At 72.4% G+C, this 44,810-nt stretch carries 40 protein-coding genes; 20 read left to right on the forward strand and 20 right to left on the reverse strand.

Translation table 11 applies throughout. The features are described from left to right. Positions 1-238: 238 nt before the first annotated feature. Together ACZ49B_RS32575 and ACZ49B_RS32580 are read left to right on the forward strand one after the other, a co-directional pair. Positions 239-1,666, forward strand: coding sequence for a SulP family inorganic anion transporter (locus tag ACZ49B_RS32575; RefSeq protein WP_468312980.1), 1,428 nt, complete (start codon positions 239-241; stop codon positions 1,664-1,666). A gap of 111 nt (positions 1,667-1,777) precedes the next feature. Beyond that, entirely contained in the window at positions 1,778-3,025 is a 1,248-nt protein-coding gene (locus ACZ49B_RS32580; RefSeq protein WP_468312983.1) for an APC family permease, read from the forward strand. Here the strand turns inward: ACZ49B_RS32580 and ACZ49B_RS32585 are convergent. The 14 genes from ACZ49B_RS32585 to ACZ49B_RS32650 form a co-directional block, all read right to left on the reverse strand. Then, the gene (locus ACZ49B_RS32585; RefSeq protein ID WP_468312987.1) at positions 3,009-3,533 is read right to left on the reverse strand and encodes an SMI1/KNR4 family protein; all 525 of its coding nucleotides are present in this window, start codon (positions 3,531-3,533) and stop codon (positions 3,009-3,011) included. The two genes, ACZ49B_RS32580 and ACZ49B_RS32585, sit on opposite strands and share 17 nt — an antisense overlap. A gap of 66 nt (positions 3,534-3,599) precedes the next feature. Beyond that, the gene (locus ACZ49B_RS32590) at positions 3,600-4,580 is read right to left on the reverse strand and encodes a glycosyltransferase family 2 protein (protein ID WP_468312990.1); all 981 of its coding nucleotides are present in this window, start codon (positions 4,578-4,580) and stop codon (positions 3,600-3,602) included. A gap of 40 nt (positions 4,581-4,620) precedes the next feature. Beyond that, the gene (locus ACZ49B_RS32595) at positions 4,621-5,013 is read right to left on the reverse strand and encodes a YccF domain-containing protein (RefSeq protein ID WP_053788704.1); all 393 of its coding nucleotides are present in this window, start codon (positions 5,011-5,013) and stop codon (positions 4,621-4,623) included. Beyond that, positions 5,010-5,873, reverse strand: a complete 864-nt coding sequence (htpX, locus tag ACZ49B_RS32600; protein ID WP_468312993.1) for a zinc metalloprotease HtpX — start codon at positions 5,871-5,873, stop codon at positions 5,010-5,012. The genes ACZ49B_RS32595 and htpX overlap by 4 nt, the downstream gene beginning before the upstream one ends. Before the next feature lie 256 nt (positions 5,874-6,129). Further along, positions 6,130-7,677 (reverse strand): NADH-quinone oxidoreductase subunit N, encoded by a 1,548-nt coding sequence (locus ACZ49B_RS32605; protein WP_468312996.1) that lies wholly within the window; start codon positions 7,675-7,677, stop codon positions 6,130-6,132. Continuing rightward, the gene (locus ACZ49B_RS32610) at positions 7,674-9,239 is read right to left on the reverse strand and encodes a complex I subunit 4 family protein (RefSeq protein ID WP_468313119.1); all 1,566 of its coding nucleotides are present in this window, start codon (positions 9,237-9,239) and stop codon (positions 7,674-7,676) included. The genes ACZ49B_RS32605 and ACZ49B_RS32610 overlap by 4 nt, the downstream gene beginning before the upstream one ends. Before the next feature lie 38 nt (positions 9,240-9,277). Further along, positions 9,278-11,278, reverse strand: a complete 2,001-nt coding sequence (locus tag ACZ49B_RS32615) for an NADH-quinone oxidoreductase subunit 5 family protein (RefSeq protein WP_468312999.1) — start codon at positions 11,276-11,278, stop codon at positions 9,278-9,280. Beyond that, entirely contained in the window at positions 11,275-11,622 is a 348-nt protein-coding gene (nuoK, locus tag ACZ49B_RS32620; RefSeq protein ID WP_030298116.1) for an NADH-quinone oxidoreductase subunit NuoK, read from the reverse strand. The genes ACZ49B_RS32615 and nuoK overlap by 4 nt, the downstream gene beginning before the upstream one ends. Further along, complete coding sequence (locus tag ACZ49B_RS32625; RefSeq protein ID WP_468313002.1) at positions 11,622-12,221, reverse strand: NADH-quinone oxidoreductase subunit J family protein; 600 nt, start codon at positions 12,219-12,221, stop codon at positions 11,622-11,624. Before ACZ49B_RS32625 ends, nuoK begins: the two co-directional genes overlap by 1 nt. Then, positions 12,218-12,835 (reverse strand): NuoI/complex I 23 kDa subunit family protein, encoded by a 618-nt coding sequence (locus ACZ49B_RS32630; protein ID WP_468313005.1) that lies wholly within the window; start codon positions 12,833-12,835, stop codon positions 12,218-12,220. The genes ACZ49B_RS32625 and ACZ49B_RS32630 overlap by 4 nt, the downstream gene beginning before the upstream one ends. Further along, complete coding sequence (locus ACZ49B_RS32635; RefSeq protein WP_468313007.1) at positions 12,835-13,794, reverse strand: complex I subunit 1/NuoH family protein; 960 nt, start codon at positions 13,792-13,794, stop codon at positions 12,835-12,837. Before ACZ49B_RS32635 ends, ACZ49B_RS32630 begins: the two co-directional genes overlap by 1 nt. After that, positions 13,791-15,002, reverse strand: a complete 1,212-nt coding sequence (locus ACZ49B_RS32640) for an NADH-quinone oxidoreductase subunit C (RefSeq protein ID WP_468313010.1) — start codon at positions 15,000-15,002, stop codon at positions 13,791-13,793. Before ACZ49B_RS32640 ends, ACZ49B_RS32635 begins: the two co-directional genes overlap by 4 nt. Continuing rightward, the gene (locus ACZ49B_RS32645) at positions 14,999-15,619 is read right to left on the reverse strand and encodes an NADH-quinone oxidoreductase subunit B (protein ID WP_468313013.1); all 621 of its coding nucleotides are present in this window, start codon (positions 15,617-15,619) and stop codon (positions 14,999-15,001) included. The genes ACZ49B_RS32640 and ACZ49B_RS32645 overlap by 4 nt, the downstream gene beginning before the upstream one ends. Beyond that, complete coding sequence (locus ACZ49B_RS32650) at positions 15,610-16,017, reverse strand: NADH-quinone oxidoreductase subunit A (RefSeq protein ID WP_468313016.1); 408 nt, start codon at positions 16,015-16,017, stop codon at positions 15,610-15,612. The genes ACZ49B_RS32645 and ACZ49B_RS32650 overlap by 10 nt, the downstream gene beginning before the upstream one ends. 147 nt (positions 16,018-16,164) lie before the next feature. Here ACZ49B_RS32650 and ACZ49B_RS32655 point away from each other — a divergent pair, with 147 nt between their 5' ends. The 5 genes from ACZ49B_RS32655 (at position 16,165) to ACZ49B_RS32675 (ending at position 23,516) form a co-directional block, all read left to right on the forward strand. Continuing rightward, positions 16,165-17,403 (forward strand): sensor histidine kinase, encoded by a 1,239-nt coding sequence (locus ACZ49B_RS32655; protein ID WP_468313019.1) that lies wholly within the window; start codon positions 16,165-16,167, stop codon positions 17,401-17,403. A gap of 704 nt (positions 17,404-18,107) precedes the next feature. Continuing rightward, positions 18,108-19,391: a sensor histidine kinase gene (locus ACZ49B_RS32660; protein ID WP_468313022.1), complete on the forward strand. Its 1,284-nt coding sequence runs from the start codon at positions 18,108-18,110 to the stop codon at positions 19,389-19,391. 164 nt (positions 19,392-19,555) lie between these two features. Beyond that, a complete protein-coding gene (locus ACZ49B_RS32665) occupies positions 19,556-20,227 on the forward strand; it encodes a response regulator transcription factor (RefSeq protein WP_078622395.1) in 672 nt (223 codons plus the stop codon). A gap of 285 nt (positions 20,228-20,512) precedes the next feature. Beyond that, a complete protein-coding gene (locus ACZ49B_RS32670; RefSeq protein ID WP_468313025.1) occupies positions 20,513-22,456 on the forward strand; it encodes a 2-oxoacid:acceptor oxidoreductase subunit alpha in 1,944 nt (647 codons plus the stop codon). Further along, the gene (locus ACZ49B_RS32675) at positions 22,449-23,516 is read left to right on the forward strand and encodes a 2-oxoacid:ferredoxin oxidoreductase subunit beta (RefSeq protein WP_468313028.1); all 1,068 of its coding nucleotides are present in this window, start codon (positions 22,449-22,451) and stop codon (positions 23,514-23,516) included. Before ACZ49B_RS32670 ends, ACZ49B_RS32675 begins: the two co-directional genes overlap by 8 nt. Before the next feature lie 40 nt (positions 23,517-23,556). On the opposite strand, the gene ACZ49B_RS32680 is transcribed toward ACZ49B_RS32675, so the two are convergent. After that, positions 23,557-23,919: a winged helix-turn-helix transcriptional regulator gene (locus ACZ49B_RS32680; protein ID WP_030298092.1), complete on the reverse strand. Its 363-nt coding sequence runs from the start codon at positions 23,917-23,919 to the stop codon at positions 23,557-23,559. Between the two features lie 127 nt (positions 23,920-24,046). Between ACZ49B_RS32680 and ACZ49B_RS32685 the strand changes: the two genes are divergently transcribed. From ACZ49B_RS32685 to ACZ49B_RS32695, 3 genes are all read left to right on the forward strand, one after another. Beyond that, the gene (locus tag ACZ49B_RS32685; protein WP_468313031.1) at positions 24,047-24,901 is read left to right on the forward strand and encodes an SDR family oxidoreductase; all 855 of its coding nucleotides are present in this window, start codon (positions 24,047-24,049) and stop codon (positions 24,899-24,901) included. A 168-nt stretch (positions 24,902-25,069) separates the two neighbouring features. Continuing rightward, positions 25,070-26,026, forward strand: coding sequence for an EamA family transporter RarD (gene rarD / locus ACZ49B_RS32690; protein WP_468313034.1), 957 nt, complete (start codon positions 25,070-25,072; stop codon positions 26,024-26,026). A 232-nt stretch (positions 26,027-26,258) separates the two neighbouring features. Then, on the forward strand, positions 26,259-27,575 hold the full coding sequence (locus ACZ49B_RS32695; RefSeq protein WP_468313036.1) for a M28 family metallopeptidase: 1,317 nt from the start codon (positions 26,259-26,261) through the stop codon (positions 27,573-27,575). Between the two features lie 24 nt (positions 27,576-27,599). Here ACZ49B_RS32695 and ACZ49B_RS32700 read toward each other — a convergent pair whose 3' ends face one another. The 4 genes from ACZ49B_RS32700 to ACZ49B_RS32715 form a co-directional block, all read right to left on the reverse strand. Then, positions 27,600-28,019, reverse strand: coding sequence for a hypothetical protein (locus ACZ49B_RS32700; RefSeq protein WP_468313038.1), 420 nt, complete (start codon positions 28,017-28,019; stop codon positions 27,600-27,602). Further along, the gene (locus ACZ49B_RS32705) at positions 28,016-28,219 is read right to left on the reverse strand and encodes a ribbon-helix-helix domain-containing protein (RefSeq protein ID WP_229337077.1); all 204 of its coding nucleotides are present in this window, start codon (positions 28,217-28,219) and stop codon (positions 28,016-28,018) included. The genes ACZ49B_RS32700 and ACZ49B_RS32705 overlap by 4 nt, the downstream gene beginning before the upstream one ends. A gap of 105 nt (positions 28,220-28,324) precedes the next feature. Continuing rightward, entirely contained in the window at positions 28,325-29,536 is a 1,212-nt protein-coding gene (locus ACZ49B_RS32710; RefSeq protein WP_468313041.1) for a LolA family protein, read from the reverse strand. A gap of 178 nt (positions 29,537-29,714) precedes the next feature. Next, positions 29,715-30,725 (reverse strand): polyprenyl synthetase family protein, encoded by a 1,011-nt coding sequence (locus ACZ49B_RS32715; protein ID WP_468313044.1) that lies wholly within the window; start codon positions 30,723-30,725, stop codon positions 29,715-29,717. A 190-nt stretch (positions 30,726-30,915) separates the two neighbouring features. Between ACZ49B_RS32715 and ACZ49B_RS32720 the strand changes: the two genes are divergently transcribed. Both ACZ49B_RS32720 and ACZ49B_RS32725 read left to right on the forward strand, forming a co-directional pair. Then, on the forward strand, positions 30,916-32,442 hold the full coding sequence (locus ACZ49B_RS32720; RefSeq protein ID WP_468313047.1) for a peptide MFS transporter: 1,527 nt from the start codon (positions 30,916-30,918) through the stop codon (positions 32,440-32,442). Positions 32,443-32,463: 21 nt separating this feature from the next. Next, positions 32,464-34,461, forward strand: coding sequence for a CocE/NonD family hydrolase (locus tag ACZ49B_RS32725; protein WP_468313050.1), 1,998 nt, complete (start codon positions 32,464-32,466; stop codon positions 34,459-34,461). Between the two features lie 129 nt (positions 34,462-34,590). Here the strand turns inward: ACZ49B_RS32725 and ACZ49B_RS32730 are convergent, their stop codons facing one another. Further along, positions 34,591-35,472 (reverse strand): HAD family hydrolase, encoded by an 882-nt coding sequence (locus ACZ49B_RS32730; RefSeq protein ID WP_468313053.1) that lies wholly within the window; start codon positions 35,470-35,472, stop codon positions 34,591-34,593. 141 nt (positions 35,473-35,613) lie between these two features. Between ACZ49B_RS32730 and fahA the strand changes: the two genes are divergently transcribed. The 8 genes from fahA (at position 35,614) to ACZ49B_RS32770 (ending at position 44,708) form a co-directional block, all read left to right on the forward strand. Further along, positions 35,614-36,840, forward strand: a complete 1,227-nt coding sequence (fahA, locus tag ACZ49B_RS32735; RefSeq protein WP_468313057.1) for a fumarylacetoacetase — start codon at positions 35,614-35,616, stop codon at positions 36,838-36,840. 151 nt (positions 36,841-36,991) lie between these two features. Beyond that, entirely contained in the window at positions 36,992-37,762 is a 771-nt protein-coding gene (locus tag ACZ49B_RS32740; RefSeq protein ID WP_468313060.1) for a GntR family transcriptional regulator, read from the forward strand. A 36-nt stretch (positions 37,763-37,798) separates the two neighbouring features. Next, complete coding sequence (locus tag ACZ49B_RS32745; protein WP_389412676.1) at positions 37,799-38,026, forward strand: 4Fe-4S dicluster domain-containing protein; 228 nt, start codon at positions 37,799-37,801, stop codon at positions 38,024-38,026. Between the two features lie 14 nt (positions 38,027-38,040). Then, positions 38,041-39,387 carry an ABC transporter substrate-binding protein gene (locus ACZ49B_RS32750; RefSeq protein ID WP_468313063.1) on the forward strand — a complete coding sequence of 449 codons (1,347 nt, stop codon included), beginning with the start codon at positions 38,041-38,043 and terminating at the stop codon, positions 39,385-39,387. Further along, positions 39,384-40,220, forward strand: coding sequence for an ABC transporter permease (locus ACZ49B_RS32755; RefSeq protein ID WP_468313066.1), 837 nt, complete (start codon positions 39,384-39,386; stop codon positions 40,218-40,220). Before ACZ49B_RS32750 ends, ACZ49B_RS32755 begins: the two co-directional genes overlap by 4 nt. 279 nt (positions 40,221-40,499) lie before the next feature. Then, positions 40,500-41,222: an ABC transporter ATP-binding protein gene (locus ACZ49B_RS32760; protein WP_468313122.1), complete on the forward strand. Its 723-nt coding sequence runs from the start codon at positions 40,500-40,502 to the stop codon at positions 41,220-41,222. A gap of 68 nt (positions 41,223-41,290) precedes the next feature. Further along, the gene (locus ACZ49B_RS32765) at positions 41,291-43,996 is read left to right on the forward strand and encodes a fumarate reductase/succinate dehydrogenase flavoprotein subunit (protein WP_468313069.1); all 2,706 of its coding nucleotides are present in this window, start codon (positions 41,291-41,293) and stop codon (positions 43,994-43,996) included. Positions 43,997-44,102: 106 nt separating this feature from the next. Further along, the gene (locus ACZ49B_RS32770) at positions 44,103-44,708 is read left to right on the forward strand and encodes a Uma2 family endonuclease (protein ID WP_468313072.1); all 606 of its coding nucleotides are present in this window, start codon (positions 44,103-44,105) and stop codon (positions 44,706-44,708) included. Positions 44,709-44,810: the final 102 nt, after the last annotated feature.

Here is a 44,810-nt window from a genome sequence, read left to right on the forward strand (position 1 = left end):
CCCCCCCCCCCCCCCCCCCCCCCCCCCCCCCCCCCCCCCCCCCCCCCCCCCCCCCCCCCCCCCCCCCCCCCCCCCCCCCCCCCCCCCCCCCCCGCGGCCGTTTCCGGGGGCGTGCGGATGATGTGCCCGGCGTGCGCGGCGCATGCGCCTCAGCGGCCCCCTATGGGCACTTGGGGAGCCCTGCGCGCGCCCACCACTCTGGTGGCAATCATCACCGCGGGACAGGGGAGGTTCTCGGATGCCTGGGGTCGACACGTTTCGCGAAGACTTCGGGGCGTCCGTCGTCGTGGCGCTCGTCGCGCTGCCCCTCTGTGTGGGGGTGGCCGTCGCCTCCGGTGTACCGGCCGAGCTGGGGATCGTCACCGGGGTGGTGGGCGGGCTGGTCACCGGGTGGTTCCCGGGGAGTTCGCTCCAGGTGAGCGGGCCGGCCGCCGGGCTCACCGTGCTCGTCTACGAGGCGGTGCACACGCACGGTGCCCGCGCGCTCGGGGTCCTGGTGCTGGCCGCCGGGGTGCTGCAGCTGGGCATGGGGGCCCTGCGGCTCGGGCGGTGGTTCCGGGCGATCTCCGTGGCCGTCGTGCACGGGATGCTGGCCGGGATCGGGCTCGTGCTGATCGCGGGGCAGCTGTACGCCTTGGGCAGCGTGCAGGCCCCCGGCGGAACCCTGGCGAAACTGGCCGCGGTGCCGGGGCTCGCCGGTGAGGCCGACTGGTCCGCCGTGGCGCTCGGGGCCGGGACCATCGCCGTCCTCGTGGCCTGGCGCCGCATGCCTGCCCGGCTGCGGCTCGTACCGGGCGCGCTCGTCGGGGTGGCCGCCGCCACCGCCGCGTCGATGCTGCTGCAGCTGCCCGTCGAGAAGGTGACGGTGACCGGGGTCCTGGAGGCCGTGGCCCCGCCCGGCTGGGGGGACTTCGGGCTGCTGGCCTCCGCCGGAGCCATGGGAACCGTGATCGCCCTGGCCCTGATCGCCTCCGCCGAGACCCTGTTCAGCGCGGCCGCCGTGGACCGGATGCACGACGGGCCCCGGACCCACTACGACCGGGAGCTCATGGCCCAGGGCGTCGGCAACACCGTCTGCGGACTGCTCGGGGCGCTGCCGATGACCGCCGTGATCGTGCGCAGCGCCGCCAACGTGGAGGCAGGGGCCCGTACCCGGGCGTCCCGGATCATGCACGGCGGCTGGCTGCTGCTGTTCGCCGTCGCGCTCCCCCAGGTGCTCGAAGTGGTGCCGCTCGCCGCGCTGGCCGGGGTGCTGCTGCACGCCGGATGGAAGCTGCTGCCGGCCCGGGCCGTCGCCCGCCTGTGGCAGACGCACCGGGGCGAGGCGGGGGTGCTGGTGGCGACGGCCGCCGCGATCGTGGCCACCAACCTCTTCGAGGGGGTGCTGGTCGGGCTCGGGCTGGCCGTGGTCAAGGCCGCCTGGGAGACCTCCCACGTGCACATCGAGGAGGTGTGGGAGGGCGGGGAGCTCCGCGTCCAGGTCATGGGCAGCGCCAGCTTCCTGCGGCTGCCGAAACTGCTCGACGCGCTGGACGCACTGCCGGCCGGGCAGCCCGTACGCCTCGACCTCAGCGGGCTGCGCCACCTGGACCACGCCTGCCTGACCGCCCTCCACGGGTGGGAGCAGAACCGCGCGCCGCTGACGGGCCGGGAGGGCGTCGTCTAGGGGGCGTCTTGCCCTCCTGACCGCCGGGCCCCCAGGGGTGTCCGGCGGTCAGGGCCGGGCTCGGGCCGCCCTGATCCGCCGGACCTTCCCCGGCCCCGCTACCCTCCGCGCGTGGACAACGAGTTGAAGCGCACGCTGGGAGTCTTCGACGCCGTGGTCGTCGGGCTCGGGGCGATGGTCGGGGCCGGCATCTTCGCCGCGCTCGCCCCGGCGGCAGGCGCGGCGGGGCCGGCGGGCGGCGCGCTGCTCGCCGCCCTCGGGGTGGCGGCCTTGATCGCCTACTGCAACGCGCACTCCTCGGCGCGGCTGGCCGCCCGGTATCCGGCCTCCGGCGGGACCTACGTGTACGGGCGGGAACGGCTCGGCCCGTTCTGGGGATACCTGGCCGGTTGGGGCTTCGTGATCGGCAAGACCGCCTCGTGTGCGGCGATGGCCCTCACCGTCGGGGCGTACGTGTGGCCCGGGCAGCAGCACGCCGTGGCCGTCGCGGCGGTGGTGGCGCTGACCGCCGCGAGCTACGGGGGCCTGCAGAAGTCCGCCCGGATCGCGCGGGTGATCGTGGCGGCGGTCCTGGCCGTGCTGGCCGGGGTCGTGGTGGTGTGCCTGACCTCGGGAGCGGCCGATGCGGGACGGCTCGGCGGCCTGGCCGGGGGCGGCGCCGGCGGCCTGCTCCAGGCGGCCGGACTGCTGTTCTTCGCCTTCGCGGGATACGCCCGGATCACCACTCTGGGCGAGGAGGTGCGTGATCCCGAGCGCACGATCCCGCGGGCGGTCCCCCTCGCCCTGGGGATCGCCCTGCTCGTGTACGCCGCGGTGGCGGTGGCGGCGCTGTCGGTGCTGGGGGCCGACGCCCTGGCGGCTTCGACGGCACCGCTGGCCGACGCGGTACGGGCCGCCGGACAGCCCGGACTGACCCCCGTGGTCCGGGTCGGTGCCGCCCTGGCGGCGCTGGGCTCGCTGCTGGCCCTGGTGCTCGGGGTGTCGCGGACCACCCTGGCGATGGCCCGGGACGGCCATCTCCCCCGCGCGCTGGCCGCCGTGCATCCACGGCATCAGGTGCCGCACCATGCGGAGCTCGCCGTGGGCGTGGTGGTCGCGGTGCTCGCGGCGACGACCGACCTGCGGGGTGCGATCGGTTTCTCCTCGTTCGGGGTGCTGGCCTACTACGCGATCGCGAACGCTTCCGCGTGGACTCTCGATTCAGCTGTCAAGGGCCGGGCCGTGGCAGCGGTCGGGCTGTCCGGCTGTGTCGTGCTGGCCTGCGCGCTGCCCCTTGCGTCGGCGGTCACGGGGGCTGCGGTGCTGGTGGCGGGCGCGCTGGCCTACGGCCTGCGCAGGCGGCTCACACGCGGGATCTGAACTCGGCCCAGGGCGCCAGGTCCAGGTCGTACTCCTCCCCCGCCGCGGAGTCCTCGCAGTACCAGGCGGTGCCGTCGAGCCAGCCGCGCAGCCAGTCGGCGAGGCTCGGGGCGTCGATGAACCAGGCCAGGTCCGGATCCCCCAGGTTCGGGTCGAACAGCAGGACTTGGGCGGTCTCCGAGCGGCAGTCGACGCAGACGTACATGCCGCAGCCCCAGTGGGCGATGGGCAGCACGCCGCCGGGCCATTTCCATCCGGATCCGCGCATCGCCCGGTAGGTGGCGACGCCGTCGTTCAGGGGCAGCAGCCCGCACTCCGGGCCGAACCCGCCGTCCCCGACGCGGGTGTAGAGCCCGGCGAGCAGCGGCGGCAGTTCGAAGCCGAGTATGAGCGCGGCACGGGCCGGCTCCTCGGCGTCCAGCGGCGCCGGCAGGGGCTTTCCGTGCCCGCCCGCACCACCATGTGCGCGGGTGGCGACTTGCTCCAGCAACTGCTCGGTCTCGTTCATGCACTCATGGTGACCCACGCCACTGACAATCGCCCTGACCTGCACCGGGAGCTCGCCGAACCCCCGTCAGTTCCCGCTCTCCCCAGGATCCTTGCCGGTGTCGTCGCGCGCCGAGTCGTACCCGATGAAGTACGTGGGCCGGCGCTGTACGGCGGTGTAGATCCTGCCGATGTACTCGCCGAGCAGCCCGACGCAGATCAGCTGCACTCCGCCGAGGAAGAGCATGCCGACGAACAGCGAGGTCCAGCCGGGCACGGTCTTGCCGAGCAGGAACACCACCAGCGTCCAGGCGATCATGACGAGGCACGTGACGAAGCTGACGACGCCGAGCCAGGTCGCGAGCCGCAGCGGGGCGGCCGAGAAGTTGGTGATGCCGTCCACGGCGAGGCGGATCATCTTGCTCAGCGGGTACTTGGTCTCGCCCGCCACCCGTTCGGCCCGGCGGTACGTGACCTGCCCGCTCGGGAAACCGAGCCAGGGCACCAGCAGCCGGTAGACCTGCTGCTGGTCGGGCAGGGCCTTGAGGGCCTCCACGGCCTCGCGGCTGAGCAGCCGGAAGTCCCCGGCCTGCGCGGGCACCTGCTTGCCGACCATGCGGCGCATGAGCCAGTAGTAGGCGGCGGCGGTGCGGCGCTTGAAGCCGGTGTCGGTGCTGCGGTCGGAGCGGACGCCGTAGACGATGTCGAGGTTCTCGGACCGGGCCAGGTCCAGCATCTCCGGTATTTTCTCCGGCGGATCCTGGAGGTCGGCGTCGATGCTGGCCACGTACGCCCCGACCGAGCTGTGCAGCCCGGCGCGCAGGGCGGCCTGGTGGCCGGAGTTGCCGCGCAGCCGGACGATGCGGAGCTCGGGCCAGTCCGTACGGAACTTTTCGAGGAGTTCGGAGGTCCGGTCGGTGCTGCCGTCGTCGACCGCCAGGACCTCGTACGGGACCCCGGTGTCGTCGAGCACCGGCCGCAGGCGGCTCACCAGGGCGGGGAGGGCCTCCTCCTCGTTGTACATCGGCACGATGACCGACAGGGTCGTGGCCGTGTTCGCAGCCGACACTGGTTCTCCCTGCCCGTGAGTACCCTCGCCGCCCTGTCGTCTACCGGGAGGCGAACGGCGCGTCGGTCGGGACGATCTCGCGGCCCAGCGGCAGCAGGGCGAGCGGGACCATCTTGAAGTTGGCGATGCCGAACGGGATGCCGATGATCGTGACGCACAGGGCGATGCCGGTGACGATGTGGCTGAGGGCCAGCCACCAGCCCGCCAGGACCAGCCACAGGACGTTGCCGATGCAGGACGCCGCGCCCGCGTCCCGGCGCTCGACCGTCGTGTAGCCGAAGGGCCAGAGGGCGTACACCGCGATGCGGAAGGCCGCGATGCCGAACGGGATGCCGATGATGGTGATGCACAGGAGCACGCCCGCCAGGCAGTAGCCCAGGAACAGCCAGATGCCGCTGAGGACGAGCCAAATGATGTTGAGGATGGTCTTCACTGACTACGGCCTGCCATCTGTTCGAGCCGGGCGATGCGCTCGGCCATCGGTGGGTGCGTGGAGAACATCTTAGAAAGGCCCTGGCCCGGGCGGAACGGGTTGGCGATCATCATGTGGCTCGCGGTCTCCAACCTGGGCTCGGGGGGCAGCGGGAGCTGCTTGACGCCGGCGTCCAGCTTGCGCAGGGCGCTGGCCAGGGCGAGCGGGTCGCCGGTGAGCTGGGCGCCGGACGCGTCGGCCTCGTACTCGCGCGAACGGCTGATGGCCAGCTGGATCACGGAAGCGGCCAACGGGCCCAGGATCATGATCAGCAGCATGCCGAGGAGGCCGGGCCCCTCGTCGTCGTTCGACCGGCCGATCGGGATCAGCCAGGCGAAGTTCACCAGGAACATGATGACGGAGGCGAGGGCTCCGGCGACGGACGAGATCAGGATGTCGCGGTTGTAGACGTGGCTCAACTCGTGGCCGATCACCCCGCGCAGCTCGCGCTCGTCGAGTATGCGCAGGATGCCCTCGGTGCAGCAGACCGCGGCGTTGCGCGGATTGCGGCCGGTGGCAAAGGCGTTCGGCGCCTCGGTCGGGGAGATGTAGAGCCGTGGCATGGGCTGGCGCGCGGAGGTGGAGAGCTCGCGCACCATGCGGTAGAGCTGGGGGGCCTCGAACTCGCTGACGGGGCGGGCGCGCATCGCGCGTAGAGCCAGCTTGTCGCTGTTCCAGTACGCGTACGCGTTCGTCCCGAGGGCGACGAGGACGGCGATGATCAGCCCGCCCCGCCCGAAGAAGCTTCCGATGACGATGATGAGTGCGGACAGCCCGCCGAGGAGTACGGCGGTCTTCAGCCCGTTGTGCCGGCGGTGCACGGTACGCCCTCCAAGTGGTGCGGCAGGGGGACCCCCGTCCGGGATCTGCGGATCTGAGGGTCTACGGTCCAGTGGACCCTCCCTTCTCGGTCAACGCGAGGTGAGGGCTTCTGGTTCCCAGGGCGTGCCGGGGCCGCCGCCCCGGTGTCCGGGGCGGCGGTGCGGCGGCGGGCGTTGCTCCGTACGGGTCACGGCGTACGGACGTGCCGACGTACGGGCGTACGTACGGGCCGTCGTACGGGTCTGCCGGCGCGGGCTACTGCGGGAACAGGCTGCCCGAGGCGAAGCGCAGGACGAGCTGCGGAGCCCCCGAGAGCACCACGGCGGTGACCGCCGTGATCACGATCGCGGCGGTGACCGGCCAGGGGGCCTTCGTACGGACGCCTTCGGCGGGGGCCTGCGGGGCGCGGAAGAGCAGCGCCGTCCAGCGCAGGTAGTAGTACAGGGCGATGACGACGTTGACGGCCATGACCACGGCCAGCCAGCCCAGGCCCGCGTCGACCGCGGAGCGGAAGACGGTGACCTTGGCGAAGAGACCGATGAGGCCCGGCGGCAGGCCGGCCAGGCAGAGCAGGAAGAAGGCCAGCGCGAGGGCGGCGGCGGGGCGCTCCGCGTACAGGCCGCGGTAGTCGCTGAGCCGGTTCAGCGGCTTCGTGCGGGCGACCAGGGCGGCCACGGCGAAGGCGCCGAGGTTCACGGCGGCGTACATGAGGGCGTAGGCGACGGTGGAGCCGATCTGGTCGCGATCGGAGTACGCGGCGGCCGCGATCGGGACCAGCAGGTAGCCGGCCTGGCCGACCGAGGACCAGGCGAGCAGCCGTACGGCGCTGCCCGGCCGGTCCGCGCGCTGGCGCAGGGCGGCGGCGTTGCCGAGCGTCATGGTGAGCGCGGCGAGGACGGCGAGGGCGGGGCCCCAGATGTCGGAGTACGCCGGGAAGGCGATCACCGTGACGAGGATGAGGCCGGTGAAGCCGACGGCCTTGCCGATCACGGAGAGGTAGCCCGCGATGGGCAGCGGCGCGCCGACGTAGGTGTCCGGGACCCAGAAGTGGAAGGGGACGGCCGCGGTCTTGAAGGCGAAGCCGACGAGGGTGAGCGCGACGCCGGCCATGGCGAGGGTGTCGAGCTGCCCGGGGACGTCCTCGAGGCGGTCGGCGACCTGGGTGAGGTGCAGGGTGCCGGTGGCGGCGTAGACGAAGCTGACGCCCATCAGCGACACGGCGGTGGCGGTGACGGAGGAGAGGAAGAACTTGAGGGCGGCCTCGGAGGAGAGCCGGTCGCCGCGGCGCATGCCGACGAGGGCGAAGGCGGGCAGCGAGGCGACTTCGAGGGCGACGATCAGGGTGGCGAGGTCGCGGGAGGCGGGCAGCAGGGCGGCGCCGGCGGCGGAGGACAGCAGCAGGAACCAGTACTCGCCGGCCGGCATGCGCGCGTCGCGGACGGTGGTGACCGACAGCAGGGCGGTGACCAGGGCGCCGGCCAGCACCAGGAACTGGATGACGAGCGTGAAGTGGTCGGCGGTGTAGCTGCACGCACCGGGGTCGGTGGCGAGGCAGAACGTGGCGCGGTCCCCGGCGCGCAGCGGCAGCAGGGTGACGGTGGCGGCGGCGAGGCCGGCGACGGAGAGCCAGCCGAGCAGCGGCTTGAGCCGTTCCGGTACGAAGAGGTCGGCGACCAGGACGACCAGGGCGACGGCGGCGGGGAGCACCACGGGGGTGATCGCGAGCCAGTCGATGCTCTGGATGAGGCTCGCGGTCTCGGCGGGCGGGGCCGTGACCGCGGTCAGGGCGGACAGGGCCGTCATGCGTTGCCTCCTGCGAGGAGCTTCTGGACGGCCGGGTCGGTGAGGCCGAGGAGGACAGCGGGCCACAGGCCGGCGAGGACGGTGAGGGCGGCGAGCGGGGTCCAGGCGGCGAACTCGTAGCGCTGGATGTCCGCGAGTTCGAGCGCGGGCCCGGGCTCGGGCAGGGTCTTGGGGTCGCCCATGCAGACGCGCCGTACGACGATCAGCAGGTAGGCGGCGGTGAGCAGGGTGCCGAACGCGCCGAAGGCCATGTAGGTGAGGAAGGCGGGCCGGGACAGGCCCTCGGCCGGGTCGAACGCGCCGAACAGGGCCAGCATCTCGCCCCAGAAACCGGCGAGTCCGGGCAGGCCGAGGGAGGCGACGGCGGCGAAGGCGAGGAGGGCGCCGAGGCGGGGGGCGCGGCCGTAGAGGGCGGCCCCGGTGGCTCCGGCGAGGGTGTCCAGATCGGCGGTCTTGTAACGGTCTTTGAGCGCACCGACAAGAAAGAAGAGAAGGCCGGTGATCAGACCGTGCGCGATGTTGGCGAACAGCGCGCCGTTCACACCGGTGGGAGTCATCGAGGCGATGCCGAGGAGGACGAAGCCCATGTGGCCGACGGAGGAGTACGCGATGAGGCGCTTGAGGTCGCCCTTGTTGCCCTTGCGGGCGAGCGAGAGACAGGCGAGGGACCCGTAGACGATGCCGATGGCGGCGAAGGCGCCCAGGTAGGGGGCGAAGGTCGCCATGCCGTCGGGCGTGACGGGGAGCAGGATGCGCACGAACCCGTACGTGCCCATCTTGAGCAGCACGCCGGCCAGCAGGACGGAGCCCACGGTGGGCGCCGCGGTGTGGGCGTCGGGCAGCCAGCTGTGCAGCGGCCACATCGGGGTCTTCACGGCGAGGCCGATGCCGATGGCGAGGACGGCCAGGAGCTGGGTGGTGTGGCTCAGTTCGCGGCCGTTGTCGGAGGCGAGGGCCACCATGTCGAAAGTGCCGCTGTTCAGCCCGATCAGCAGCAGTCCGAGCAGCATGACCACGGAGCCGAGGAGGGTGTAGAGGATGAACTTCCAGGCGGCGGCCTGCCGCTGAGCACCGCCCCAGCGGGCGATGAGGAAGTACATCGGGATGAGGACCATCTCGAAGGCGAGGAAGAACAGCAGCAGGTCGAGGACGGCGAAGGTCGCGAGGGTGCCGGACTCGAGGACGAGGAGCAGCGCGACGAAGGCCTTCGGGGACGGGCCTTCGGGGAGCTTGAAGTAGCTGTAGAGCGCGCAGAGGAAGAACAGCAGCGCGGTCATCAGGAGGAGGGGGAGCGAGATGCCGTCGATGCCGAGGTGGATCCGGACGTTCAGCGCCTGGATCCAGCTGAGGTCCGTGGTCGCCTGGAACTGGGCCGGGGCGTCGTGGTCGAAGCCCAGGGCGAGGGCGACGGCCGCGGCGAGGATCACGCCGGTCACGGTCACGCCGTGGCGCAGCACGGCCTGTTCGGGGCTCTTGCCCTTGAGGCCGGGCGGGGCCGGCAGGAGGGCCGCGGCGGCGCCGAGGAGCGGTGCGGCCACGACGAACGCCAGAAGGAACTGCATCACGGACGGGCTGATATCAATCACGGCTGACTCACGGCTCACGATCCGGCGTTGACGTTGGCGAGGACGGCGGTGGCGATCGCCAGGACCACGGCGCCGGCGAGCAGGGCGCTCAGGTAGCTCTGCACGTTGCCGGTCTGGGCCCGGCGTACGAGGCTGCCGAGCAGCCGGGGGCCGGCGCCCGCGCCGCGGACGTACGTGTCCACGACCTCGCGGTCGAGGAAGCGGACGAGGCTCGCGGCCGCGCGGACGGGACGGACGAACAGCCGGTCGTAGACGGCGTCGAGGTGGAAGCCGTCGGCCGCGTGGCGGTGCAGCGGGCCGAGCAGCGCCCGGCCGGGGTCGGGGGCGGCGCCGGCCGGGACGGCGGGGTGGTCGTGGGTGACCTCGGCGACCTCGGGGGTTTCGGCGGCGGACTCCGCGGCGGCGGCGGACGCGGACGCGCCGGCTCCGTAACCGACGGCGGCGGCCTTGGCCGTGGCCCGCTGCCACAGGGCGTAGGTCAGCACCGCGCCCACGGCGGCGGCTCCCGTGCCGAGGACCGAGGTGGTCAGGGACGGGGTGAGTTCGTTGCCGTCGAACCAGTCGGCGATCGGGCCGGCGGCGAGGCCGAAGCCGATCGTCGGGATCGCGAGCAGCCACAGCACGCCGGTCATGGCGACGGGCTCCTTGCCGTGGTCGGGGGCGGCGGCGCCCCGGCCGCGGAAGGCCATCAGCCACAGCCGGGTGGCGTAGGCGGCGGTGAGCACGGCGGTCAGCACGCCGGCGACGAGCACGACCCAGCCGGCGGCGCTGGGAGCGGACTCCGAGTGCCCGCCGGCGGCGTGCTCGGCGGCGACGAGGACGGCTTCCTTGGAGAAGAAGCCGGCGAAGGGCGGGATCGCGGCGAGCGCGAGCAGCGCGATCGTCATGGTCCAGAAGGCGTCGGGGATGCGCTTGGCCAGGCCGTCCATACGGGACATGGCGGCCAGGGAGTTCGTCCCGGCGGCGTGGATGATCACGCCCGCGCCGAGGAAGAGGAGCGCCTTGAAGAAGCCGTGGGACAGGAGGTGGAAGACGGCGGCGCCTCGGTCGCCGACGGCCAGTGCCCCGAGCATGTAGCCGAGCTGGCCGACGGTGGAGTAGGCGAGCACGCGCTTGACGTCGTCCTGGGCCAGGGCGGCGAGGCCGGAACCGAGCATCGTGACGGCCGCCATGACGGCCATGACCACCAGTGCGGCCCGGGAGGCCGCGAAGACCGGGAGGAGACGGGCGACGAAGTAGACACCGGCGGCGACCATCGTCGCGGCGTGGATCAGCGCGGAGACCGGGGTGGGGCCCGCCATGGCGTCCGGAAGCCAGGTGTGCAGCGGGAACTGAGCGGACTTGCCCGCGACGCCGGCGAGCAGGAGGAGCGCGATCAGCGTCGGGTGGTCGAGCCCGCCCGCGGCGACGGTGCCCAGGATCTTGGTGATCTGGAAGGAGCCGGCGTCGGCGGCGAGCGCGAACAGGCCGATCAGGAAGGGGACGTCGCCGAGCTTGGTGACGAGGAAGGCCTTGAGGGAGGCGGAGCGGGCCGCCTCGGTCTCCCAGTAGTGGCCGACGAGGAAGTACGAGCAGATGCCCATGATCTCCCAGCCGACCAGCAGCACCATCAGGTCGCCGGAGTAGACGACGAGCAGCATGGCGGAGGTGAACAGTGACACCAGAGCGGCATACGACGGGTAGCGCGGGTCCTCGCGGAGGTACGCCGTCGAGTAGAGCTGTACGCAGGTGGCGACGACGCCGACCAGCACGGCGACCAGCACGGCGAAGCCGTCCAGGTAGAGCGCGAGGTCGATCGGCACCGAGCCGGTCGGGGTCAGCTCCGTCGAGGCGACGATCGGCCGGCCGCCGCCCTGGCGGACGGCGACGACCACGGCCAGCACGGCCGCGGCCAGCGCCGGCAGCACCGCGAGGGGCCGGACGAACCCGGGGGCGCTGCGGCCGAACAGCAGTCCCGCCACCGCGCCCAGGAAGGGCAGGAGCGGGACGAGGACCGCGAGGGTCGTGGTGCTCACGCGGTGACCTCGCTCTGGTTGTTCGGGGCGGGCTCGTGGCCCTCGGCGGTGTCGCGCAGCCGGTCGACGTCCGAGGTGCCGCGGTTGCGGTACACCATCAGCACGATCGCGAGGCCGATGCCGATCTCGGCGGCGGCGATGGCGATGGTGAAGAGGGTGAGGGCCTGGCCTGCGTGCAGGGTGTCGCGCAGCCAGACGTCGAAGGCCACCAGGTTGAGGTTGACGGCGTTGAGCATCAGCTCGACGGACATCAGGACCAGGATGGCGTTGCGGCGGGCGAGCACTCCGTACAGGCCCGTGCAGAAGAGGAGCGCCGCGAGCACGGCGGGATAGGCGAGGTGCATCAGCGCTGCTGCCCCTTCGTCTTGTCGTCGGGTCCACCGGCGGCGGCGTCCCTGCGGGAGAGCACGATGGCGCCGATCAGGGCCGCGAGGAGGAGGACGGAGAGGGCTTCGAAGGGCAGTACCCAGTGCTGGAAGAGCATCTCGCCGGTCACCTGGGTGGAGCCCTGGACGGGGCCGTCGAGATCGATCCAGGTGGTGCGGAACGCGTCGACGACGACCCAGACGAGCGCGGTGGCCGCGACGAGGGCGACGCCGAGCGCGACCCAGCGGTTGTTCGAGTCTGCGTCCGGGGAGTGGCCGATGGGGGCCTTGGTGAGCATCAGCCCGAAGAGGAGGAGGACGACCACGGAGCCGAGGTAGATCAGGACCTGGACCCAGGCGATGAACTCGGCGGTCAGCAGCAGGTACTCGACGGCGATCCCGCCGAGCGCGACGACCAGCCAGAGGGCGGCGTGCACGAGCTGCTTGGTGGTGACCGTGATCGCGGCCGCGCCGAGGGTGGCGAGGCCGACGAGGACGAAGGCGATCTCGACGCCGGTCGGGGAGAGGAACCCGTTGCCCGTCGCCGCGGCGGCGAGGGCGGTGGCTGCGGGGGTCACGCGTCTCCCTCCGGGGTGTTCGGGGCATCGGTCCCGGGCGCGGCGGGCGCGGCGGGGTCAGCGGGTGCGGTCGGCTCCGCGGCGGCTGCCGCGGCTGCGGCCTCGGCCTTCTCCGCGGCCTTGCGGGCGGCGGCGATCTCCTTGGGCTCCTCGGCGGCCGGGTCCAGGGCGGGCGGCGCCGGGACGGTCCACATCCACTCGCGGAGCTTGTCGCGCTCGTGGGTGAGTTCGAGGATGTCCGTCTCCGCGTACTCGAACTCCGGCGACCAGAAGAGGGCGTCGAAGGGACACACCTCGATGCAGATGCCGCAGTACATGCAGAGGGAGAAGTCGATGGCGAAGCGGTCGAGGACGTTGCGGCTGCGCTCGCGGCCGCCGGGGGCGGCGGCCGGGACCGTCTCCTTGTGGGAGTCGATGTAGATGCACCAGTCGGGGCACTCGCGGGCGCACAGCATGCAGACCGTGCAGTTCTCCTCGAACAGGCCGATGACCCCGCGGGTGCGGGGCGGGAGCTCGGGCTGCACCTCGGGGTACTGGGCGGTGTGCGCGCGCTTCGTCATCGTGCGCAGGGTGACGGCGAGGCCCTTGGCGAGGCCGGATCCGGGGATGGGCATTACTGGATCGCCACCTTCACGATGCCGGTGAGCGCGATCTGGGCGAGCGCGAGCGGGATGAGTGTGGTCCAGGCGAGCTTCTGGAGCTGGTCCTCGCGCAGCCGCGGATAGGTGACGCGGAGCCAGATCACGACGAAGGCGAGGACCGCGGTCTTGAGGAGGGTCCAGACCCAGCCGTCGGCGATCGGGCCGTGCCAGCCGCCGAGGAACAGGACCGTGGTGAGGGCACAGAGGACGACGATGCCGGCGTACTCGGCGAGCAGGAACAGCGCGAAGCGCAGGCCGGTGTACTCGGTGTACGCGCCGAAGATGATCTCGGAGTCGGCGACGGGCATGTCGAAGGGGGGACGTTGGAGTTCGGCGAGGCCGGCGATGAAGAAGACGAGCGCGCCGGTGATCTGCCAGGGCAGCCACCACCACTGGAAGGCGTCGACGATGCCGGGGAGGGACACGGTCCCGGCGGCCATGGCGACGGAGGCGGCGGCCAGCAGCATGGGGAGCTCGTACGCGAGGAGCTGCGCGGCGGTGCGCAGGCCTCCGAGCAGGGAGAACTTGTTGGCGGAGGCCCAGCCGGCCATCAGGCTGCCGAGGACGCCGACGCCCATGACGGCGAGTACGAAGAACAGTCCGGCGTCGATGACCTGCCCGACCGCGCCTTCGCCCGGGCCGATGGGGACGGCGATGAGGACGAGGAGGTACGGGAGCAGGGCGACGGCGGGGGCGAGCTGGAAGATGCGGCGGTCGGCGTTGGCCGGGACGACGTCTTCCTTCTGCGCGAACTTCACGCCGTCGGCGACGAGCTGGGCCCAGCCGTGGAAGCCGCCGGCGTACATGGGGCCGAGGCGGCCCTGCATGTGCGCCATCACCTTGTGCTCGGTCTGCCCGACGACGAGCGGGAGCACGAGGAAGACGGCGAAGACGACGATGAGTCGCAGGGCGACGTCGAGGACGTCGTTCACGCGTCGCCTCCGTGGTCGGATTCGGATTCAGGGGTGTGGCCGGTCCCGGGCCCGGTCTCCGAGCCGGGGTCGGTCTTGGGCGCGGAGTCGGTCTTCGGCGCGGGCTCGGGCCGGGGGCCGACCTTGGGCGTGGACTTCGGCTCGGCCTTCGGGCCCGGGTCGGCCGCGGGTGCGGAGCCGGCCTTGGGCTCCGGTGCCGCATCCGCGTCCGGTGCCGATTCCGGTGCCGATTCCTGGTCCGCGAAGGCGGGCTGGGGATTGTGCCAGGGCGCATCCGTGCTGCGGGGGGCCGGGCGCCGGCCCGGCGCCACCGTGCGCCCGGCGGCCGCCTGGCTGGCCGAGCCGTCCGAGGCCGTGCGGGTACGGCGGGCCGGCCGCGGGGGGGCGTCGGCCTGCGATGCGTCCTCGGCTTCCGTCGCGGGCGGCGTCGCTGCGGCTTCCGCCGGCGGGACGGCCTGGCTGGCCGAGCCGTCCGAGGCCGTGCGGGTACGGCGGGCCGGGCGCGGGGTCTCGGCGTCCGCCTCCACCGGCGGGGTCGCCGGGGCGTCCGCTCCCGGGCGGGGGCGGCGGGCCGGGGCGCCCTCGCGGGGGGCGCGGGCGGTGCGGGCCGGGCGGGCGGGGGCCGGCGGGAGCTGGCCCTTGAGCGGTCCCCAGTCGTTGGGGTCCGGGACTCCCGGCGGGAGCATCTGGCGGCGCTTCGGGGCGTCGGGGTCGTGGGCCTCGCCCGGCTCCTTGGCGCCCGGCCAGGCCTTCGCGACGCGCGCGGCCAGGACGAAGTCCTTGCGCAGCGGGTGCCCCTCGAAGTCCTCCGGGAGGAGGAGGGGGACCAGGTGCGGGTGGTCGGTGAAGACGACCCCGAACATCTCGTGCGTTTCGCGTTCGTGCCATTCCGCGCCCGCGTAGATCGCGACCGCGGAGGGGAGGGACGGCGCCGAGTGCGGGACCGTCGTACGCAGGAGCAGGCGGCGTACGCGGTGGTTCTCGAGGGACACGACGTGGGCGCAGATCCGGAAGCCGGTACCCGGCTCGTCCACCGCGCTCAGCCAGTCGAAGTACGTGCAGCCCAGCTTGTCCCGGGCGATCTCCAGCGACGGGATCCAGCTGCCGACCGGCACGTCAACCGTCAGGACTTCGTACGCGAACGAGGCAACGGCCTCCGCGCCGAAGATCGTCGCAGCCGCGTCGGGGAGGGAGTCGTAGAGGTTCATGCGTCGGCCCCCGACTGCGGCGCCGACGCCGGCGCGGGCGGCGGCGTGACCAGGCCGCTGGTGAGCTGCGCGACCGACGGGCCCGCCGTGTAGCGGTCCGCCAGCGATTCCCGAGCGATCTTCTCCTGGAGCTTGAGAATGCCCTGCAGCAGCGCCTCCGGGCGCGGCGGGCAGCCGGGGACGTAGACGTCGACGGGGATGATCTGGTCGACGCCCTTCGTCACCGAGTACGAGTCCCAGTACGGCCCGCCGCAGTTGGAGCAGGCGCCGAAGGAGATGACGTACTTCGGCTCCGGCATCTGCTCGTAGAGCCGCTTCACGGCCGGGGCCATCTTGTCCGTCACCGTGCCCGAGACGATCATCAGGTCCGCCTGGCGCGGGCCGGGCGCGAACGGGATGACGCCGAGCCGGATGAAGTCGTGCCGGGCCATCGAAGCGGCGATGAACTCGATCGCGCAGCAGGCGAGGCCGAAGTTGAAGACCCACAGGCTGTAGCGGCGGCCCCAGTTCAGGACCACCTTCATGGGCTCCGGGGCGAGGCGGGAGAGGACTCCCAGGCGCTTGGGCTCCGGGAGCAGCTGGGGCTCGGCCGGCGTCGCGGCCGGTGTCACGTCCATTCGAGGACGCCCTTCTTGTACGCGTAGAGCAGGCCGACGGCCAGGAAGCCCAGGAAGACGAACATCTCCACGAGCGTCGCGGCGCCGTAACCGGCGGCGGCGAACACCGTCGCCCACGGGAAGAGGAAGATCGAGTCGACGGCGAAGATGACGTAGAGGAACGCGTAGACGTAGTAGCGGACCTGGGTGTGCGCCCAGCCCTCGCCGACGGGGTCCACACCGCACTCGTAGGTCAGCAGCTTCTCAGGGGTCGGGACGACCGGTCTCAGCAGGCGGCCCGCGCCGAACGCGACGGCCACGAAGAGCACACCGAGGACGGCCAGCAGGCCGACGACCGAATAACTCCGGAAATAGTCCGCTGCGAGCACGGTTACGGTCGATACCGTTGGGTCGGGCACGTCCGTTCCTCGCTCCTTGGCCACTGTCGACGATCTGGTACGGACGGGAGTCTAGGGCCTGGTTCACACAGGGTGGGGTTATCCCCCGTTTACTGCGGCCCGGCTGCCCCATGGCACCCGCGGGGCGATATTGGCAGGCTGGGGCGCATGACCGCGCGCATTCAAGTCTCCCACCAGGCTCCCGACAACGACCGGCCCCCTCCCGTACGTCCGGCTCTGGGGGCCGTGGCGTGGAAGGAGACCGTCCATCTGTTGAGCAATCTTCCGCTCGCCCTCGTCGGGTTCGTCTACACCGTGACCATGGTGGGGACCGCGGGCGGCCTGTCCGTGACCGCGATCGGTCTTCCGCTGCTCGCCGGCGGTCTGCTCCTGTCCCGCCAGCTGGGACGGCTGGAGCGGGCGCGGGCGCGCGCACTGCTCGGCGTACGGGTGGAGGAGCCGACCCCGCTGCCGGGGCCGCGGCGGGCCGGCGGGTTCTTCCCCTGGCTGTGGGCGGGCGTGAAGGACCCGGTGGCCTGGCGGACCGTGCTGTACGAGCTGGTGCGGCTGCCGTGGGGGGTGCTGACCTTCGCGGTGGCGCTGGTCGGGCTGCTGGTGCTGTGGCCGGTGCTGCCGTACGTGACGCGCTGGCTGTCGAACGTGGACCGGCTGATGGTACGAGGGCTGCTGTCGCCCTCGGACGAGCTGGAGCGGCGGATCGCGGAGCTGGAGTCCGACCGCGGGGTCGTCGTCGACACGGCGGCGGCCGACCTGCGGCGCATCGAGCGGGATCTGCACGACGGCGCGCAGGCGCGGCTGGTGGCGCTGGCGATGGGGCTGGGCCTGGCCAAGGAGAAGCTGCTGGAGGATCCCGAGGGGGCGGCGGCGATGGTGGACGAGGCGCACGGGGAAGTGAAGCTGGCGCTGCAGGAGCTGCGGGACCTGGCGCGGGGGATCCACCCGGCGGTGCTGACGGACCGGGGGCTGGATGCGGCGCTGTCGTCGGTGGCTTCGCGGTGCGTGGTGCCGGTGAAGGTGGCGGTGGATCTGCCGGAGCGGCCTGCGGCGGCGATAGAGGGGATCGCCTACTTCACGGTGTCGGAGCTGCTGCAGAACGTCAGCAAGCATGCGGGGGCGCGGGGCGCGAGTGTGGAGGTGTGGCGGACTGCGGGCTCGGGCGCGGGCGCGGGCGGGCGGGAGTCCGCGGTCGCCGGGGCTGCCGCCGGGACGCGGCTCTTGATCCGGGTGTCGGATGACGGGCGGGGCGGGGCCGATGCGGTGGGGGGATCGGGGCTGGCGGGGCTGGCGGAGCGGCTGCGGGCCGTGGACGGGGTGTTCGTGGTCGACTCCCCCGAGGGGGAGGGGACGGTGGTGACGGCGGAGCTGCCGTGGCGGGGGCGCGGCTGATGCCGGGGCCTCGGCTTCAGCCTCGGCCTGTGTGATCGGGACTCCCGTCCGGGTGGGGGCGGGGGTCCCGTCCGGTTACGTGTCCGGCGGAGGGTGGCTGGACCCTGCGGGGCCGTCCCCTACCCGCCCTTCCGCCGTTCCCCGGGGCTGCGCCCCGGACCCGGGCAAGACCCCGGGGGCACCACCCCCGACCCCCGCGCCTCAAACACCGGCGGGCCGGAAGGGGGGCGAGCCCGGCTCGGGACGGGGGCTGACCCCGGGGCCGGACGGGCACCCGCGCCTCCGCGGCGGGGCCGAAAGAGGGGACCGGCCCGGGGCCCGACCCCCGCGCCTCGAACACCGGCGGGGTCGGAAGGGGGGCGAGCCCGGCTCGGGACGGGGGCTGACCCCGGGGCCAGCCAGGCACCCGCGCCTCCGCGGCAGGGCCGAAAGAGGGGACCGGCCCGGGGCCCGACCCCCGCGCCTCAAACGCCGGCGGGGCCGAAAGAGGGGACCGGCCTGAGGCCCGGACCCCCGCGCCTCGAACACCGGCGGGGCCGGAAGGGGGGGGCGAGCCCGGCTCGGGGTGGGCTGGAAATGCGGTGAGCGGGGGGTGGTGGGGTTATCCCCCCTGTCGGGACGCCCACCTGCCCGATGGATCGGGAGGCGGGTGGGCGGGAGGGTGGGGTGGGTTGTCCGTGGAAGGCGAAGGGCGGGTTGGGATCATGCGGATCGGTGAGGTGTTGCGGGCTCCGTTCCAGGGGCGGACGTGGCGGGAGTTCGGGTACCTGATGCTCGGGCTGCCGCTGAGCGTGCTGTACTTCTCGCTCGCGATCACCGGCGTCAGCCTCGGCGCCGGGCTGCTCGTCACCTTCCTCGGGATCCCGGTCCTCGCCGGGGTGCTCGCCCTGTGCCGCGGGTTCGGACGGGTCGAGCGGGCCCGGGTGCGCGGCCTGCTCGGGGTCGACATCGCGGAGCCCGCGCCCGTCCGGGCCGGGAAGCGGGGTCCGCTCGCCGCCATGGGCGCGGTGCTCAAGAGCGGCAGCGCCTGGCGGCACGCGCTGTACTCGGTGATCCACCTCCCGTGGGCGATCTTCGCCTTCACCGTGGCACTGGTGTTCTGGGCGTACGGATGGGCCCTCCTGCTGTACCCGGTGTGGTTCTGGGTCTTCCCGGCCTACACCGACCAGCCGGGCCTGCAGCTGTTCCAGAACGACGATGACAGCTTCTACCTCGACTCCCCCGCCGAGATCGTCCTCGCCTGCCTGGTCGGGCTCGGGTTCACCCTGGTCACGCCCTGGGTGGTGCGGGCCCTGACCACCGTCGACCGCGTCCTGGTCGGCGGGCTGCTCGGGCCGTCCCGCCTCGACCACCGCGTCACGGAGCTCGAATCGGACCGCGGGGTCGTCGTCGACACCGCCGCCGCCGACCTGCGGCGCATCGAGCGGGACCTGCACGACGGCGCGCAGGCCCGCCTGGTGGCGCTGGCCATGGACCTCGGGCTGGCGAAGGAGAAGCTCGCCGAGGACCCCCGCGCCGCCGCCCGGATGGTGGACGAGGCGCACGGGGAGGTGAAGATCGCGCTCCAAGAGCTGCGCGACCTGGCCCGCGGGATCCACCCGGCCGTACTGACGGACCGCGGTCTGGACGCTGCCCTGTCCTCCGTGGCCTCCCGGTGCGCGGTGCCGGTACGGGTGTCCGTGGACCTGCCGGACCGGCCGGCCTCCGCCGTCGAGGGGATCGCGTACTTCACCGTCTCGGAGCTGCTGCAGAACATCAGCAAGCACTCCGGGGCCCGTACCGCGGGTGTGGACGTCTGGAGGTCCGGGGACCGGCTGCTGATCCAGGTCGCGGACGACGGGCGCGGTGGCGCGAGCACCGACGGCCCCGGTACCGGGCTGGCGGGGCTCGCCGAGCGGCTGGACGCCGTGGACGGGGTGCTGGTCGTGGACTCGCCGGCCGGCAGCGGCACCACCGTCACCGCCGAGCTCCCCTGGCGTACCAGGTAGATCCCGCACGTCCCGGAGGGATCCCGGACAAACCCCTCGGCTCCACCGCTTCGGCCCCTTCGGCCACGCGTTGATCCGGTCTCGCCTACATCCGTCCTCGAGGCTGGGATGCTTGGCTGAGTCAGGGACATCGGGGAACGTGTGATCGCGGGAGCTGCTGGATCGTGGAAGACAGGGTACGGGTGGTCATCGCCGAGGATTCAGTGCTGCTGCGTGAGGGCCTGACCCGGTTGCTGACCGACCGGGGGCATGACGTCGTAGCGGGCGTCGGGGACGCGGAAGCCCTGATCAAGACGGTGGCGGAGCTGGCGGCCGAGGACGCCTTGCCGGATGTGGTGGTGGCCGACGTACGGATGCCGCCGACGCACACCGACGAAGGCGTACGGGCCGCCGTACGGCTGCGCCGGGAGCATCCCGGGATCGGCGTGCTCGTGCTGTCGCAGTACGTGGAGGAGCAGTACGCCACCGAACTGCTGGCCGGTTCCAGTACCGGCGTGGGGTACCTGCTGAAGGACCGCGTGGCCGACGTACGGGAATTCCTGGACGCCGTCGTACGCGTGGCCAGGGGCGGGACCGCCCTGGACCCGGAGGTGGTCGCCCAGCTGCTCGGGCGCAGCCGGAAGCAGGACGTGCTGGCGGGGCTGACCCCGCGCGAGCGCGAGGTGCTGGGCCTGATGGCCGAGGGCCGGACCAATTCGGCGGTGGCCAAGCAGCTCGTGGTCAGCGACGGAGCGGTGGAGAAGCACGTCAGCAACATCTTCATGAAGCTCGGGCTGTCCCCGAGCGACGGGGACCACCGGCGAGTCCTGGCCGTCCTCACCTACCTGCGGTCTTGATCGGAACACCCCTGATCGACATGCGGGGCATTGATCAAAACCTTGATCAACTGACACTCTGTCAGGTACGGCAGTACCGCACCTGGCCGCAGGGAGCTCGCACTATTTCTGCACGGCACGCAATCTCGGAATCTCTCGGAATTCCGCGGAATCCCGCGGAATTCTCTCGACAGACCGCCGCAGACGACGGTCCAGAATACGAGCGTCCCCCGAGGAGGCCACTCCTACCGACGTAGGGTTGACCTTGGGAGCGGGAACGCCAAGCCTCGAAGGAGGTCCAGTTCAGTGACCAGCCAGGTCAGTAGCCCAGCCGAACAGGCCGACGGGGCCGAAGGGGCTGTAGTCGGCGAACAACGGACGCCCCCGGGCCCGAGCGGCAAGGAAGTACGCCGCCTCGACCGGGTGATCATCCGGTTCGCAGGTGACTCGGGCGACGGTATGCAGCTCACCGGCGACCGGTTCACCTCGGAGACGGCTTCCTTCGGGAACGACCTCTCCACGCTGCCGAACTTCCCGGCCGAGATCCGCGCCCCTGCCGGCACCCTGCCGGGCGTCTCTTCGTTCCAGCTGCATTTCGCCGATCACGACATCCTGACGCCGGGCGACGCCCCGAACGTGCTGGTGGCGATGAATCCGGCGGCGCTGAAGGCGAACATCGGGGACGTTCCGCGCGGCGCCGAGATCATCATCAACACCGATGAATTCACGAAGCGCCCGATGGCCAAGGTGGGCTACGAGACGTCACCGCTGGAAGACGGCTCGCTGGGCGCCTACAACATCCACCCGGTGCCGCTGACGACCCTCACGGTCGAGGCGCTGAAGGACTTCGGGCTCTCCCGCAAGGAGGCCGAGCGCAGCAAGAACATGTTCGCGCTGGGCCTGCTGTCCTGGATGTACCACCGGCCCACCGAGGGCACGGAGAACTTCCTGCGCCAGAAGTTCGCGAAGAAGCCCGACATCGCCGAGGCGAACGTGGCCGCCTTCCGGGCGGGCTGGAACTTCGGCGAGACGACGGAGGACTTCGCGGTCTCCTACGAGGTCGCCCCGGCGACCCGGGCCTTCCCGACCGGCACGTACCGCAACATCTCCGGGAACCTGGCCCTCGCCTACGGGCTGATCGCGGCGGGCCGGCAGGCCGATCTGCCGCTCTACCTGGGCTCGTACCCGATCACCCCGGCCTCGGACATCCTGCACGAGCTGAGCAAGCACAAGAACTTCGGCGTGCGCACGTTCCAGGCCGAGGACGAGATCGCCGGCATCGGCGCGGCGCTCGGCGCGGCCTTCGGCGGCGCCCTCGGCGTGACCACCACCTCCGGTCCCGGAGTCGCGCTCAAGTCCGAGACGATCGGGCTCGCGGTCTCGCTCGAGCTGCCGCTGCTGATCGTGGACATCCAGCGCGGCGGCCCCTCCACGGGCCTGCCGACCAAGACCGAGCAGGCGGACCTGCTCCAGGCCATGTACGGGCGCAACGGCGAGGCCCCGGTGCCGATCGTGGCTCCGAGGACCCCGGCGGACTGCTTCGACGCGGCCCTGGACGCGGCGCGGATCGCGCTGACGTACCGGACGCCGGTGTTCCTGCTCTCCGACGGCTACCTCGCGAACGGCTCCGAGCCCTGGCGGATCCCGGACATCGCGGACCTCCCGGACCTGAAGACGCCCTTCGCGACGAGCCCCAACCAGGAGCTCGCGGACGGCACCGAGGTCTTCTGGCCGTACAAGCGCGACCCGCAGACGCTGGCCCGCCCCTGGGCGGTCCCCGGGACGCCCGGGCTGGAGCACCGGATCGGCGGCATCGAGAAGCAGGACGGCACGGGCAACATCTCGTACGACCCGGCCAACCACGACTTCATGGTCCGCACCCGCCAGGCCAAGATCGACGGCATCGACGTCCCCGACCTCGAGGTCGACGACCCCGACCGGGCCCGCACCCTCGTCGTCGGCTGGGGCTCGACCTACGGCCCGATCACCGCTGCCGTCCGCCGGCTGCGGAGCGCCGGAATCCCGGTCGCACAAGCCCATCTGCGCCACGTCAACCCCTTCCCGAGGAATCTCGGGGAGGTCCTGAAGCGTTACGACAAGGTAGTGGTGCCGGAGATGAACCTCGGGCAGCTCGCCACCCTGATCCGGGCGAAGTACCTGGTCGACGCCCAGTCGTACACCCAGGTCAACGGAATGCCGTTCAAGGCTGAGCAGCTCGCGAAGGTTCTCGAGGAGGCCATCAATGACTGAGGTGACCGACGCCCCCCACCTGCTCTCGCTGGTCCCCAAGGCCGAGGCCAAGCAGTCCATGAAGGACTTCAAGTCGGACCAGGAGGTCCGATGGTGCCCCGGCTGCGGCGACTACGCGGTGCTCGCGGCCGTCCAGGGCTTCATGCCCGAGCTCGGACTGGCGAAGGAGAACATCGTCTTCGTCTCCGGGATCGGCTGCTCCTCCCGCTTCCCGTACTACATGAACACGTACGGGATGCACTCCATCCACGGCCGCGCCCCGGCGATCGCCACCGGGCTGGCCACCTCGCGCCGCGACCTGTCGGTGTGGGTGGTCACGGGTGACGGCGACGCGCTGTCCATCGGCGGAAACCACCTGATCCATGCGCTGCGCCGCAACGTCAACCTCAAGATCCTGCTCTTCAACAACCGGATCTACGGGCTGACCAAGGGCCAGTACTCGCCGACCTCCGAGGTCGGCAAGATCACCAAGTCCACGCCGATGGGCTCGCTGGACGCGCCCTTCAACCCGGTGTCCCTGGCGCTCGGCGCCGAGGCCTCCTTCGTGGCCCGGACCGTCGACTCCGACCGCAAGCACCTCACCGAGGTGCTGCGGGCGGCCGCGGACCACCAGGGCACGGCGCTGGTGGAGATCTACCAGAACTGCAACATCTTCAACGACGGCGCCTTCGAGGTCCTGAAGGACAGCACGCAGGCGCAGGAGGCGGTGATCCGGCTGGAGCACGGGCAGCCGATCCGCTTCGGCGTCGACGGGCACAAGGGCGTCGTACGCAACCAGGCCACCGGTGAGCTGGAGGTCGTCGCGGTGACCCCCGAGAACGAGGCCCGGATCCTGGTCCACGACGCGCACACCGCAGGCCCGACCACCGCGTTCGCGCTGTCCCGGCTGGCCGACCCCGACACCCTGCACCAGACGCCCATCGGGGTGTTCCGCAGTGTGGAGCGGCCGGTGTACGACACGCTGATGGCCGAGCAGCTCGACACGGCCATCGACAACAAGGGCAAGGGCGACCTCAGCACCCTGCTCGCCGGCAACGACACGTGGACGGTCGTCGGCTGACCCTGCGACCGGCACGCCCGCACGACGGCCCGGAGTTCCTTCAGGAGCTCCGGGCTTCGTCGTACGCGGCACGCGCCGCCTGGACGTCGGCGGTGCGCCGCTCGGTCCAGCGGGCCAGGGCCCACACCTGCTCGGCGGCCTCGCGCCCCAGCTCGGTGAGCGAATAGTCCACCCGCGGCGGGATCACGGGCTTGGCGTCGCGCAGCAGGAATCCGTCGCGCTCGAGCGTCTGCAGGGTCTGGGCCAGCATCTTCTCGCTGACGCCGCCGACCTCCCGGCGCAGTTCGCTGAACCGGTACGAGCGTTCGACGAGTGCGGCCAGGACCAGCACGCCCCAGCGGCTGGTGACGTGCTCCAGCACTCCGCGGGACGGGCACATCGGGGCCTTCACGCTTACCTTCATACCAGTACCTTACTTTGAAGTGGGTACTTACGAAAGGTTAGCGCTTCCTTTTAGGGTGGTGTCATACCGCGGGGGCAAGGCACGGCCCCCAACGCGGTGACACACCCCAACGCAAGGAGCGCACCCCATGAGCATCGTCGTCACCGGAGCCACCGGAGCCCTCGGCCGCCTCGTCGTCGAGGAGCTGCTGAACCGGGTCCCCGCCGAGCGCGTCGCCGTCGTCGTCCGCAGCAAGGAGAAGGCGGCCGACCTGGCCGAGCGCGGCGTCGAGGTGCGCGTCGCGGACTACGACGCCCCCGAGACCCTGGCCGCCGCGTTCCGCTCCGGCGACCGCGTCCTGCTGATCTCCGGCAACGAGGTCGGCCGCCGGGTTCCGCAGCACACCGCGGTGATCGAGGCCGCGCAGGCCGCCGGCGTCGCCCAGCTCGCGTACACCGGGATCCTCGGCGGCCCCGAGGCCGACTTCGACCTGGCTGCCGAGCACAAGGTCACCGAGCAGGCCGTCCTCGACTCCGGCCTCCCCTACACCTTCCTGCGCAACGGCTGGTACCACGAGAACTACACGCACCACATCGCCACCGTCCTGGAGCACGGCGCGGTCGTGGGCAGCGCGGGCGAGGGCCGGATCGCCTCCGCCGCGCGGGCGGACTACGCGGCCGCGGCGGCCGCGGTACTGACCGGCGAGGGCCACCTGAACCAGGTGTACGAGCTCTCCGGCGACACCGCCTGGAGCCTGGCGGAGTACGCGGCCGAGATCGCGGCGCAGTCCGGCAAGGAGGTCGCGTACACCGAGGTCCCGGCCGACGCGCACCGGTCGATCCTGACCGGCGCCGGGGTCCCCGAGGGCTTCGCGGCGATCCTCGTCGACGTGGACGCGGCGATCTCCCGCGGCCGACTGGCCCACACCGGCGGGGACCTGTCCCGGCTCATCGGCCGCCCGACGACCCCGGTGGCCCAGGCGATCACCTCCGCCCTGGCCTGAGCCGGACCGCCCGCGGCCCGAGTCCGGGCCGCCCGCGGCCTGAGTCCGGGCCGCCCCGACCGCACAAGACCTCGGAGATGTCATGAGTATCTCCCGTAGACGGGCATGACATCCGGCTCGTCCGGCGCTACCTTCGTGAAGTTGGCTGGAATGTGACTGGAGGCCCCCGTGAAGGCGGAGAACGAGCAGCGCACGGGTTTGCTCTACGGATTCGGCGCATACGGAATGTGGGGGCTGGTCCCCCTCTTCTGGCCGCTGCTCAAGCCCTCCGGGGCCGTCGAGATCCTCGCCCACCGCATGGTGTGGTCGCTGGGCGTCGTCGGGATCCTGCTGCTGGCCATGCGCCGCTGGGGCTGGATACGGGAGCTGCTCCGGCAGCCCCGCAAGCTCGGCCTGACCGCGCTCGCCGCCTCCGTGATCTCCGTGAACTGGGGCCTGTACATCTGGGCCGTCAACAACGGCGCGGTCGTCGAGGCCAGCCTGGGCTACTTCATCAACCCGCTCGTCACCATCGCGATCGGCGTCCTGGTCCTCGGTGAGCGGCTGCGCCGCGCGCAGTGGGCGGCGGTCGGCATCGGCGTCGCCGCGGTGGTGGTGCTCGCCGTCGGCTACGGGCGGCCGCCGTGGATCTCGCTGGTGCTGGCCTTCTCCTTCGCGGCCTACGGGCTGATCAAGAAGAAGCTCAACATGGGCGGGGTCGAGTCGCTCGCCGCCGAGACCGCGCTGCTGTTCCTGCCCGCCCTCGGCTATCTGCTGTGGCTCGGCGCGCAGGGCCGGTCGAGCTTCGCCACGGAGGGCCTCGGGCACGGGGCGCTGCTCGCCGCGACCGGGCTGGTCACCGCGATCCCGCTGGTCTGCTTCGGGGCGGCCGCGATCCGGGTCCCGCTGTCCACGCTCGGGCTGCTGCAGTACCTGGCCCCGGTGTTCCAGTTCGGGCTCGGCGTCGTCTACTTCCACGAGGCGATGCCGCCCGAGCGCTGGGCCGGGTTCTCCCTGGTCTGGGCCGCGCTCGCGCTGCTGACCTGGGATGCGCTGCGTACGGCGGGCAAGAACCGGGCCCGGCTCGAAACGGCCCGGGCCGCCCGGCCGGCGACGGCCCAGGCGCCCGAACCCGAGCCCGCGTAACACCGCGTAACACCGCGTAACACCGGGCGCCCCGCCCCCATACCCCCACGATCCCCGCTGCGGAACTCCCGTAGCGGGGATCGTCCGTTTTCCGAACCACCCTGACCGAATCTCGGTCTTGACGGACAGTCACACTTCCACTGAACATCAGGCTCGCACTGACGCACGATCGCTCACTTGCGCCACCCCGCACGTTCCGTTCAATCCCCAACGGAATTCCGGAGTCCCCCACATGAGCCTGTCCGTCTCCCGGCGCCTCGCCGCCGTGACCGCGATCGCGGTCGCCGGCCTGTTCGCCTCCACCGCCCCCGCCGCACTCGCCGCCCCCACGGCGGCGGCAGCGGCGCCGACACCGCCCGACATCCCGGTGGCCAACGTCAAGGCACACCTGGCGCAGCTCCAGTCCATAGCCACCGCCAACGGCGGCAACCGCGCCCACGGCAGGGCCGGCTACAAGGCCTCGATCGACTACGTGAAGGCCAAGCTGGACGCAGCCGGCTTCACGACCACGCTGCAGACCTTCACCAGCAGCGGCGCGACGGGCTACAACCTGATCGCCGACTGGCCGGGCGGCGACCCGAACTCGGTGCTGATGTCCGGCTCGCACCTGGACTCGGTGTCCGCCGGCCCCGGCATCAACGACAACGGATCCGGCTCGGCCGCCATCCTGGAGACGGCCCTGGCCGTCTCGCGCGCACAGCTCCAGCCCACCAAGCACCTGCGGTTCGGCTGGTGGGGCGCGGAGGAGCTCGGCATGGTCGGGTCGAAGTACTACGTGAACAACCTGCCGAGCGCCGAGAAGGCGAAGATCTCCGGCTACCTGAACTTCGACATGATCGGCTCGCCGAACCCGGGCTACTTCGTCTACGACGACGACCCGACCATCGAGCAGACCTTCAAGAACTACTACGCGGGGATCAGCGTCCCGACGGAGATCGAGACCGAGGGCGACGGCCGCTCCGACCACGCCCCGTTCAAGAGCGCGGGCATCCCGGTCGGCGGCCTGTTCTCCGGCGCCGACTACACCAAGACGGCGGCCCAGGCGCAGAAGTGGGGCGGCACCTCCGGGCAGGCCTTCGACCGCTGCTACCACTCCTCGTGCGACACCACGGCGAACATCAACGACACCGCCCTGGACCGCAACTCCGACGCCATCGCGTACGCGATCTGGAACCTCGGGGCGGCCACCCCGGTCCCGCCGGGCAAGTCCTTCGAGAACACGGCGGACGTGAACATCCCGGACTCCCCCGGCGCCGCGGTGACCTCGCCGATCACGGTCTCCGGCGTCACGGGCAACGCCCCGGCCACCACCAAGGTCGACGTGAACATCGTCCACACCTACCGCGGTGACCTGGTGGTCGACCTGGTCGCCCCCGACGGCACCGTCTACAACCTCCACAACCGCAGCGGCGGCAGCGCCGACGACCTCGTCCAGACGTACACCGTCAACGCCTCGAGCGAGGTGGCCAACGGCGTCTGGAAGCTCCAGGCCAAGGACGTGGCGGCGCAGGACGTCGGCTACATCAACAGCTGGAAGATCACCTTCTAGCGCTCGCCCCGGGGGCGCGCCCGCTCAGGGCGCGTCCTCCGTACGGGTCTGCGGCGGGACCGTCAGCGGCTCCTGTATCAACGCGCGGAGCTCCTCGGCCACCGCGCCGATGTCCGCGCGGCCCAGCTTCGCCGCCTCCACCAGATCGCCGAGGTCCTCCGGCGAGGGCAACTGCCTGGCTCCCGCCACCCGCAGGTACGAGCGGGTGGCGGCGGCCGCGTAGAACTCGTTCATCGGCGATTCCAGCGCCGGGCACACCGCGAGGGTGTGCAGAAACGCGGCGGCCCGCCACGCGGTGTCCGGGGCGGGCTGTTCGGGCACCAGGACGAGGTCGTTCTGGTGCCGGGCGACCGCGGCGGCCACCCCGGAGGGGTCCCACACGGCGGGGTCGGACGGGAGATGGTGGGCCAGAGCGGTCCAGGCCCACTCCATGGTGATCTTCAATTGCCGAACCGCTCCTGGAAGTAGCTCCAGTGGTCGGCGAACTCCTCGATGCCGGAAAGGAAGTTCTTCCGGTCCTCGTCGAGTTCGCGTTCCGTCACCTCGGTGATCAGCGCGGTGACCGTCGTCCCCAGTGCCGCCGCGCGCGCCTTGAGGCGCTCGTGGAACTCTTCGTCCAGGCGGATGGTGACGTGTCTCGACATGCTTTTCACGGTACAGCGGGCCTGCTGTACACAGGGCCGGAACGGCCGAAGGGTGGGCAGGGACACAGTCCCCGCCCACCCTTCGGGCACACCCCTCACACGGGGTTACTTGTTGGCGTCGGCCGCCTTCACCAGCGCGTCCTTGGTGACCGCGCCGACGTAGACCTTGCCGTCGTCGGTGATCAGGGCGTTGACCAGGCGGGTCTTGAAGACCCGGCCCTCGCCGAACTTGCCGTTGACCTTGCCCCCGAGGGAGTCGAGGAACTGCTTGGCCTCCTTGGGCGCGTTCTTGTCGTTCTCGATGTCCTTCAGGCTCTTGCCGGCGCCCGTGTCGATCCGCGCGATGGTCGACCAGCCCTCGCCGAGCACCTTCGTCTCGCCGCCCTTGCCGCCCGCGAGGCCCGCGCCGCCGGTCAGGGCGTCGAGGCCGGGGAAGGACTCCAGGCCCTTGAACTCCTTGCCGCGCCCCCCCGGGACGTGGTCGGAGCCCTCGGTCACCTTGGCGCCCTTGGGTGCGGTGAACGCGAAGGTGTCGGCGGACGGCTTGGCGAAGTCCACCTTGGTGAACCCGGCGTCGACGATCGGCTTGCCGCCCTCGGCCGCCAGCAGCTGCACCCGCAGCGGCACGCCGTTCTTGGCATCCACCGCGATCTTGACCGAGCCGACGGTGGATCCGCCGTGCTTGGGCTTCAGCACCAGCTGGTACGCGTCCCGGCCGGCCACCTGAGCGGTGTCGCCCACGCTGACGTCCGTGGTCGGGCCGGCGGCCTTCAGGATGTCCTGGGCCAACTGCTGGGGCGAGGCGCCGCCCATGCGGTCGGCCGTCTTCTTGTGGTCCTTGCCGGCTGCCGCCGCCTCGGGGTCCTTCTCGTGCCAGACCTCGTTGGCCTTGCTGTCGTACCCCCAGACGTCGGCGCCGTTGTGGACGAGGCTGTACTCGTCCTTGCCGTCCACGAACGTGAGCTTCTGGCGGTCCGGGCCGTCGGCCGCGACGCGCACGGTGTGCGTGCCGCTCGCCAGCTGCGCGATCTTGTCCTCGGGGTTGGCCGAGCCGCCCGCGACGCCCCCGCCGCCGAGCAGCCCGGTCGCCAGGGTCGGCAGACCGAGGTCGGTGCTGATCTTCGCGCTGCCGGACAGCTGCTGCACGTCCGAGGCGGCGACCTTCTCGATGAGCTGCTGTGCCGTCACCTTCGGCAGGTCCGGGCTGCCGGAGTTCGCGAAGGCCGGGACCATCGCCACGGTCGCGGCGGCCACACCCGCCACCGCGACCGGTACGGCGTACCGGGCGGCCTTGCGGGTCTTTGCGTTCGTTGCCATGTCTGCCCTACCTCTTTGTCACCCGTTCTGGTGTGTCTCCATCTGACCAAAGGGGAGGGGGTCGGGGCGTCACTCCCCGGGGCCAACTCCGCGTACGCCCCAGGGATGACACGACGAGGGCCCGGCCTCCCCTACCCGTAGGGGATGCCGGGCCCTCACCTCAGCCGAACGGCTGCCGTCAGCCGGCGCGGTGCACCACCGCGTCGCACAGCTCCTCGAGCGCCGACTTCGCGAAGCACTCCGGCAGCGGGGCGAGCGTGGCCCGCGCGTCCTGCGCGTACCGGATGGTGTCGCGGCGGGCCTGCTCCAGCGCGGGGTGCACCCGCAGCCGGGCGAGCACCTCCGCGTGCCGCGCGTCGTCGGTCAGATCGCCGTCCAGGAGGCCCACGAGCTCCAGGTCGTCGGGGTCGCCGCCCTGGGCGGCCATCTCGCGCAGCCGCAGCACGGGCAGCGTCGGGATCCCCTCGCGCAGGTCCGTGCCCGGGGTCTTGCCGGACTCGTGCGAGTCGGAGGCGATGTCGAGGACGTCGTCGGCGAGCTGGAAGGCGGTGCCGAGGCGCTCGCCGTACTGGGTGAGGATGTCGACGACCGACTCGTCGGCGCCGGACATCAGCGCGCCGAACCGGCCGGAGACGGCGATCAGCGAGCCGGTCTTGCCGGCGATGACGTCGAGGTAGTGGGCGACCGGGTCGCGGCCGTCGCGCGGGCCGGCCGTCTCCAGGATCTGGCCCGTCACCAGCCGCTCGAAGGCCTCGGCCTGGATGCGTACGGCCTCTGGCCCGAGGTCGGCCAGGATGTGCGAGGCGCGGGCGAACAGGAAGTCACCCGTCAGCACGGCCACCGAGTTGCCCCAGCGGGCGTTGGCGCTGGCCACACCGCGGCGCACGTCCGCCTCGTCCATGACGTCGTCGTGGTAGAGCGTCGCCAGATGGGTGAGCTCGACGACCACCGCGGAGGGCACGATCCCTGGCGCGTAGGGATCGCCGAACCGCGAGGCGAGCATCACCAGCAGCGGCCGGAACCGCTTGCCGCCGGCCTTGACCAGATGCTGTGCGGCCTCGGTGATGAAGGGGACTTCGCTCTTGGTGGCCTCCAGCAGACCCGCCTCGACGGCGGCCAGTCCGGCCTGGACATCGGTCTCAAGAGCCTGGTCCCGCACGCTCAGTCCGAACGGCCCGACGACGGTCACGAGGGGTACTCCTGTCTGCTGACGATCACGCTGACGATCACCTGGATTGTCGATGTGTCGCTGCCATCACTCAAGCCAGCGTATCCGGTCTGTTTTCGATCACCGAGAGCGGCCGCCATGTCGCCGCCCACGCAGCGCCCGATGCGCACCGGTATGTTCGTCAGGAGCCGAAACGACCGGAGAATGTGCTTTGTCCAGAACTGCAACCGAAACAGGGGAGCCGGCAGAACCGGTCGACCCGGAGGCGGACCGGCCGCCGCCCGCCGACGACCACGCCTTCCTCGGGCACCCCCGGGGCCTCGCCACGCTGTCCGGACTGGAGGTCTGGGAGCGCTTCTCGTTCCTCGGCATGCAGGCCATCCTCGTCCTCTATTTCGCGGACACGGTGGCGAACGGCGGCCTCGGGATGGACCCGGGCACCGCGGCCTCCGTCTCGGCGGCCTACGGGACCATGGTCTACCTCGTCTCCGTCGCCGGCGGATGGCTCGCCGACCGGATCCTCGGTTCGTACCGGGCCGTGCTCTGGGGCGGCGTCCTGATCGCCTGCGGCCACTACGCCATGGCGGTGCCGACGGCCGCCATGACCTGGACCGGCCTCGGCCTGATCAGCGCGGGCACCGGCCTGCTCAAGCCCAACGTGGCCAGTATGGTCGGCAAGCTGTACCGGACGGACGACGACCGGCGCGATGCCGGCTTCGCGCTCTACTACATGGGCATCAACATCGGCGCCTTCGCCGGGCCCCTGATCACCGGCTGGCTCGGCGAGCACCAGGGCTGGCACCGGGGCTTCTCCGCCGCCGCCGTCGGCATGACCGCGGGCCTGGTCCAGTACGTGCTCGGCCGCCGCCATCTGGCCGGACGAAAGCACTCGGCCGAGTACGCCCTCGCCCCCGACGCGATGCGTCGCGCGGTGCGCCGCATCGTCGCCGGACTGCTCGCCGCGGGCGCGCTCGCCACTCTTCTGGCCGCCGTCGGGTGGCTGACCATGGGCCGTTTCGTCGACCTGCTCACGCTCGTCTCGGTCGTCGCGCCGGCCGTCTACTTCGCGGTCATGTTCCGCAGCCCGCGGGTGACGCGCGAGGAGCGCGGGCGGCTGCGCCCGTACGTGGTGCTCTTCCTGGCCTCGGTCGCCTTCAACTTCATCCTCTTCCAGGCGTACTCGACGATGATGCTGCTCGCGTCGACGAGCGCCCGGACCGAGATCCTGGGCTTCCCCTTCCCCGCGAGCTGGTACGCCTCCGCGCTCGGCGCGTTCGAGGTGGCGCTCGCCCCGGTCGTGGCCGCGCTGTGGGTCCGGATGGGCCGCCGCCAGCCGCACGCCTCGAACAAGATCGCCATCGGGGTGGTCCTGGGCGGCCTGTCCTTCCTGCTGATGGTGATCCCGACCTCGGGGCACGGCGGGGACGCGTACCAGATGGCCGCCTGGTGGATCGTCGGCTCGTACCTGCTGCTCGGGCTCGGCGACGTCCTGCTCGAGACCTCCGGCATGTCGGCCACCACGAAGCTCGCCCCGAGGGCCTTCGCCGGCCAGACCATGGCGCTGTGGTTCCTCTCGCTGGCCCTGGCCAACGGCATCCAGGCGCAGGTGGTGAAGCTGTACGGCCAGGTGTCCACGCCCGTGTACTTCGGCGTCAACGGCGCCGTCGCGGTGGCGGCGGGCCTGGCCGTGATCGCCCTGGCGCCGTGGCTGCGGCGCACGATGCACCCCGTCCACTGAGGCGAACGAGGTGGTTCCCGCATGATCATCCGTACCGAGTTCCCGTACGAGACCACGCACGAGGACGTCCGGATCCCGATGGCCGACGGCGTGGAGCTGTACGCCCGGATCTGGCGCCCCTTGACGGACGAGCCGGTTCCGGCCCTGCTGGAGTACCTGCCGTACCGGCTGACGGACTGGACCGCCCCGCGGGACCGGCAGCGCCACCCCTGGTACGCCGGCCACGGCTACGCCTCGGTACGGGTGGACGTACGGGGCCACGGCTGCAGCGGCGGGAACCCGGGCGACGAGTACGACGCGCGGGAGCTGGCCGACGGCGTCGCGGTGGTGGAGTGGCTGGCGGCGCAGCCGTGGTGCACGGGGTCGGTGGGGATGTTCGGGATCTCGTGGGGCGGGTTCAACTCCCTCCAGATCGCGGCGCTGGCGCCGGAGGCCCTGAAGGCGGTCGTCACGGTCTGCTCGACGGACGACCGGTACGACAACGACGTCCACTACATGGGCGGCTCGGTGCTCGCCGTGGACATGCACGCGTGGGCGGCGACCATGCTGGCCTTCGCGGCGCGCCCGCCGGACCCGCTGTTCGTCGGCGACGGCTGGCGCGAGCAGTGGCTGGCGCGGCTGGAATCCGTCGAACCCCTGATCCACACCTGGCTGGCCCACCAGACGCGGGACGACTACTGGCGCCACGGCAGCGTCTGCGAGGACTACCCGGCGATCGGCGCGGCCGTCCTCGCGGTGGGCGGCTGGCACGACCCGTACCGGGACGCGGTGCTGCGGCTGGTCTCCCATCTGCCCGCCGAGCGGGTACGGGGGCTGATCGGCCCGTGGTCGCACCAGTACCCGGACCGGGGGCTGCCGCCCGGGCCGGCGATCGGGTTCCTCCAGGAGACCCTGCGGTGGTGGGACCACTGGCTGAAGGGCGCGGACAACGGGGTGATGGACGAGCCCCTGCTGCGCTCCTGGATCTCGGCGTCCCATCCGCCGGCGACCACGTACGAGGTGCTGCCGGGCCGCTGGGTCGGGGACGCCGAGTGGCCCTCCCCCGCCGTCACCCCCGTCACGTACGCGCTCCAGGGCGCGCCGGTGGCCGTGGCGTCCCCGCAGCACACGGGGCTGGACGCCGGGCGGTTCTTCCCGTTCGGCAACGAGGCGGACCTGCCGCCGGACCAGCGGGAGGAGGACGCGAAGTCGGCCTGCTTCGAGTTCCCGGTGGGGCGCGAGCCGGTGGAGGTCCTGGGCCGCGCGCAGGTGACGGCCCGGCTGCGGATGGACGTCCCGTACGGGCAGGTGGTGGCCCGGCTGTGCGACGTGGCGCCCGACGGCTCCTCGACGCTGGTCACCCGGGGCGCGCTGAACCTCTCGGCCCGGCTGGGCCGGGAGAAGGCGGTGCCGTGGCCGGTGGGCGCGTACGAGGACGTGGTGTTCGAGCTGAACGGCATCGGGCACCGCTTCGCGGCGGGCCACCGGATCCGGCTCGCGCTGTCCTCGGCGTACTGGCCGTGGATCTGGCCGCGGGCCGGGTCGGAGGCGGGGTGGACGCTGGACCCGGCGGGGAGCGCCGTGGTCCTGCCTGTCAGGGCTGCGGGGTCGGATCCGGCCGTGGTGTTCGAACCGCCGGAACAGGCGGAGCCGCTGGGTGTGGTCGTCCCCGCCACGCTGGACGAGCCGCGGCCGGAGCGGCTGGTCGTACGGGACGTCGCGCGCGGGCGGTGGCGGCTGGAGGTCGACCCGCGGTACGGGGGGACACGGGTGTATCCGGACGGGCTGGAGTACGGGGAAGACGCGGCGGAGGTCTACGAGATCGACTCGGCGGATCCGTTGTCGGCCCGGACCCGCTCGGAGTGGCGGATCCGGTTGCACCGGCCGGAGTCGGGGTGGGACGTGCGGGTGGAGACGCGTTCGGAGGTCTCGTGCGATGCGGGTGGCTTCGTCACGTCGAACGAGGTGGTGTGCCGGGAGGGGGAGGAGGTGGTCTTCCACCGGACGTGGGAGCGGCGGTTGCCCAGGGCGGCGGGCTGACGGCCATGGGGGCCCGGTCCCCTACCCGCCCTTCCCCCGTTCCCCGGGGCTACGCCCCGGGCCCCGTGCCGGTGCGGCGCCGTTGCCGGGGCCGGCCCCCGCGCCCCCGCGCCCCCGCGCCCCCGCGCCTCAAACGCCGGCGGGGCTGGATCGGCCCGACGGCGCCGGAAGGGGACGGGCGGGGCTGGAAGTGCCCGGGAAGAGGCGTTCCAGGACCACCGCGATGCCGTCCTGTTCGTTCGAGAGGGTCAGTTCGTCGGCCACGGCCATCAGTTCGCGGTGGGCGTTGGCCATCGCCACGCCGTGCGCCGCCCACGCGAACATCGGGATGTCGTTCGGCATGTCGCCGAAGGCGATCGTCGACGACGGGCCGACGCCCAGTACCTCCGCCGCCAGCGCCAGCCCGCTCGCCTTGCTGACGCCCGGCGGCTGGAGCTCCACCGTGTGCTCCCCCGCCATCGTCACGTTCACCAGGTCCCCGACCACCGAACGGGCGACCCGCGTCAGCTCGTCGTCGTCCAGCTCCGGGTGCTGGAGCAGCACCTTGTTGATCGGCGCGGCCCACAGGTCGCCGCGCCGGTGCACCCGGACCGTCGGGAGGTGGGGGTGCCACATCCGGTAGCCCGGCCCTATCAGCATCTCGGCGTCCACCCCCTCCTGGTTGACCGCCGCGTACACCTCGCCGATCTCCGCCTCGATCTTCCCGAGCGCCACCTCCGCCAGGTCCCGGTCCAGCGGAACGGAGTGCAACAGGCGCGCGCACGCCGTGTCGTACACCTGCGCGCCCTGCCCGCACACCGCGAGCCCTGTGTAGCCGAGGTCGTCCAGGACGTGCCGGACCTGTGGGACGGGGCGCCCGGTGACGATGATGTGCTGGGCGCCGGCGGCGCGCGCCGTCGCGAGCGCCGCGTACGACCGCGCGGAGACGGTGTCTCCGGCGCGCAGCAGGGTCCCGTCCAGGTCAGTGGCGATCAAGGCATAGGGGAGGGCCGAAAGCGGGGCGGAAGTCACGGCGCAAGGATACGGACCCCTTTGGACAAGTCCTACAAATAGAGCCCGAATCCGGCCTCCCGCATGCCCCACTGGCCACGTAACGTATCAACCAGCCCACCGGGACACCCCCGGACCGCGTCGAAAGCGAGGCAGTACCCCATGCCCCAGCAGAGCCCCCTCGATGTGCCCGAGGGCGACCCGTTCGGGCCGCACAACCTCCCGTACGGCGTCTTCTCCACCTCCGCGGAGCCCGGCCGCCGTCGCATCGGTGTGCGCATCGGCGGACACGTGCTCGACGCGGGGGCGGCCGCGGCCGCGCTCGGTTCCCCGTACGCCGCACTGCTCGGGCAGTCCTCGCTCAACCCGCTGCTGGCCGCCGGGCGCACCGCCTGGCGCGACGTGCGCCGCGCGCTGACCGCGTGGGTGACCGACCCCGGCCACCGTGTGACGGTCGAGCCGCACCTCGTCCCGCTGGACGCCGTCACCCTGCACCTGCCGTACGAGGTCGCCGACTACGTCGACTTCTACGCGAGCGAGCACCACGCCACCAACGTCGGACAGATGTTCCGCCCGGACGGGGACGCGCTCACCCCCAACTGGAAGCACCTGCCGATCGGCTACCACGGCCGCTCCGGCACCATCGTCGTGTCCGGCACCGACGTCGTCCGGCCCTCCGGGCAGCGCAAGGCGCCCGCGGACCCGGCGCCCGTCTTCGGCCCGTCGGTCAAGCTCGACATCGAGGCCGAGGTCGGCTTCGTCGTCGGCACCCCGTCCGAGCTGGGCACCCCGGTGCCGCTGGGCGCCTTCGAGGACCACGTCTTCGGGCTGTTCCTGCTCAACGACTGGTCGGCGCGCGACATCCAGGCCTGGGAGTACGTGCCGCTGGGCCCCTTCCTCGGCAAGTCCTTCGCCACCTCCGTCTCCGCGTGGGTGACCCCGCTGGAGGCCCTGGAGGCGGCCCGGGTCGCCCCGCCGGCCCGCGACTTCCCGCTCCTGCCCTACCTCGAAGACGCCGACGCCGACCGGCCCGGCGGCTTCGACCTGCACATCACGGTGTCCATCAACGGGCAGGAGGTCGCGCAGCCGCCGTTCGCGTCGATGTACTGGACCGCCGCCCAGCAGCTCGCGCACATGACCGTCAACGGCGCCTCCCTGCGCACCGGTGACGTCTTCGGCTCGGGCACGGTCAGCGGCCCCGAGGTCGGACAGCGCGGCTCGCTGCTGGAGCTGACGTGGAACGGGCGCGACGCCGTCGAACTCGCCGACGGCAAGCGCACCTTCCTCGAGGACGGCGACACGGTCACCATGACCGCCTGGGCCCCGGGCCCCGAGGGCACCCGCGTCGGCCTCGGCGAGGTCACCGGCCGCATTGTGGGATCCCGCTAGTCCGGCCCTTGGGACGTACGGCCTCACCGGGGTGGCGGATCTTTCCGCCACCCCGGCGTCGTAGCAGGTCACAGCCCTGCCGCCGCGTCCCCCGGGTGGCGCAATACTGCGGCAACACCACGGGCCGGGGCCCGTCGGTATGTTCCCTGCCATGCCAGCCGAACGCACCCGTGAGCACACCGCCCCGGTCGCCGCCGCGCGCCGGCGGCGGCTGCGCGCGGACCAGGCGCGGCAGCTCGCCGACCTGCTGCGCCACCAGATCCTGGCCGGCGGCTACCCCGGCGGGGTCCTCCCCCTGGAGGACGCCCTCGGCGCCGACTACGGAGCCGGCCGCAACACCGTCCGCCAGGCCCTCGACCTGCTGCGCGGCGAGCGGCTCGTCGAACGCCGGCCCGGGGTCGGGACCGTCGTCGTCTGCGAGAAGTACCCCCACGGCCTCGACCGCCTCCAGGGCCTGGCCGAAACCCTGCACGAGCACGGCCGGGTGACCAACGAGGTCCGCACCGTCGGCCCGGTGCGCGCCCCCGCCCCGGTCGCCGGCCGGCTGCGGCTTCCCGAGCACGCCGACGTGCTCTACATCGAGCGGCTGCGGCGCCTGAACGGGCTCCCGCTCTCCCTCGACCTCACGTACGTCCCCCTGGACATCGGCGCCGAACTGCTCGGCTGCGACCTGGAGAACACCGACGTCTTCCGGCTCCTGGAGTCCCTGACGGGACAGCCCCTCGGCCATGCCGAGATCACCCTCGAGGCCGTGAACGCCGACGCGCACTCCGCCGCCGTCCTGCAGGCCCCGCGCGGGGCCGCCGTGCTGATGCTGGAGCGGCTCACCCATCTGTGTGACGGCCGGCCCGTGGACCTGGAGTTCATCCGCTTCCGCGGCGACCGGATCACCATGAGCGGCCTGCTCCGCCGCTCCCTCTGACCTGCCCCCTGCGTACCCACCTTCCTGGAGACAGCCATGCCTCTGGTCCCCCAGCGCGGCGACGTGCCCGTGACCGTCGACGAGTCCCTGTGCATCGACGGCTGCACCCTCTGCGTCGACATGTGCCCGCTCGACTCCCTCGCGATCCACCAGGACAGCGGCAAGGCGTACATGCACGTGGACGAGTGCTGGTACTGCGGCCCGTGCGCCGCCCGCTGCCCCACGGGCGCGGTGACCGTCAACATGCCGTACCTGCTCCGGTGAAAGGCCCCGTTCCGATGCGCAGTCCGCAACTGTCCCTCGCCCTCGCCGTACTCCTCGCCCCGCTGGCCACCGCGTGCGGCGGGGACGCGTCCGGGGCCGACGGCCCCAAGACCGTGACCGTGACCGTCGGCTACCAGTCCAAGACCATCAACACCGTCACCGCCGGCACCCTGCTGCGCTCCCTCGGCTACTTCGAGCAGGAGCTCGCGGCGCGCGGCGGGAAGGACGGCGTGACGTACAAGGTCGACTGGCAGGACTACGCCACGGGAGCGCCCATCACCGCCCAGATGACCGCCGGGAAGGTCGACATCGGCTCGATGGGCGATTTCCCGCTCCTGATCAACGCGGCGCGCGGCAAGGAGCTGAAGCAGCCGACCCGCCTCGTGTCCGTGACCGGCTACAACCTGCGCGGCGGCCTCAACACCGTCGTCACCGCGCCGAACTCGAAGTTCGAGTCGCTGGCCGACCTGCGCGGCAAGAAGGTGTCCACCTCGGTCGGCTCCGCCGCGGACGGGACCCTCGTACGGGCCCTGCAGCGCGCCGGCATCGATCCATCGAACGGCATCCAGAAGCTGAACCAGCAGCCCAGCGTGGGGGCTTCGGCCCTCCAGGCGGGCAGTGCGGACGCGCTGTCGCAGTTCGTGGCCTGGCCGGGGCAGCTCGCGTACGAGGGGAAGGCCAAGGCGCTCTACGACGGCGCCGAGCTGAACCTGCCGACCTTCCACGGGGTCACGGTGCGGCAGAAGTTCGCGGCCGAGCGGGCCGGCGTACTGGACGACTTCCTGAAGGCGCAGCGCAGGGCGACCGAGTACCTGCGGACGCAGCCGGTCGCGGCGGCCGAGTCGGTGGCGAAGGAGACCGGACTGCCGGCGGAGGTCGTGTACCTGTACAACGGCGCGAACGGGATCGCGACCTTCGACCCGGCGCTGCGGCCGGAGCTGCTGGCGGCGCTGAAGGAGGACGTGCCGGTCCTCAAGGACGCGAAGCTGGTCGGCGACGTGGACGTGGACGCGTTCGTGGACCCGGCGCCGCTGAAGCGCGCCGTGCCGGACGCGGACTACCCGGCTGCGGCGCCCGCCCGCCCCGAGCTGTGGCTGAAGAACGAGACCGCCACCCGGACCTTCGACACCCCGGCGGCCCTCCTGAAGGCCCTGAAGGGCGCGGCGGCGGTCCGGGCGACGTACGTGCCGGACGCGGTGACCGGGACCCTCTGGTTCGCCGACAAGGCGGTGTGGGTGGCGGAGGGCTCCGAACTGCGGGCGTTCGTCACGCCGGCGGGCGCCACGTCGTACGTCGACCAGCACAGGGGATCCGGGGCGCGCATCGTGAGCTTCGCCGAAGCCGGAGGCATCGCCTCATGACCCCGGGGCGCCGGCTGCTGCGGCTGGCTTCGCTCGGGGCGGCGGCGGTGGCGTGGCAGCTGCTGACTTCGCTGGACGTGGAACTCTGGCTCCGGTTCGGGCAGTTCCCGACGGTGGGGGAGGTCGCGGCGAAGCTCGCCGAGCGGGCGTCGACCGGTCCTTACTGGCAGGACCTCGTCTCCAGCCTGAGCCGGATCGTGTCGGGTTTCGCGCTGGCGGCGGTGCTGGGGGTGGCGGTGGGCACGGCGATCGCCCGCTCGCGGATGGCGGCGGACGTGCTGGGCCCGGTGCTGGAGGTCCTGCGACCGATCCCGGCGATCGCGCTCGTCCCGGTCGCGATCCTCCTCTTCCCCTCGAACGAGCAGGGGATCGTGTTCATCACGTGCGCGGCGGCGTTCTTCCCGGTGCTGGTGTCGACGCGCCACGCGGTGGCGGCGTTGTCCCCGGTGTGGGAGGAGGCGGTCCTGACGATGGGCGGGGGCCGGGGCCGGATCCTGCTGTCGGTGGTCCTGCCCGGGGCGCTCCCCGGGATCTTCGGCGGCCTGTCGGTCGGGATCGGCGTCGGGTGGATCTGCGTGATCTCGGCGGAGATGATCTCGGGCGAGTACGGGGTGGGCTACCGCACGTGGCAGGACTACACGGTGGTGGACTACCCGGGGGTCTTCGTCGGCATGGCCACGATCGGCGCGCTGGGCTGGCTGACCTCGACGGCGGTGGAACGCCTGGGCCGCCGCCTCACGCACTGGCTCCCGGCCCGCACGCAGCGCCCCGTGACGACCGCCGCCCCGCAGCAAAGCCCCCGCCGCCCGACCCCGGATCCGGCGATCCCCTGACCCCGCGGCCCCGCCCGCCCCAGGTCGGGGCCCGCGCGGTGGGCCTGGACGGCTCGGAGCGCCATCTCAGCCCCGCCGGCGTTCGAGGCGCCGTGGGCGGGGGTGCGGGGGCCGGACCCTGCCCACGGCGCCGTGGGCCGTTTCCCGGGGCGGAGCCTCGGGAAACGGAGAACGGGCGGGGCGGGGTGAAGGGCACCCGCGCAGCGGGAGCCGCGTCGCCGACCGGCATTCAACGACTCACAGGAGGTCCCCGTGCCCGTAACCACGGCCGTACCCGCCATCACCACCGCGCCCCCGGGCGCCGCCTTCCGGCTGGACGGGGTCCGGCTCGGCCGGGCGGGCGGCGGCGCCGTGCTCGACGGGCTCGGCCTCCGGATCCGCGCCGGGGAGGTGCTGGCCGTCGTCGGACCCTCCGGATGCGGGAAGTCCACGCTGCTCCGCACCCTGGCCGGGCTGCTGCCCCCGCTCGCCGGCACCGTCACGCAGGACGGAACCCCGATCACCCGGCCCGGCGCCGACCGGGCACTCGTCTTCCAGGACGACGCCCTGCTGCCGTGGCGCACCGTACGGGGGAACGTCGAACTGCCCCTCGCCATCCGGCGCGTCCCCCGCGCCGAGCGGCGGCGGACGGCCGAGGACTGGCTGGGGCGCGTCGGCCTCGCGGAGCACGCGCACAAGCTTCCGCACCAGCTCTCCGGCGGCCAGCGCCAGCGCGTCCAGCTGGCCCGCGCCCTCGCCGCGCGCCCCCGCGCCGTCCTCATGGACGAGCCCTTCGGCGCGCTCGACGCCCAGACCCGCGCCGGGATGCAGGACCTCCTGGTCGAGGTCCTCGCCGGCACCGGGGCGACCGTCGTCTTCGTCACCCACGACGTGGACGAGGCCCTCTTCGTGGGCGACCGCGTCGCGCTGCTCCACGCCGACACCGTGGTCGACGTACCGCTTCCGCGCGACCGGAGCGCCGATCGTTCGGCCCTCCGCCGCCGGATCCTCTCCGCCCTCTGACCGCCGGCCTCTACCCCGACCCCCGAGCCCCTGTACCCCCGACCCGACCCCCGAAGGGCAGCCCCAGCATGGACATCCCCGCGATCGCCGACGCCGAGGAACTCTCGTGCGACGTCCTCGTCATCGGCGGCGGCACCGCCGGCACCATGGCGGCCCTGACCGCCGCCGGCCGCGGCGCGCGGGTCCTGCTGCTGGAGAAGGCGCACGTACGCCACTCCGGCGCCCTCGCCATGGGCATGGACGGGGTCAACAACGCGGTCGTCCCGGGCCGCGCCGAGCCCGACGACTACGTCGCCGAGATCACCCGCGCCAACGACGGCGTCGTCGACCAGTCCACCGTCCGCCAGACCGCCACCCGCGGCTTCGCGATGGTGCAGCGCCTGGAGTCGTACGGCGTGAAGTTCGAGAAGGACGAGCACGGCGAGTACGCGGTCCGCCGCGTTCACCGCTCCGGCTCGTACGTGCTGCCCATGCCCGAGGGCAAGGACGTCAAGAAGGTCCTCTACCGGCAGCTGCGCCGCCGCGAGATGCGCGAGCGGATCCGCATCGAGAACCGGGTGATGCCGGTCAGGGTCCTCACCTCGCCCGAGGACGGCCGGGCCATCGGCGCCGCCGCCTTCGACACCCGTACCGGCGCCTTCGTGACCGTACGCGCGGGCGCGGTGATCCTCGCGACCGGCCCCTGCGGCCGGCTCGGACTACCCGCCTCCGGATACCTCTACGGGACGTACGAGAACCCCACCAACGCGGGCGACGGCTACGCCATGGCCTATCACGCGGGCGCGGCCCTCACCGGGATCGAGTGCTTCCAGATCAACCCGCTGATCAAGGACTACAACGGGCCGGCGTGCGCGTACGTCGCCAACCCCTTCGGCGGTTACCAGGTCAACCGGCACGGCGAGCGGTTCGTCGACTCCGACTACTGGTCGGGGCAGATGATGTCGGAGTTCGCGGCCGAACTCGCCTCGGACCGGGGGCCGGTGTACCTGAAGCTCAGCCACCTCCCGGAGGAGTCGGTCTCCGCCCTCGAATCGATCCTGCACACCACGGAGCGGCCGACCCGCGGCACCTTCCACGCGGGCCGCGGCCACGACTACCGCACGCACGACATCGAGATGCACATCTCGGAGATCGGGCTGTGCGGGGGCCATTCGGCGTCGGGCGTGCGCGTCGACGACCACGCGCGCACCACCGTGCCGCGGCTGTACGCGGCCGGGGACCTGGCCTCCGTACCGCACAACTACATGATTGGGGCGTTCGTCTTCGGCGACCTGGCGGGCGAGGACGCGGCGCAGTACACGGCGTACGAGGGCCCGCTCCCGGCGGACCAGGTCGCGGCGGCGCACGAGCTGGTCTACCGTCCGCTGCGCCGGCCGGACGGGCCGCCGCAGCCGCAGGTGGAGTACAAGCTGCGGCGCTTCGTCAACGACTACGTGGCCCCGCCGAAGACGGGTGCGAAGCTCTCCCTCGCCGTGGAGGCCTTCACCCGGATGAGCGGCGAGATCGAGGAGATGGGGGCGCAGACCCCGCACGAGCTGATGCGGTGCGCGGAGGTGTCCTTCATCCGGGACTGCGCGGAGATGGCGGCCCGGGCGTCGCTGGCGCGGACGGAGTCGCGCTGGGGCCTGTACCACGAGCGGCTCGACCACCCGGGGCGCGACGACGCGGGCTGGCTGCACCACCTGGACCTGCGCAAGTCGGCTTCGGGGGCGATGGAGTTCACGGCCCGGCCGGTGGAGCCGTACGTGGTTCCCGTCCCCGAATTCACGCCGACGGGCGGGGCCTCCCGGCACCTGGGCGAGGTCGACCTGGTCGGCGTGGCCACGGCGGGCCCGCGCAGGGCCGCTCCGCGCGCAGCAGCGGTCCGGGCGGCGGCTGCCGCGGACGCAGAGCCCGGCCCCGGGGGCTCGCCGCGGATCCTCGAACTCCTCGGCCTCGCCGAGGAGTCGCCGGACCTCGGAGCCCTGCGCCCGTACCTCACCGACCCCGATCCGGCGGTACGGGCCGCCGCCGTGGCCGTGATCGGCGAGACCGTCCCGGCGGGGGCGGGCCCGGAGCTGGCGGCCCGCCTCGGCGATCCGGATCCGGCGGTCCGGGCGGCCGCCGCGGCCGCGCTGCGGGAGCTGCTGGAGGTCCTGCCGGCCGGCCCGGAACTCGGGACCGGCCTGCGCGCAGCCCTGGACGTCCCCGACCCGGCGGTCCGCTCGGCCGCGCTCGAGGCCCTGCGGGCACTGCGCCTCGGCGAGGCCGGCCTGTACGCGGAGTCCCTCGCGGACCCCGACCCGGAGGTCCGTATCCACGCGGTCCGGGCGCTGGTCTCGGTGGACGCCGTCCGGGCCCTCGCGCAGGCCGCGGCGGATCCGGCCCGCGAGGTCCGCGTGGCGCTGGCCAAGGGCCTCGCGGCGGTCCACTCCCCGGCCCCCGCCCCGCTGGACCCCCTCCTCGCCGACCCCGACCCGCTGGTCCGCGCCGCGGCGCTGGCGGCCCTGGCAGCCACGGGCTGCCCGGCGCCGTACGCCGACACGGCCGTCGCGGCCTTCACCGACCCCGCCTGGCAGGTCCGCGCGGGCGCCGCCACCGCCCTCTCGGCAGCCGACCCCGCCACGGCGGTCGACCCCCTGGCCGCTGCCCTGAAGGACGACAACGCGGACGTCCGCAAGGCCGCCGTCCTCTCCCTCCGCGCCCACCGCACCACCCCGGAGGCCCGCACGGCCCTGGCCACGGCCACCGCGGACCTGGACGCGGATGTCCGCGCATATGCCGCCCGCAACTGACTCTGTCAACACCAAGGAGACGGTCACACGCGGGGACGGTTCGGAGGCGATCACCGGCGATACGCTGGACGGACTCGCGAGACTCCGTCGCATGGGAGCACTACCGATGAGCGTCGATCCCGAGGAGACCGAGCCGACGTACCGCTGGCCCGTCCCGCCCGCGGGCGGCTGGACGGCAGACGACCTCGACCGGCTTCCCAACCTGCCTCCGCACACGGAGCTGATCGACGGGAGCCTGGTCTTCGTGAGTCCGCAGACTCGTTTTCACATGCGCGCCCTGAGGTTCTTCGAGCAGCAGCTCGAATCCTTGGTGCCCGAAGGCCTCGAGGTGATCAGAGAGTTCACGATCGACATCGACCGGCGCAACAGGCCCGAGCCGGATGTGATTGTCGCGGAGGAGGACAGCGAGGATCCGGACCAGACCCGGCTCCCAGCGTCGCTGGTTCGACTCGCCATCGAGGTGGTCTCGCCGGAATCGGTGAGCCGGGACCGCGAAACCAAGCCGATCAAGTACGCCCGCGCCCAGATCCCGCACTTCTGGCGCGTAGAGAACAAGGAGGGCCGGGCCGTGGTCTACGTCTACGAGCTCGACCCCGCCACCGAGGGATACGTGGCCACCGGCATCTTCCACGACCGCCTCGAGGTGTCGGTCCCCTTCCCCATCGACTTGGACCTCACCGCCATCACTCCGAAGCGCCCCAGCGGCGAGTAGCACCACCACGTGCCGGGGGGGGGGGGGGGGCCCCCCACGGGGGGGGGGGCCCACGAAGTGGTATCGGCAGCAAGCCCCTGAACAGCAGCCTTCCCCCCTCTC

Source organism: Streptomyces sp. NPDC031132 (assembly GCF_055570595.1).

Coding starts and splice junctions, on each gene's coding strand:
- ACZ49B_RS32575 (WP_468312980.1), top strand. CDS start 239: ATGCCTGGGGTCGACACGTTTCGCGAAGACTTCGGGGCGTCCGTCGTC.
- ACZ49B_RS32585 (WP_468312987.1), bottom strand. CDS start 3,533: ATGAACGAGACCGAGCAGTTGCTGGAGCAAGTCGCCACCCGCGCACAT.
- ACZ49B_RS32605 (WP_468312996.1), bottom strand. CDS start 7,677: ATGACGGCCCTGTCCGCCCTGACCGCGGTCACGGCCCCGCCCGCCGAG.
- ACZ49B_RS32610 (WP_468313119.1), bottom strand. CDS start 9,239: ATGCAGTTCCTTCTGGCGTTCGTCGTGGCCGCACCGCTCCTCGGCGCC.
- nuoK (WP_030298116.1), bottom strand. CDS start 11,622: ATGCACCTCGCCTATCCCGCCGTGCTCGCGGCGCTCCTCTTCTGCACG.
- ACZ49B_RS32630 (WP_468313005.1), bottom strand. CDS start 12,835: ATGCCCATCCCCGGATCCGGCCTCGCCAAGGGCCTCGCCGTCACCCTG.
- ACZ49B_RS32640 (WP_468313010.1), bottom strand. CDS start 15,002: ATGAACCTCTACGACTCCCTCCCCGACGCGGCTGCGACGATCTTCGGC.
- ACZ49B_RS32645 (WP_468313013.1), bottom strand. CDS start 15,619: ATGGACGTGACACCGGCCGCGACGCCGGCCGAGCCCCAGCTGCTCCCG.
- ACZ49B_RS32655 (WP_468313019.1), top strand. CDS start 16,165: ATGACCGCGCGCATTCAAGTCTCCCACCAGGCTCCCGACAACGACCGG.
- ACZ49B_RS32660 (WP_468313022.1), top strand. CDS start 18,108: ATGCGGATCGGTGAGGTGTTGCGGGCTCCGTTCCAGGGGCGGACGTGG.
- ACZ49B_RS32675 (WP_468313028.1), top strand. CDS start 22,449: ATGACTGAGGTGACCGACGCCCCCCACCTGCTCTCGCTGGTCCCCAAG.
- ACZ49B_RS32680 (WP_030298092.1), bottom strand. CDS start 23,919: ATGAAGGTAAGCGTGAAGGCCCCGATGTGCCCGTCCCGCGGAGTGCTG.
- ACZ49B_RS32685 (WP_468313031.1), top strand. CDS start 24,047: ATGAGCATCGTCGTCACCGGAGCCACCGGAGCCCTCGGCCGCCTCGTC.
- ACZ49B_RS32695 (WP_468313036.1), top strand. CDS start 26,259: ATGAGCCTGTCCGTCTCCCGGCGCCTCGCCGCCGTGACCGCGATCGCG.
- ACZ49B_RS32705 (WP_229337077.1), bottom strand. CDS start 28,219: ATGTCGAGACACGTCACCATCCGCCTGGACGAAGAGTTCCACGAGCGC.
- ACZ49B_RS32710 (WP_468313041.1), bottom strand. CDS start 29,536: ATGGCAACGAACGCAAAGACCCGCAAGGCCGCCCGGTACGCCGTACCG.
- ACZ49B_RS32725 (WP_468313050.1), top strand. CDS start 32,464: ATGATCATCCGTACCGAGTTCCCGTACGAGACCACGCACGAGGACGTC.
- fahA (WP_468313057.1), top strand. CDS start 35,614: ATGCCCCAGCAGAGCCCCCTCGATGTGCCCGAGGGCGACCCGTTCGGG.
- ACZ49B_RS32740 (WP_468313060.1), top strand. CDS start 36,992: ATGCCAGCCGAACGCACCCGTGAGCACACCGCCCCGGTCGCCGCCGCG.
- ACZ49B_RS32745 (WP_389412676.1), top strand. CDS start 37,799: ATGCCTCTGGTCCCCCAGCGCGGCGACGTGCCCGTGACCGTCGACGAG.
- ACZ49B_RS32750 (WP_468313063.1), top strand. CDS start 38,041: ATGCGCAGTCCGCAACTGTCCCTCGCCCTCGCCGTACTCCTCGCCCCG.
- ACZ49B_RS32755 (WP_468313066.1), top strand. CDS start 39,384: ATGACCCCGGGGCGCCGGCTGCTGCGGCTGGCTTCGCTCGGGGCGGCG.
- ACZ49B_RS32765 (WP_468313069.1), top strand. CDS start 41,291: ATGGACATCCCCGCGATCGCCGACGCCGAGGAACTCTCGTGCGACGTC.
- ACZ49B_RS32770 (WP_468313072.1), top strand. CDS start 44,103: ATGAGCGTCGATCCCGAGGAGACCGAGCCGACGTACCGCTGGCCCGTC.